At 32.9% G+C, this 57,671-nt stretch carries 47 protein-coding genes, 1 pseudogene and 1 riboswitch (2 of these 49 only partly in view); of the genes and pseudogenes, 43 read left to right on the forward strand and 5 right to left on the reverse strand.

Going from position 1 to position 57,671, the window contains the following annotated elements; translation table 11 throughout:
- The 7 genes from CLMAG_RS23335 to CLMAG_RS23365 form a co-directional block, all read left to right on the forward strand.
- Positions 1–526: the 3' portion of a zinc-binding dehydrogenase gene (locus CLMAG_RS23335; RefSeq protein WP_066628266.1), read on the forward strand. The gene continues 506 nt to the left of window position 1, outside the view; the window shows 526 of its 1,032 coding nt (coding positions 507–1,032); its start codon lies beyond the left edge, outside the window; the stop codon is at positions 524–526.
- 24 nt (positions 527–550) lie between these two features.
- Positions 551–1,372 (forward strand): transketolase, encoded by an 822-nt coding sequence (locus tag CLMAG_RS23340; RefSeq protein ID WP_066628268.1) that lies wholly within the window; start codon positions 551–553, stop codon positions 1,370–1,372.
- The gene (locus CLMAG_RS23345; RefSeq protein ID WP_066628270.1) at positions 1,372–2,289 is read left to right on the forward strand and encodes a transketolase family protein; all 918 of its coding nucleotides are present in this window, start codon (positions 1,372–1,374) and stop codon (positions 2,287–2,289) included. Before CLMAG_RS23340 ends, CLMAG_RS23345 begins: the two co-directional genes overlap by 1 nt.
- Positions 2,290–2,320: 31 nt before the next feature.
- On the forward strand, positions 2,321–2,980 hold the full coding sequence (rpe, locus tag CLMAG_RS23350; protein ID WP_066628273.1) for a ribulose-phosphate 3-epimerase: 660 nt from the start codon (positions 2,321–2,323) through the stop codon (positions 2,978–2,980).
- A 14-nt stretch (positions 2,981–2,994) separates the two neighbouring features.
- Positions 2,995–3,447, forward strand: coding sequence for a ribose 5-phosphate isomerase B (gene rpiB, locus CLMAG_RS23355; protein WP_201787670.1), 453 nt, complete (start codon positions 2,995–2,997; stop codon positions 3,445–3,447).
- 24 nt (positions 3,448–3,471) lie between these two features.
- Positions 3,472–4,134 carry a ribulose-phosphate 3-epimerase gene (locus CLMAG_RS23360; protein ID WP_066628282.1) on the forward strand — a complete coding sequence of 221 codons (663 nt, stop codon included), beginning with the start codon at positions 3,472–3,474 and terminating at the stop codon, positions 4,132–4,134.
- 68 nt (positions 4,135–4,202) lie between these two features.
- Positions 4,203–4,469 carry an HPr family phosphocarrier protein gene (locus tag CLMAG_RS23365; protein ID WP_066628284.1) on the forward strand — a complete coding sequence of 89 codons (267 nt, stop codon included), beginning with the start codon at positions 4,203–4,205 and terminating at the stop codon, positions 4,467–4,469.
- Positions 4,470–4,514: 45 nt separating this feature from the next.
- Here the strand turns inward: CLMAG_RS23365 and CLMAG_RS23370 are convergent, their stop codons facing one another.
- Positions 4,515–5,231: a DUF2680 domain-containing protein gene (locus CLMAG_RS23370; RefSeq protein WP_066628293.1), complete on the reverse strand. Its 717-nt coding sequence runs from the start codon at positions 5,229–5,231 to the stop codon at positions 4,515–4,517.
- Between the two features lie 462 nt (positions 5,232–5,693).
- Between CLMAG_RS23370 and uxaC the strand changes: the two genes are divergently transcribed.
- The 15 genes and pseudogenes from uxaC to CLMAG_RS23445 all read left to right on the forward strand — a co-directional run bounded on the left by uxaC (position 5,694) and on the right by CLMAG_RS23445 (position 23,432).
- The gene (uxaC, locus tag CLMAG_RS23375) at positions 5,694–7,094 is read left to right on the forward strand and encodes a glucuronate isomerase (RefSeq protein ID WP_066628296.1); all 1,401 of its coding nucleotides are present in this window, start codon (positions 5,694–5,696) and stop codon (positions 7,092–7,094) included.
- 239 nt (positions 7,095–7,333) lie between these two features.
- The gene (locus CLMAG_RS23380) at positions 7,334–8,698 is read left to right on the forward strand and encodes a glycoside-pentoside-hexuronide (GPH):cation symporter (protein WP_066628299.1); all 1,365 of its coding nucleotides are present in this window, start codon (positions 7,334–7,336) and stop codon (positions 8,696–8,698) included.
- Positions 8,699–8,978: 280 nt separating this feature from the next.
- Complete coding sequence (locus CLMAG_RS23385) at positions 8,979–9,980, forward strand: LacI family DNA-binding transcriptional regulator (protein WP_066628300.1); 1,002 nt, start codon at positions 8,979–8,981, stop codon at positions 9,978–9,980.
- A gap of 266 nt (positions 9,981–10,246) precedes the next feature.
- A complete protein-coding gene (locus tag CLMAG_RS23390) occupies positions 10,247–11,695 on the forward strand; it encodes a tagaturonate reductase (RefSeq protein ID WP_066628303.1) in 1,449 nt (482 codons plus the stop codon).
- A gap of 37 nt (positions 11,696–11,732) precedes the next feature.
- Positions 11,733–13,220 (forward strand): UxaA family hydrolase, encoded by a 1,488-nt coding sequence (locus tag CLMAG_RS23395; RefSeq protein ID WP_066628305.1) that lies wholly within the window; start codon positions 11,733–11,735, stop codon positions 13,218–13,220.
- 406 nt (positions 13,221–13,626) lie between these two features.
- Complete coding sequence (locus tag CLMAG_RS23400) at positions 13,627–14,271, forward strand: bifunctional 4-hydroxy-2-oxoglutarate aldolase/2-dehydro-3-deoxy-phosphogluconate aldolase (protein ID WP_066628309.1); 645 nt, start codon at positions 13,627–13,629, stop codon at positions 14,269–14,271.
- A 55-nt stretch (positions 14,272–14,326) separates the two neighbouring features.
- Positions 14,327–15,271: a sugar kinase gene (locus CLMAG_RS23405; RefSeq protein WP_066628313.1), complete on the forward strand. Its 945-nt coding sequence runs from the start codon at positions 14,327–14,329 to the stop codon at positions 15,269–15,271.
- 408 nt (positions 15,272–15,679) lie between these two features.
- A riboswitch (glycine riboswitch) is annotated at positions 15,680–15,767 on the forward strand.
- A gap of 139 nt (positions 15,768–15,906) precedes the next feature.
- A complete protein-coding gene (locus tag CLMAG_RS23410; protein ID WP_066628323.1) occupies positions 15,907–17,280 on the forward strand; it encodes an alanine/glycine:cation symporter family protein in 1,374 nt (457 codons plus the stop codon).
- 218 nt (positions 17,281–17,498) lie between these two features.
- Positions 17,499–18,260, forward strand: a complete 762-nt coding sequence (locus CLMAG_RS23415) for an IclR family transcriptional regulator (RefSeq protein ID WP_066628325.1) — start codon at positions 17,499–17,501, stop codon at positions 18,258–18,260.
- A 272-nt stretch (positions 18,261–18,532) separates the two neighbouring features.
- Positions 18,533–19,363: a 5-dehydro-4-deoxy-D-glucuronate isomerase gene (gene kduI / locus CLMAG_RS23420; protein WP_066628327.1), complete on the forward strand. Its 831-nt coding sequence runs from the start codon at positions 18,533–18,535 to the stop codon at positions 19,361–19,363.
- A 21-nt stretch (positions 19,364–19,384) separates the two neighbouring features.
- A complete protein-coding gene (gene kduD, locus CLMAG_RS23425) occupies positions 19,385–20,161 on the forward strand; it encodes a 2-dehydro-3-deoxy-D-gluconate 5-dehydrogenase KduD (RefSeq protein WP_175562207.1) in 777 nt (258 codons plus the stop codon).
- A gap of 63 nt (positions 20,162–20,224) precedes the next feature.
- Positions 20,225–20,878 carry a bifunctional 2-keto-4-hydroxyglutarate aldolase/2-keto-3-deoxy-6-phosphogluconate aldolase gene (locus CLMAG_RS23430; RefSeq protein ID WP_066628333.1) on the forward strand — a complete coding sequence of 218 codons (654 nt, stop codon included), beginning with the start codon at positions 20,225–20,227 and terminating at the stop codon, positions 20,876–20,878.
- A gap of 77 nt (positions 20,879–20,955) precedes the next feature.
- On the forward strand, positions 20,956–21,906 hold the full coding sequence (locus tag CLMAG_RS23435) for a sugar kinase (protein ID WP_066628336.1): 951 nt from the start codon (positions 20,956–20,958) through the stop codon (positions 21,904–21,906).
- A 142-nt stretch (positions 21,907–22,048) separates the two neighbouring features.
- Positions 22,049–22,974, forward strand: a pseudogene (locus tag CLMAG_RS23440) (2-keto-3-deoxygluconate permease).
- A gap of 2 nt (positions 22,975–22,976) precedes the next feature.
- Complete coding sequence (locus CLMAG_RS23445; protein WP_066628338.1) at positions 22,977–23,432, forward strand: NanQ anomerase/TabA/YiaL family protein; 456 nt, start codon at positions 22,977–22,979, stop codon at positions 23,430–23,432.
- A 282-nt stretch (positions 23,433–23,714) separates the two neighbouring features.
- Here CLMAG_RS23445 and CLMAG_RS23450 read toward each other — a convergent pair whose 3' ends face one another.
- Both CLMAG_RS23450 and CLMAG_RS23455 read right to left on the reverse strand, forming a co-directional pair.
- On the reverse strand, positions 23,715–25,448 hold the full coding sequence (locus tag CLMAG_RS23450; protein WP_066628339.1) for a methyl-accepting chemotaxis protein: 1,734 nt from the start codon (positions 25,446–25,448) through the stop codon (positions 23,715–23,717).
- Between the two features lie 275 nt (positions 25,449–25,723).
- Entirely contained in the window at positions 25,724–26,611 is an 888-nt protein-coding gene (locus tag CLMAG_RS23455; protein WP_066628340.1) for a MurR/RpiR family transcriptional regulator, read from the reverse strand.
- A 487-nt stretch (positions 26,612–27,098) separates the two neighbouring features.
- Here CLMAG_RS23455 and garR point away from each other — a divergent pair, with 487 nt between their 5' ends.
- The 9 genes from garR (at position 27,099) to aroE (CLMAG_RS23500) (ending at position 38,352) form a co-directional block, all read left to right on the forward strand.
- A complete protein-coding gene (gene garR, locus CLMAG_RS23460; RefSeq protein ID WP_066628343.1) occupies positions 27,099–27,995 on the forward strand; it encodes a 2-hydroxy-3-oxopropionate reductase in 897 nt (298 codons plus the stop codon).
- A 2-nt stretch (positions 27,996–27,997) separates the two neighbouring features.
- On the forward strand, positions 27,998–29,434 hold the full coding sequence (locus tag CLMAG_RS23465; protein ID WP_066628346.1) for a four-carbon acid sugar kinase family protein: 1,437 nt from the start codon (positions 27,998–28,000) through the stop codon (positions 29,432–29,434).
- A gap of 58 nt (positions 29,435–29,492) precedes the next feature.
- Positions 29,493–30,338: a class II fructose-bisphosphate aldolase gene (locus tag CLMAG_RS23470; protein ID WP_066628348.1), complete on the forward strand. Its 846-nt coding sequence runs from the start codon at positions 29,493–29,495 to the stop codon at positions 30,336–30,338.
- Positions 30,339–30,544: 206 nt separating this feature from the next.
- Positions 30,545–31,882, forward strand: a complete 1,338-nt coding sequence (locus tag CLMAG_RS23475; protein WP_082832057.1) for a GntP family permease — start codon at positions 30,545–30,547, stop codon at positions 31,880–31,882.
- A gap of 113 nt (positions 31,883–31,995) precedes the next feature.
- A complete protein-coding gene (locus CLMAG_RS23480; protein WP_066628351.1) occupies positions 31,996–32,550 on the forward strand; it encodes a carbonic anhydrase in 555 nt (184 codons plus the stop codon).
- Positions 32,551–32,701: 151 nt separating this feature from the next.
- On the forward strand, positions 32,702–33,529 hold the full coding sequence (locus CLMAG_RS23485; RefSeq protein ID WP_066628352.1) for a Cof-type HAD-IIB family hydrolase: 828 nt from the start codon (positions 32,702–32,704) through the stop codon (positions 33,527–33,529).
- Between the two features lie 515 nt (positions 33,530–34,044).
- Positions 34,045–36,051: an oxidoreductase gene (locus CLMAG_RS23490; protein WP_066628353.1), complete on the forward strand. Its 2,007-nt coding sequence runs from the start codon at positions 34,045–34,047 to the stop codon at positions 36,049–36,051.
- 162 nt (positions 36,052–36,213) lie between these two features.
- Complete coding sequence (locus tag CLMAG_RS23495; protein WP_066628355.1) at positions 36,214–37,428, forward strand: MFS transporter; 1,215 nt, start codon at positions 36,214–36,216, stop codon at positions 37,426–37,428.
- A gap of 54 nt (positions 37,429–37,482) precedes the next feature.
- The gene (gene aroE, locus CLMAG_RS23500; protein ID WP_066628357.1) at positions 37,483–38,352 is read left to right on the forward strand and encodes a shikimate dehydrogenase; all 870 of its coding nucleotides are present in this window, start codon (positions 37,483–37,485) and stop codon (positions 38,350–38,352) included.
- A 169-nt stretch (positions 38,353–38,521) separates the two neighbouring features.
- Here aroE (CLMAG_RS23500) and CLMAG_RS23505 read toward each other — a convergent pair whose 3' ends face one another.
- Positions 38,522–39,409, reverse strand: coding sequence for a LysR family transcriptional regulator (locus CLMAG_RS23505; protein WP_066628359.1), 888 nt, complete (start codon positions 39,407–39,409; stop codon positions 38,522–38,524).
- 564 nt (positions 39,410–39,973) lie between these two features.
- On the opposite strand from CLMAG_RS23505, the gene CLMAG_RS23510 reads away from it, so the two are divergent.
- From CLMAG_RS23510 to CLMAG_RS23520, 3 genes are all read left to right on the forward strand, one after another.
- Positions 39,974–41,971: an NAD(P)/FAD-dependent oxidoreductase gene (locus tag CLMAG_RS23510; protein WP_066628361.1), complete on the forward strand. Its 1,998-nt coding sequence runs from the start codon at positions 39,974–39,976 to the stop codon at positions 41,969–41,971.
- 248 nt (positions 41,972–42,219) lie between these two features.
- A complete protein-coding gene (locus CLMAG_RS23515; RefSeq protein ID WP_066628363.1) occupies positions 42,220–43,431 on the forward strand; it encodes an MFS transporter in 1,212 nt (403 codons plus the stop codon).
- A 333-nt stretch (positions 43,432–43,764) separates the two neighbouring features.
- Positions 43,765–44,988: an MFS transporter gene (locus CLMAG_RS23520; RefSeq protein ID WP_066628366.1), complete on the forward strand. Its 1,224-nt coding sequence runs from the start codon at positions 43,765–43,767 to the stop codon at positions 44,986–44,988.
- A 246-nt stretch (positions 44,989–45,234) separates the two neighbouring features.
- On the opposite strand, the gene CLMAG_RS23525 is transcribed toward CLMAG_RS23520, so the two are convergent.
- The gene (locus tag CLMAG_RS23525; RefSeq protein WP_066628368.1) at positions 45,235–46,119 is read right to left on the reverse strand and encodes a LysR family transcriptional regulator; all 885 of its coding nucleotides are present in this window, start codon (positions 46,117–46,119) and stop codon (positions 45,235–45,237) included.
- A gap of 374 nt (positions 46,120–46,493) precedes the next feature.
- Between CLMAG_RS23525 and CLMAG_RS23530 the strand changes: the two genes are divergently transcribed.
- The 9 genes from CLMAG_RS23530 to CLMAG_RS23570 form a co-directional block, all read left to right on the forward strand.
- Positions 46,494–47,360 (forward strand): sugar phosphate isomerase/epimerase family protein, encoded by an 867-nt coding sequence (locus CLMAG_RS23530; RefSeq protein WP_066628370.1) that lies wholly within the window; start codon positions 46,494–46,496, stop codon positions 47,358–47,360.
- 52 nt (positions 47,361–47,412) lie between these two features.
- Entirely contained in the window at positions 47,413–49,335 is a 1,923-nt protein-coding gene (locus tag CLMAG_RS23535; protein WP_066628373.1) for an oxidoreductase, read from the forward strand.
- 33 nt (positions 49,336–49,368) lie between these two features.
- Positions 49,369–50,238 (forward strand): shikimate dehydrogenase, encoded by an 870-nt coding sequence (gene aroE, locus CLMAG_RS23540; RefSeq protein WP_066628376.1) that lies wholly within the window; start codon positions 49,369–49,371, stop codon positions 50,236–50,238.
- 518 nt (positions 50,239–50,756) lie between these two features.
- On the forward strand, positions 50,757–51,983 hold the full coding sequence (locus CLMAG_RS23545; RefSeq protein WP_066628379.1) for an MFS transporter: 1,227 nt from the start codon (positions 50,757–50,759) through the stop codon (positions 51,981–51,983).
- Between the two features lie 300 nt (positions 51,984–52,283).
- The gene (locus tag CLMAG_RS23550; RefSeq protein WP_066628381.1) at positions 52,284–53,588 is read left to right on the forward strand and encodes an MFS transporter; all 1,305 of its coding nucleotides are present in this window, start codon (positions 52,284–52,286) and stop codon (positions 53,586–53,588) included.
- Between the two features lie 453 nt (positions 53,589–54,041).
- The gene (aroD, locus tag CLMAG_RS23555; RefSeq protein WP_066628383.1) at positions 54,042–54,809 is read left to right on the forward strand and encodes a type I 3-dehydroquinate dehydratase; all 768 of its coding nucleotides are present in this window, start codon (positions 54,042–54,044) and stop codon (positions 54,807–54,809) included.
- Positions 54,810–54,864: 55 nt separating this feature from the next.
- Positions 54,865–55,737 (forward strand): shikimate dehydrogenase, encoded by an 873-nt coding sequence (locus CLMAG_RS23560; RefSeq protein ID WP_066628385.1) that lies wholly within the window; start codon positions 54,865–54,867, stop codon positions 55,735–55,737.
- Positions 55,738–56,014: 277 nt separating this feature from the next.
- Positions 56,015–56,968, forward strand: coding sequence for a helix-turn-helix transcriptional regulator (locus CLMAG_RS23565; protein ID WP_066628388.1), 954 nt, complete (start codon positions 56,015–56,017; stop codon positions 56,966–56,968).
- Between the two features lie 59 nt (positions 56,969–57,027).
- Positions 57,028–57,671: the 5' portion of an effector binding domain-containing protein gene (locus CLMAG_RS23570; protein WP_066628391.1), read on the forward strand. 79 nt of this gene lie beyond the right edge of the window; the window shows 644 of its 723 coding nt (coding positions 1–644); its start codon is at positions 57,028–57,030; the stop codon falls past the right edge of the window.

Genomic DNA, 57,671 nt, shown 5'->3' on the forward strand with positions numbered 1-57,671 from the left:
AATTTTTGGACCAGGACCAATAGGTCTTTTATTAGCTCAAGTTGCTAGAGCTAAGGGAGCATATATTATTTTAGCAGGAACAGCTAAAGATGTAGAGAGAATGAAACTTGGTAAAGAACTTGGAATAGAGCGTACTATAAACATTCAAGAAGAAAATATTGAAGAGGTTATCAAAGAGTTAACAAATGGATATGGTGTAGATAAGGTATTTGATTGTTCAGGATCAATTCATGCAGTAAACTCAGGACTTAATTTATTAAAGAAAAAGGGTACTTTAGTTCAAGTTGGAATATTTGCCAAATCAGTTAATGAGCTAGATCAAGAAAAGATAATTCAAAAAGAACTTATTTATGTTGGAAGCAGAAGTCAAAAACCAACTTCTTGGGATTTAGCTTTATATCTTTTAGACACAGGTAAAGTTAATGCTAAAGCTCTTGTAAGTAAAGTTTATAATCTAGAAGATTGGCAAGAAGCATTTGATAAAGTTATGAGTGGTGAAGAAATAAAAGTTGTGATAAAGCCTTAACTAAAAATGGGGAGGGAATAAATTATGAATATAACAGAATTAAAAGAAATAGCTAAAAAGGTCAGAGTAAATATAATAGAAGCGGTAGCGGCAGCAAAGTCAGGGCACCCAGGCGGATCATTATCAGTGGCAGATATACTAACAACGTTATACTTTGAAAAGATGAACATTGATCCTAAAAATCCAAAGTTGGAAGATAGAGATAGATTAGTATTATCAAAAGGACACGTAGCACCTGCTCTTTATGCAGTACTTGCAGAAAGAGGATATTTTCCAAAAGAAAATTTAAAATTACTTAGAAAATTTGATGCAATGCTACAAGGACATCCAGATATGAAATCTACACCAGGTGTTGATATGTCGACAGGTTCTTTAGGACAAGGTTTGTCAGCAGCAAATGGTATGGCGTTATCTGCAAAGCTTGATAAAAAAGATCACAAAATATATGTAATACTTGGTGATGGAGAAGTACAAGAAGGTCAGATTTGGGAAGCAGCAATGAGTGCTTCACATTATAAATTAGATAATATAATAGCAGTTTTAGACTATAATGGACTACAAATTGATGGATCAAATGAAGAAGTTATGAATATAGCTCCTATTGATGCTAAATTTGAAGCTTTTGGATGGCAGGTAATAAAAATAGATGGTCATGATATAGAAGCAATAAGTAATGCTGTAGATGAAGCAAAATTAGTAAAAGAAAAACCAACAGTGATAATAGCCAAAACTGTAAAAGGTAAAGGCGTATCCTTCATGGAAAATCAGGCTGGATGGCATGGTACAGCTCCTAATGAAGAACAAAGAAAAGCAGCTATAGAAGAAATAGAAAGGGGAGAAGCATAATGAATACAGCAACTAGAGAAGCTTATGGACAAGCTTTAGTAGAATTAAGTAAAAATGAAAAAATAGTGGTGCTTGACGCGGATTTAGCAAAAGCTACCAAAACAGCAGATTTTAAAAAGGTGTGTCCAGAAAGATTTTTTGATATGGGAATAGCTGAACAAGATATGATAGGAACAGCAGCAGGACTTGCAGTTAGTGGCAAAGTGCCGTTTGCTAGTACCTTTGCAGTATTTGCAGCTGGAAGAGCTTTTGAGCAAATAAGAAACTCAGTATGTTATCCAAAATTAAATGTAAAAATAGCAGCAACTCATGCAGGTGTAACTGTTGGAGAAGATGGAGGAACCCATCAATCCGTAGAAGATATCTCATTAATGAGAAGTATACCAAACATGGTAGTATTAAATCCGTCAGATGATGTAGAAGCTAAAGCAGCTATATTTGCAGCAGCAGAATATTATGGTCCTGTATATATAAGACTTGGTAGAGCAGCTACACCAACAATTCACGATGAAAATTACAAGTTTGAGATTGGAAAAGGTGAAGTTTTAAAAGAAGGAAAAGATGTTGCGATAATAGCAACCGGTATAATGGTAGCTAAAGCACTTGAAGCGGCAGAAAAGTTAAAATCAGAAGGAATAAATGCATCAGTTGTTAACATTCATACTATAAAGCCAATTGATAAGGAGCTTATAGTTAATGTAGCAAAAGAAACAGGAAAAGTAGTGACGGTAGAAGAGCACAGTGTAATTGGAGGATTAGGATCTGCAATTTGTGAGGTTTTATCACAACAGTTACCTACGAAAGTTAAATTAATAGGACTAAATGATACTTTCGGTCAATCTGGAACACCTAAGGATTTATTAGAGTATTATGGCTTAACAGTAGAAAATATAGTGGAAACAGTGAAGTCCTTTTAAATATAGAGTACCATCTAAGGGAGGAATTAAAATGAGTTTGATTATAGCTCCTTCAATATTGTCAGCGGATGCATGTAATTTAGAAAAAGATATATGTATATTAGAAAAAAGCTCCATAACATCAATTCATATTGATGTTATGGATGGTAATTTTGTTCCCAATATAGCTTTTGGTATTGATCAGATAAAAGCATTAAGAAAAATTACAAATATGGAGCTGGATGTGCACCTTATGGTAAATGATCCAGATAGATATATAGAAAGAATAATTGAGGCAGGGGCTAGCTGTATTACAGTGCATGAAGAAGCTTGTGACCATTTATATAAAACTATAACCTTTATAAAGAGCTTTGGAATAAAGGCAGGAGTTGCATTAAATCCAGCAACTAACATTGATAACTTAAAATATGTATATAAACTATTAAATAAAGTTCTTATTATGACCGTGGAACCAGGATTTGGTGGACAAAAGTTTATACCTCTTATGAAAGAGAAAATTAATGATACCAGACAAATAAAGCAGTTAGGTAAATATGATTTTCAAATACAAGTAGATGGAGGAATAGATTTTGACAATATTATGGAAGTAGTAGCACTAGGTGCTACAGATATTGTTATTGGTTCCTCAGTTTTTAAAGATAGAACTATTGAAAACAACATTAAAAAATTCTATGATTTATTAGACCTGTAAAAAGGATGGTGAATATCATGATATCATTAGGCTGTGACCATGGTGGCTATGAGTTAAAAGAAGCAATCAAAAAGAGTCTTGAAGAAAAAGAAATTGAATATAAAGATCACGGAACTTATTCTAAAGAATCTGTAGATTATCCGCAGTTTGCATTGGCAGTAGCTGAAAGCGTGGCTAAAGGGAAAAGTGAGAGTGGGATTATTTGTTGTGGCACAGGCATAGGAGTTTCAATTGTTGCAAATAAAGTGCCAGGTGTAAGAGCGGCTGTAGTAGGGGATGTTTTTAGTGCGAGAGCTACGAAAGAACATAATAATGCAAATGTGGTTTGTCTAGGGGCGAGAGTAATTGGTGAAGGCTTGGCGCTGTTAATAGTAGAGGAATGGCTAAATGCTGAGTTTCAAGGTGGAAGGCATCAAGATAGAATAGATCTCATAAAGAAAATTGAGGAACAGTACTCTAAAAGATAGTCAAATGTGAGAGAAGGTTAAAGTGTGGTTAAATTTGCTGCTTCTATAATGTGTGCAAATCAGTTAAATTTAAAAAATGAGTTGGAAAACTTACAACATGCTCAAATTGATATGCTTCATTGCGATATTATGGATGGTATTTTTGTTAATAATTTAGCTATGGGGCCGTATATATTGGAGCAAATAAAAGAGAATACAGATATATTATTAGATTTACATTTGACAACAATTACTCCAGAAAAATATATTACAATGTTTAAACATATTAAACCAGAGTATATATCATTTCATATTGAAACGGTAGAAGAACCTAGAAGAACTATTGAGTTAATTAAGAGTGAAGGAATAAAAGCTTCAGTTGCAATTTCACCTTTAACACCTATAGAAAAAATAGGTAATATAATTGGTGAGGTAGATATGATTAATTTTATGACAGTAAATCCGGGGTTTTCTGGGCAAAAAATTAATTATAGCGCAGTTAATAAATTATTGAACCTAAAAGAAATATGTCTTAAAAATAATATTTATCCTTTAATTGAGGTTGATGGATGTATTAACAAAGACACAATTCCAATGTTATTAGAAAGAGGAGCAAATGTTTTTGTTTTAGGGACATCTTCTATTTTTAATAATGATAATATGAGTTACTATGAGAAAGTAATGGAATTGCGTGATTTAGTTAAATAAGTCAATGATATAAAATATCTGTAAAAGGTTTTAGTGATATAGATTGTTCATTTTGGAGGTAAAGGATTATGTATTCAAAAGAAGTAATAGTTAGAAATAAAACAGGAATTCATGCAAGGCCAGCAACTATGTTTGTAAAGATGGCATCTAGTTTTACGTCAGATATAAGTATAGAAAAGGATGGAAAGCAAGCAAACTGCAAATCATTAATAAATATTTTAAGTATGGGTATAACTAAAGATTGCAAAATTAAAATATCAGCAGATGGTTTTGATGAGGAAAAAGCTGTTAGTGAATTGGTCAAAATGGTTGAAGCTAAGTTTGGAGAAGCGTAAAGAATAGCTAAGAAAGGGGGCCCCATAAGAACCCCTTTTTTCAATTTAATTTGATTTATCCTTGTCAGCTTTATGAACTAAGCTTCCATCCCATTTTTGTATTTTGTCCTTTATACTAGCTTTTATAGTATCAGCCTTTTCTTTAGTAATGTTACCTTCAGTAACCATTTTGTCTATCTTTTGTGACTTTGCCTCAACAATTGCAGTTTTAAGTTGGTCAGCAGTCATACCTTTTTCCTTAGCTAAATCAAAGGCAGTTTTACCAGCTTTAGCAGCATCATCTATTTGTGTTTTAGTAAAACCTAATTTGTCTTCTAATACTGAATATATAGCCTTAAAATGACCATTTTTATGTTCTTTTAGGCTCCCATCCCAATTTTTCATCTTAGTAGCTAAATTAGTTTTTTTCGCAGTGGCTTCATCTTTAGTAATTTTGCCATCAGTGACCATTTGATCTATTTTTTGCGACTTCGCTTCAATTATTGCTGATTTAAGTTGGTCAGCAGTCATACCTTTTTCCTTAGCTAAATCAAAAGCAGTCTTTCCAGCTTTAGCGGCATCATCAATTTGTGTCTTAGTATATCCTAACTTGCTTTCTAATATTGAATATACTGAATTGCAAAAGCCTACTTTACGCTCCACTTTTATAGTAGCATCAGATGTTGTACTAGATGATGTAGCTGCATGAACCGTAACAAATCCTAAGCCTAAGGACAAAGTAATAGCTAAAGCTGTCATAATTTTTAAGTTTCTTTTTACCATTTGAAAAACCTCCAAGATAAGTTTTAATTTTTAATTACCAATATAATTTGATAATCAATATATATATATATATATATAGTTTCCATACTTTATGGCAGTTTAATTACAACTTAGTTACGATTCTATGACTAGAGTGTTAATATTGTGTGAATAGATATAAAATTCATTGGCTTAGCTGTTACTCTGCTTGACCGATTGACGCAAAATCGTAAATTTTGATTATTACTTATCTTTGATATTATTTAAACAAAGTAATACGTTTTCTTTAACCAGGGGATAAGTATAAGAATATAGTGTCCATCCAATTTACTACAAAAAAGGAAACTTAAAAAAACTTAAAAAATTTGTTCACGTTAACAATTTAACTATTGAACTTTTGAAAAAAAACGTTTATAATAAGAACATAGGTTAATGTTCACGTGAACATAATCTAAATCTTATAAGTGAAAGCAGGGTATATTTATGAAAAAGTTTATGGATGAGAACTTTTTACTATCTAATAATACAGCGATAAATTTATATCATGATTACGCTAAAGAAATGCCAATTATTGACTATCATTGTCATTTAAATCCAAAAGAGATTTATGAGAATAAAAGATTTAAAAATATAACTGAAGTTTGGTTATATGGAGATCATTACAAGTGGAGAGCAATGAGAAGTAATGGTATAGATGAAAAATACATTACTGGAGATTCAAGCGATTACGAAAAGTTCATGGCATGGGCTAGAACAATGCCAATGACTATAGGAAATCCTCTTTATCACTGGACTCATTTAGAACTTCAAAGATTTTTCGGAATATATGATGTTTTAAATGAAAAAAATGCTCCTGCAATTTGGGAAAAGGCAAATGAGTTACTTAATTCAGAAGGTTTTGGAGCAAGAGAATTAATTAAAAAGTCAAATGTTAAAGTTATATGCACAACAGACGATGCAATAGATTCACTAGAATACCACATAAAGCTCAAAGAGGATAAAGAGTTTGATGTAAAGGTTCTACCAGCTTTAAGACCTGATAAAGGATTTTTAATAAACAAAGAGACTTTCCTTCCATGGGTTGAAAAACTTGGACAAGTAGCTGAAAAAGATATTACAACTTATGATGAATTCTTGGAAGTTTTAGAGTCAAGAATAAGATTCTTCCACTCTGTTGGATGTAGAGTATCAGATCATGCTTTAGATAGTGTAACATACGTGGAAGCTACAAAAGAAGAAATAACAGCTATATTTGCTAAAGCTTTAAAAAGAGAAACTATAAGTACAGAAGAAGCTAACAAATACCAAACTGCTGTGTTACAATTCCTAGGTAGAATGTACTCAGAATTAGGTTGGACAATGCAGTATCATATTGCAGCTTTAAGAAATAATAATACAAAGATGTTTAAACAATTAGGACCAGACACAGGTTTTGACTCTATTAATGATGGTGAAATAGCTTATCCGCTATCAAGGTTATTAGATTCATTACAAGTGAATAATAATCTTCCAAAAACTATCCTATATACATTGAATCCAAAGGATAACTATGTTATCGGTACTATGCTAGGAAACTTCCAAGGAAGCGAAGTACCAGGAAAGATACAATTTGGATCAGCTTGGTGGTTTGTTGATAATAAAGAAGGTATGATAGAACAGATGAAGACATTAGCTAATCTTGGACTATTAAGCCGTTTTGTAGGAATGCTAACTGATTCTAGAAGTTTCTTATCTTACACAAGACATGAATACTTCAGAAGAATACTTTGTAACCTAATAGGTGAGTGGGTTGAGAATGGAGAGTATCCAGATGATATGGAAACTCTAGGTAGTATTGTTCAAGGAATATGTTACAATAATGCAAATGAATACTTTGGAATGTAATATCAAATAGACTGATTTAATTTTACAAAAAGATAAGGTGTTTTTTAAAAGTGATTGTTAACGTGTGCGAAGCGAAGAGTTGTTATAAAAATTTATATTAAACTAAATACTATTTTATAACAATTTGATATTATTAAAAAGCACCTTACTCTTTTAATAGTAATGGATACGTTAACAGAAACTTATTTAATCGTTACTACGGAATTTTAAAATAATTTTTAATTAAAAAGGAGTACATTATGAAGAACAAGTTAACTTTGAAAGAAAAGATTTCATATGGTTTCGGTGACTTTGGAAATGGCTTTATGTTCGACTTAGGGCAGGCTTTCCTTATGAAATTCTACACAGACGTTTGTGGAATAGGAGCAGCACTAGCAGCAGGAGTATTCACATTCACAAAAATATTTGATGCATTTATGGATACTGTAGCAGGATCAGCAATAGATGCTAAGAAACCAGGTAAAAATGGTAAATTTAGATCTATAATGATGATTTCAAGTATTATTCTAGCCGTTCTAACTGTATTTACCTTCTGGATGCCTAATTTCTCTAAAGACGGTATGTTAATATATGCATATGCATCCTACATGATGTGGGGAGTTTTATATTCATTCACAAATGTTCCTTATGGGTCACTAGGTTCTGTTATGACTCAAGATGTTCAGGAAAGAAGTCAACTTGCATCTTTTAGACAAGCTGGATCTTTAGGAGCACTATTAATAACAAATATAGCATTTATTCCTATAGTTAGAAGTTTTTCAAACCCTAGAGTTGGATATGTAGTAGCTGCTGCAGTTATGTCAGTAGTTGGTGTAGTTTCATTCTATATTTGCTTTAAAAACACAAGAGAGGTTATACAACCAGCTGCAAGAAAAGTAGAAAAAGCAAGTGCAAAAGATTATGCTAAAGTTGTATTAGGAAATAAACCATTATTATGTTTAATTCTTATGACAGTATTTACTATATCAGCATCTAATATAAAAAATGGAATGATGGTATACTTCTGTCAATACTACCTTGGAAATGTTACTTTTACATCTTATATAAACTTTGTAATGATAGGTTCTTCTATAATAGGTATTACTTTTATGCCAAAGCTAGTAAAAAAATATGGAAAAAAGAAAACAGCTATAATAGGTTTTACTATTAGTATTATTGCAGACGCATTAAATTTTATATTACCAGTAAACATATTTACATTTGCAATACTTGTAAGTATTGGTTTCTTAGGAATGAGTATTCCAAATGGTATTACTTGGGCATTCGTTTCTGATGCTATTGACTATGGTGAGTGGCATACAGGACAAAGAAAAGAAGGTATAACTTATGCTGCATTTAACTTCTCAAGAAAAATAGCTCAATCTGTAGCAGCAGGAGTTTCTGGTAGTGTATTAGCGCTAACAGGATATGTAGCAAATGCACAACAAAGTGCAAAGACACTAGCTGGAATAAAAGGATTAATGACACTATATCCAGCTGTTGCAATAGGTATAGCTGCATTAGTTATTGGAGTATTATATAAGTTATCAGATAAAAAATATAACGAAATAATAGCAGATTTACAAGCAGGAAAATTTGAATCAAGTGCAAACAGTGTAAGCTAATTCATCTAATTACTTTAATTAAATTGAAGATTAGTTATGATAGATTTAGAAATTAAAAACCTTAGTAGTAATTTGTAATGACATTTATAGAATGCAAGTATTTATATTTATTAAATATAGATGCTTGCATTTTATTTTTATATAATTAAAAAATTATTTATCAATAAAAGTTGAAAATTATATAGTTAACGTGAACAAAATGTGATATTATTTTAAAATAGATTAGGACATGAGAGCGGGTAGTCGATAAAATTAATGAAGAAGGGTTGAATAATAAAATATGAGCGTAACAATAAAAGATATAGCAAAATTAGCAAATGTGTCACATACTACTGTTTCTAGGGCACTTAATAACAGTCCACTAATAAATGAGGAAACAAAAAGTAAAATAAAGGCTATAGCTGAGCAGCTTAACTATGTTCCAAACTATAGTGCTAAAAGTCTAGTCTTGCATAAATCCTATACTATAGGGTTGTTTTTTTCAAGTATAAGTAAAGGAACATCTCCAAGTTTTTTCTATGAAATCGTAAGAGGAGTTAACAGTGTTATAGGAGAAAATTATAACTTAGTGATAAGAGGAATTGATGATTATAAGGATTTTGCACATATAAATAGCAAAAGATTTGATGGTATTGTATTAATGAGTCAAAGTGATAAGGATAATGAATTTATTTACGATGTATGGCAAAAAAAAATACCTCTAGTTGTTTTAAATAGAGAAATTGAAGGAAGTTCATTGGTAAACATACTATCTAATGATGAGGAAGGATGTTTTGATGCAGTAAAATATATTATAGAAAATGGACATACCGATATAGCTATAATAGAGGGAAAAGAAGGGTTTAAGTCAACTAAGAGGAGAAAAGATGGTTTTTTAAAGGCGCTGATCGATAACAAAATACCAGTACATAGTGAATACATGATTAAAGGAAGCTATGATATGAAAAGTGGATATGAAGCTATGAAGGAACTTTTAAGTCTAGATAAAGTCCCTACTGCAGTATTTTGTTCTAATGATGATATGGCAATAGGTGCCATTAAGGCTGTATTTGAAAAAGGACTGTCAGTTCCAAAGGATATTTCAATTGTAGGTTTTGATAATATAGGGTTTTCAGAATATGCTACTCCTGCATTGACCACTGTAAAAAGACCTATGGCAGAAATAAGTATAATGGGCGGTAAGAAGATTATAGATTTAATAGATAATCAGGATTACAAAGGTGAAAAAATATATATTAAAACAGAGCTTGTGGTAAGAGACTCTGTTTGTAAACTAAGATAATTAAAAGCTCTAAAATTCAGATGGGGTAAAAGAATCCCATCTGAATTTTAGAGCTTGCTTCAATAAAGAAAAGCTTAAGTTAGATGGGGTTCGTCTACGGTACTGAACAAATAAAATTACCACAAAAAATTTTAGAAAAGATATTGTTAACGTGTGCACAAAGTGATATAATGTTTTTGAAGAGATAAATATTAAGTTTTTAAATTGAAAAAAATTTTTAGATACAAATGCACACGTGAACAAAAAGTAAATGGAGGAATAATAAAATGAGATTAAACAAAGAAACTTTTAAACAATATAAGCAGTATCCAGAAAAGGTTTTACAATTTGGAGAAGGAAACTTTTTAAGAGCTTTCGTTGATTGGCAAATAGACAAAATGAACAAAGAAGCAGACTTTAATGGAAGTGTAGTAGTTGTACAACCTATAGAATTTGGTTTAGTAGACAAATTAAATGAACAAGATGGATTATATACACTTTACCTAGAAGGAATAAAAGATGGTGAAGCTGTTAAAGAGCATTCAGTTATAAATAGCATAAGCAGAGGAATAAACCCATATAAACAACATGATGAATATCTTAAGGTTGCTGAAAATCCAGAATTAAGATTTGTGATATCAAACACTACAGAAGCAGGAATAGCTTTTGATGAAACTGATAAATTAGAGGACAAGCCACAAAAAAGCTTCCCAGGAAAGTTAACTGCATTTTTATACAATAGATTTAAGGCCTTTGGCGGAAGTAAGGAAAGTGGATTAATAATAATTCCATGTGAACTTATAGACAGAAATGGTGAAAAGCTTAAAAATATAATTCTTAAGTATGCTGAGCTTTGGAACTTAGGAGAAGAGTTCGTAGCTTGGTTAAATAGTGCAAATACATTCTGCTGCAGTCTAGTAGATAGAATAGTACCAGGATATCCAAGAGATAGAATAGCAGAAATAACTAAAGAATTAGGCTATGAAGATAACCTTGTAAATGTTGCAGAGCAATTCCATTTATGGGTAATTGAAGGACCACAATGGATAAAAGATGAATTCCCAGTAGAGAAAGCTGGACTTAATGTTAACTTTGTTGATGATATGACTCCGTATAGAACTAGAAAAGTTAGAATTTTAAATGGAGCACACACTGCTCTAGTACCAGTATCTTACCTTTATGGATTAGAAACTGTAGGACAATCTGTAGATCATGAAGTTATTGGAAAGTTTATAAAGGGAGTTATTTATGATGAGATAATCCCTACACTAGATCTTCCAGAAGGTGAATTAAAGTATTTTGCAGGTGCTGTACTTGAAAGATTCCAAAATCCATTTGTAAAGCACTACCTAATGAGTATAGCATTAAACTCAATGTCAAAGTTTGAAACTAGAGATTTACCTTCATTACTAGAGTATATAAATAGAAAAGGTGAACTTCCTAAGAAGTTAGTATTCTCACTTGCTTCATTAATAGAATTCTATAAAGGCAAAAGAGGAGAAGAAGATATTAAACTAGCTGATGATGCTGACATTTTAGATTTATACAAGACTGCATGGGGCAGCTATGATGGTACAGAGGAAGGCTTAAAAACTGTAGTTACTACTGGATTAGGCTATGAAAAGAATTGGAAGATGGATTTAAATAAAGTTGAAGGGTTAACAAGTGCAGTTACTGGTTACCTTGCAAAGATCGAGAAACTTGGAATCAAAGAAGCATTAAAAGAAGTTATGTAGTAGTGCATTAATTAATTTAAAAATGAGAGGTAGCTCCGTGAAAAAAATTATAAAAGTAAATGAAAATGATAACTTAGTTGTAGCACTTACAGATTTAAATAAAGATGAAGTTATTAATATAGATGGAAAAGAAATTAAATTAAAAGAGAATATTAAAAGAGGACATAAAATTGCTATAGAGGAAATTAAAGTTGATGAAAATGTAGTTAAATACGGATTTCCTATAGGTCATGCAACTCAAGATATCCTTGAAGGACAATGGATCCACACGCAGAATACAAAGACTAACTTAGATGGTATAAAAGAGTATGCTTTTAATCAGCAATTAATTGAAAATACATTTACAAACAGCAACTTAACTTTTAAAGGATATAGAAGAGAAGATGGAACTGTAGGTATAAGAAATGAACTTTGGATAGTTCCAACAGTAGGTTGTGTAAATGGTATGGCTGACAAAATGATGGAAAGACTAAAAGAGGAAATAGGAGAGTTATCAATAGATAATACTCTAGTTCTTAAGCATAATTATGGTTGCTCACAGCTTGGAGATGACCATTCAGCTACAAGAACAATATTAGGTGATGCTGTAAAACATCCTAATGCTGGTGGAGTATTAGTATTAGGACTTGGCTGTGAAAATAATAATATGCCTGAATTCAGGGAATTACTAGGTGAATTTAATGAAAAAAGAATAAAGTTTTTAGTAAGTCAAGAGGTTTCAGATGAACTAGAAGAAGGGGTCAAATTACTAAAAGAACTTTATGAAACAATGAAGGATGACAAAAGAGAAGATGTACCGCTATCTGAATTAAAAGTAGGTTTAAAATGTGGAGGTTCTGACGGACTATCTGGAATAACTGCTAACCCACTTGTAGGTAAGTTCTCAGATTTCTTAGTAGCACAAGGTGGAACAACAATACTAACAGAAGTACCAGAAATGTTTGGAGCAGAAACACTATTAATGGATAGAGCTGAGAGTAAAGAAGTGTTTGATAAAACTGTTAATCTAATTAATGATTTTAAAGAATACTTTATGAAGTATGATCAGCCTGTATATGAAAATCCATCACCTGGAAACAAAGCAGGCGGCATAACAACACTTGAAGACAAATCTTTAGGATGTACACAAAAATCAGGAACAGCCACTGTAGTAGATGTACTTAAGTATGGGGAGACTCTTAAAGTAAAAGGATTAAATCTTTTAAATGCTCCAGGAAATGACTTAGTAGCAGCATCTGCATTAGCAGCATCTGGCTGTCAAATAGTTCTATTCACTACAGGTAGAGGAACACCTTTTGGAAGCTTTGTTCCTACGTTAAAAGTATCAACAAACACTCAGTTATATAAATTAAAACCTCATTGGATTGACTTCAATGCAGGTAGCTTAGTTGAAGATGTATCCTTTGAAACCTTATTAGAAGAATTTGTTAGCTTTATAATTAGGGTAGCTAGTGGTGAATTGGCTAATAACGAAAAGAATAACTTTAGAGAATTAGCTATATTTAAAACTGGAGTTACATTATAGATTTTATAGCAGAAATTTAAATTATACTTCGGAATATGTTACCAAACTTCAACACTGTTAAAAACTTTTAATCAGTCTAAAGTTCGTGTTTTAAGCAGAGAGCCAAAATCTATGATTTTGTGCGAATCGCTTACTCCTCTGACATAAGGAAGAGGAGTTTCATATGAAAATCTAAGAATCTTCGATAAACTCGCTTTGCTCAGACAATCGAAGATTCTTAGATTTTGTAAAACACTTCACTAAGACTGATAAAAAATTTTTAAATGTGCTTCAGTTTTAGTAACATACTCCTGCGTATAATTTAAATTCCAAGTAAGAAACTCTATAGGTTCATTGATTTTACAAGTATAGTTTTAGATGCAACAAATCTGAAAGTAATAAAGTAGGTAGCTGAGGAGGATAAACAATGAAAAGAATTGAAACAATACAAAAAATAATGGAATGCGGTGTTGTAGCAGTAATAAGAGCGGAATCAAAAGAAGAGGGAATAAAAGTTATCGAAGCAGTAAAAAAAGGTGGAGTTAAAGCTCTAGAGATAACAATGACTGTACCCGGTGCACTAGATATTATAAAAGAGATATCAGAGATATACAAAGATGAAGATTTAATTATTGGGGCAGGAACAGTACTTGATCCAGAAACAGCAAGAGCATGTATACTTGCAGGGGCAAAATATATAGTAAGTCCTTACCTTGATATAGAAACTGTTAAAATGTGTAACAGATATAGAGTAGCTATAATGCCAGGAATAATGACTGTAAAAGAAGCAGTTGAGGCTCTTGAGTATGGTGCTGAAATACTTAAGGTATTCCCAGGAAACGCTTATGGCCCATCAATTATTAGCTCTTTTAAGGGACCTATACCCCAAGGAAACTTTATGCCAACAGGTGGAGTTAACCTAGAAAACATAAAAGACTGGATAAAAGCAGGAGCTGTAGCAGTAGGTACTGGTGGAGATTTAACTAAAGGTGCAAAGACTGGAGACTATGAATTAGTTACAGAAACAGCAGCAAAATTTGTTGAAGAAGTAAGAAAAGCGAGACAAAAGTAACAAAAGATAACTTTTAAAATATAGGATAAAAAGTTTTAGAAGAGGAGTAATATAGATGGAAGTATTAACTTTTGGCGAATCAATGGTACTTTTTAATCCAGAGTTAAATGGACCTTTAAGATATGTTCATAATTTTAATAAGGCTTTAGCTGGAGCAGAGTCCAACGTTGCTATAGCACTTGCAAGACTTGGACATGAGGTTGGCTGGTTTTCAAAATTAGGTAATGATGAGTTTGGAAGGTATATTCAAAATACCATTAGAGGAGAAGGAGTAGATGTTTCAAGAGCAAGATTCACTAGTGAAGCAAATACAGGACTTCTTTTTAAAGAGAGATTCAGTGGTGAAAATCCTAATGTATATTATTATAGAAAAGATTCAGCAGCAAGTAAGCTAACTATAGAGGATTTAGATTTAGAATATATAAAGAGTGCTAAGATAATTCATATTACAGGTATAACTCCAGCTTTGTCGGAAAGCATGAGAAATGTAGTATTTGAAGTGTTAAAAGTAGCTAAGGAAAATGGAGTTACTATTTCTTTTGATCCAAATATTAGATTAAAATTATGGACTTTAGAAAAAGCAAAAACTGTGCTTTTAGAAATCGCAAAAATGGCAGATATAATTTTCCCGGGACAAGAAGAAGGCGAGATGCTTCTAGGAACTAGTGATGAGAAAGAAATAGCAGATAAGTTCATGGAAATGGGTTGTAAAACTGTGGTTGTAAAGCTTGGTGCAGAGGGTTGTTATGTGGTAGATAAAGAGAGCGGAGTATATGTAGAAGGGTTTAAAGTTAAAACTGTAGATACTGTTGGAGCGGGAGATGGTTTTGCAGCAGGTTTTTTATCAGGAATACTAAAAAACTTGAGTTTAAAAGAATGTGGGCAACTTGGTAATGGAGTAGGAGCTATGGCTACTCTAGTACAAGGGGACATGGAAGGTTATCCTTATTTAGATCAACTCATGGCTTTTATGGGTAAAAAGAAAGTTGTAGATAGATGAAGTGAAACTTGAATCAGATGGGGTTTCAAACCCATCTGATTCTTAGTTGAACGAATCCAGGAGCGTAGCCGCCTGGAACGTACAGTTAAGCAGAGAACCCAAATCTATGATTTGGTGCGAATCGCTTAATCCTCTGACGTAGAAAGAGGAGTTTCATATAAAGATTGGTAGTATTAGAGCGGGTAGCCATCGGACAAAAATTAATATAGAAACAGAAAAGTCTGAAGTTAATTTATGTCAGGCTTTTTCTGTTTAGAAAAAAAACTTGCAATTTTATTAAATGTATATTAATATATGAGTTATAAAAATTCATAGTTCAGATGAAGATAGTGGGAGAGTTATGGCTATTGCCATTCACCGAAGAAGTAAATCTTTCAGGTACCTATTTAGTTAGAGATGACCGCTATTGGATGAACCCTTGGAGAGACTCGAAATAGAGCACCGAAGGAGCAAACCGCAAGGCGAAACTCTCAGGTAAAAGGACAGGGGATAGGTAACATATCTTGCAAAAGTAATTTATCATAAATTACTTCACTTAGATTTTATCTTTTCCCATTTTTGTCCCAGATTACAAAATGTTTAAAAAGAAAGACACTTTTGAATACATGTCTTTCGATTAAAATGGAGGGATTAAAATGGATCAATTAACAAAAGTACTTAACCAAATCGATTCTTTAGTATGGGGGGCTCCACTTTTAATATTATTAGTGGGAACTGGAATCTATCTTACCGTACGTCTAGGATTACTTCAATTATTCAAATTACCGCTTGCATTAAAATATCTTTTTGAGAAAAATGAAAGCGAAGACAATTCAGAAGGTGACGTTACTAGTTTTGCAGCATTATGTACTGCACTAGCAGCTACTATAGGAACAGGAAATATTGTAGGTGTTGCTACTGCAATTAAAACTGGAGGTCCTGGTGCACTTTTTTGGATGTGGATGGCAGCCTTCTTTGGTATGGCAACTAAATATGCGGAAGGTTTACTTGCAGTTAAATATAGAGTGGTAGATAAAAATGGACAAATGTCCGGAGGACCTATGTACTATATTGAAAGAGGTTTAGGAATAAAGTGGCTTGCTAAAGCATTTGCTTTCTTTGGTATAGGTGTAGCCTGTCTTGGAATCGGAACTTTTGCACAGATTAATTCTATAACTCAAGCTACACAGGTGGCTTACAATATACCTGTGGTAGTTAGTTCAACTATAATAACAATTCTTGTTGCACTTGTAACTTTGGGAGGAATAAAAAGTGTATCCAAGGTAGCAGAACTTATAGTTCCTTTTATGGCAGTTTTCTACATAGTAGGATCAGTTATAATTTTAGTACTTAATGCTTCAGCAATTCCTGCTGCAATAGCACTAGTTGTAAAAAGCGCCTTTACACCTGTTGCAGCAGCTGGTGGATTTTTAGGAGCTACTGTAAAACAAGCTATACAAAATGGTGTAGCAAGGGGAGTTTTCTCAAATGAATCAGGACTTGGAAGTGCGCCTATTGCGGCAGCAGCAGCAAAAACAAAATCCTGCGTACGTCAAGGTTTAATATCAATGACTGGTACTTTTATTGATACTATTATAGTGTGTACTATGACTGGTTTGGTATTAATAGTAACAGGTACATGGAATTTAGAGTATCAAGGGGCTGCTATGACTAATTATGCCTTTTCAGTAGGACTACCAATAGCATCATTAGGTAAATTTATAGTAACAATTGGTCTTATTTTCTTTGCTTTTACAACTATAATAGGCTGGAATTATTATGGTGAACGATGTACTGAATATTTATTTGGAGTTAAAGGAATAAAAGTATATAGATATGTATTTATAGCATTAGTAGCTATAGGTTCTTATTTAAAGCTTGATTTAGTTTGGATATTAGCAGATATTGTAAATGCCCTTATGGCAATTCCAAACCTTATTGCTCTAATAGGATTAAGAGAAGTAATAGTTTCAGAGACTAAGAGTTATTTTAAAAATTACGATTATAGTAAACAAGCTAAAGCTTCTTAAGCAAATATTATGTTTGGATAAAATTATTAATAAAAGGCCCAGTGATTTGATTTAAATCAATCATCAGGCCTTTTTTAATATAACATTTTACTACCTAAAAATATGTGATAAGATATAATTAAAGGTATGCTAGATAAAATTTTAGAACTATATTATTCAGATTTTAAAATTGAATTATTTCTAGTTTGAATATAAACACAAAAGGAGAAATTACAAAAATGCAAGAAACAGTTCAATCAGTTGATAGAACACTAACTATTCTAGAAGTACTATCAGATTATGAAGACGGATTAGGAATAACTGAAATTAGTCAAAAAGTAGAATTACACAAAAGTACCGTTCATAGATTATTGAATACACTAATATATAAAGGTTATATAAAACAGGATAAAAATACAAATAGATATGGATTAACTTTAAAGTTATTTGAGCTTGGAAATAAAAAAGTAGAAAAGATGGATATTGTTTCTGTTGCTCAACCTTACCTAAAGGAACTAGTGGAGAAAACTAATGAAGTAGTTCATCTTGTAGTAAGGGAAGGCATGGAGGTAATGTATGTTTCTAAGGTAGAACCTCAAAAATCTATGAAGATGTATACGAGGATAGGTATGAGAAAGCCTATGTATTGTACTGCAATGGGCAAGGCTATGCTGTCACAAATGTCAGAGGAAGAAGTAGAAGAAATTTGGAATGCAAGTGACATAAAAAAGCTTACAGAGAACACTATAGTAGAGATTGATAAGCTAAAGGATAGCCTTGAGGAAATCAGAAAAAAAGGTTATGCTATGGACGAACAAGAGGTCGAAATGGGGATAAGATGCCTAGGAACTGTGATAAGAGATTATAAAGGAGAAGTATGTGGAGCAATTAGTTTATCAAGCTCGATTATAACTTTTACGGAAGAAAAAATTGAATGTTTTTCAAAGTTGATGTTAGAATATGCAAATAAAATATCAAGAGAGCTTGGTTATAGGGTTTAATCATAATTTGTTTTTTTTAATATAAGGTATCCATATAGTTAAAACTACAAGAAATTTATGTAGTTTTAACTATATGGATACTTTTTTATTTCTATATAAAATTGTAATGATTTTATATTATTAACAACTATTGGGGATGGATTTCGGCCCTAAAAAATATATAAAATTTTATGAAAGTTTTTCATTGACAAAATGTTAACGAGAACATATAATTAAGACATAAAGAAAATGAAACATGGTTTCGCAATACGAAACAAGGAAGAGGTAAGGAAATGGATATAAGATATGCAAATCATCCAATTGATTCAAAAAAATATGATACTACAGAATTAAGAGAGCATTATTTACAAGAAAAAATATTTGTACAGGATGAAGTTTCTTTAACTTATAGTCATGTAGATAGAATTATATTTGGTGGAGCAATGCCAGTAGATAAAGATCTTACTTTGGCAGCTGCAGAAGAGTTAAGAGCAGAATATTTCTTACAGAGAAGAGAAATGGGAGCTATTAATGTAGGCGGAAAAGGAGCAGTTATCCTAGATGGAACAAAATATGAACTAGATAAGTATGAAGGTTTATATATTGGAATGGGAACAAAAGAAATAATTTTTGTTTCAGATGATAAAAATAATCCTGCAAAGTTCTATATAAACTCTGCACCAGCACATGCATCTTACCCTACGGTTAAAATAGATAGAAGTAATGCTGAAATTGTTGAGTTAGGCGACCAAAAAAATATGAATAAACGTACTATATACAAGTTCTTACATCCAAATGTTTGCAAAACTTGTCAGCTATCAATGGGAGTAACTATGTTAAAGGAGGGAAATAGCTGGAATAGTATGCCTTGCCATACTCATGAACGTAGAATGGAAGTATATTTCTACTTTGATTTACCAGAGGATCAAAGAGTATTCCACTTAATGGGAGAACAAGATGAAACAAGACATATTGTTATGGCAAATGAGCAAGCAGTAATTTCTCCAAGCTGGTCAATACATGCCGGTGTTGGAACAAGTAATTATACATTTATATGGGCAATGTGTGGAGAAAATCAAGACTTTGATGATATGGATCATATTGCAATCAAAGATTTAAAATAAATATTTTTCGGAGGTATAAACATGTCATTAGCAGATTTTTCAATGGATTTTTTCAAACTAGATGGTAAAGTAGCGATTGTTACAGGGGGAAACACAGGACTTGGACAAGGTTATGTAGTAGCACTTGCTAAAGCAGGAGCAGATTTATTCGTTCCAACTTATGATACAAATTGGGAAGAAACAAGAGCATTAGTAGAAGCAGAAGGAAGAAAAATTGAGTTTGCTCAAGCTGATTTAACAAAAAAGGAAGACAGAGCAAAAGTAGTAGAAAAGTGCATGGAGGTTTACGGAAGAATAGATATACTTGTAAACAATGCAGGAACAATAAGAAGAGCTCCTCTTCTTGAATACAAAGAAGAAGATTGGCAAGCAGTTATGGATATAAACTTAAATTCTGTTTATCACTTGAGCCAGCAAGTTGCAAAGATAATGGTTGGGCAAGGGTCAGGAAAAATAATTAACATAGCATCAATGCTTGCATTCCAAGGAGGAAAGTTTGTACCTCCATACACAGCTAGTAAGCACGGTGTAGCAGGAATTACTAAAGCATTTGCAAATGAGCTAGCATGTCACAACATTCAAATAAATGCATTAGCACCAGGATATATTGAAACAGCTAATACAGCACCTATAAGAGCAGATGAAAAGAGAAATGCAGAAATATTATCAAGAATTCCAGCAGATAGATGGGCAAAGCCATTTGATCTAATGGGAGCAGTAGTATTCCTTGCTAGCAGAGCATCAGACTATGTAAATGGACATATTTTAGCTGTTGATGGTGGATGGTTAGTTAGATAATATACTATAATATTTCATTTGGGTAGGGTTTTTACCCTAACCAAATGGTAAAGGAGAGTGCTTATGAAAAAATATGAAACTTTGAGTAAGGTTTTTCAATATGGGTTAGTAGCAGTAATTAGAGGAAACTCGAAAGAAGAGGCTATAAATATATCAAAAGCATGCATAGATGGTGGTATAAAGTGTATTGAAATAACCTTTACTGTTCCAGAGGCAGAGGTGGTAATCAAAGAATTGGCTTCTAACTATAAAGACATTGTTGTTGGAGCTGGAACTGTTTTAGAGGAATGCACAGCACGATTAGCTATTATGGCAGGGGCTCAGTTTGTTGTAAGTCCAACTTTTAGTAGAAGTACGGCTGAAATGTGTAATTTATATCAAATCCCTTATATGCCAGGCTGCATGACTATTGGTGAAATGCAGGAAGCTTTAAAAATGGGTGTTGACATAATTAAGTTGTTTCCAGGAAATATGTATAAGCCAGAATTTATCAAGGCTGTAAAAGCACCATTACCTCAAGTGAATATTATGCCTACTGGTGGGGTTAACCTAGAGAATTTAGATAGTTGGTTTGAAAACGGTGTGATTGCAGTAGGAGTAGGAAGCAATTTAACATCTACTTTCAATAGCAACGATTACTCAAGTGTAAGTGTAGTTGCCAAGCAGTATGTAGAGAGAATAAATGCAATAAAGAGTAAGTATGTATTTAGCAATTAAAATATAGAGAAAGCAAGAGAATATTAGATTAGAGTGTGCACGTTAACATTAACAAATTAAAGAAAATGGGTGAATTTATGATTAAAGATGTTATTACCTTCGGAGAAGCTATGGGCATGCTAATTGCCGAAGAAACTGGAGATTTAAGTGAAGTGAAAACCTTTTCTAAGAATATGGCCGGAGCAGAAACTAATGTTGCCATAGGTTTAGCAAGATTAGGCTTAAAAGTTGGATGGGTAGGCAGGCTCGGAAATGATACATTCGGCAGATATATAATAGAGACTTTGAAAAAAGAACAGGTCGATGTATCTAATGTGCCATTAATTCAGACACATTCAACAGGATTCTTATTAAAATCTAAGACTTTAAAAGGAGATCCTGATGTAGAATATTTTAGAAAGTTCTCAGCTGGAAGCACTCTATCTGTGGAGGATTATAATACAGATTATTTTGCTAGTTCAAAGCATATGCATGTAACTGGAATACCTGCGGCCTTATCTGCATCAGCAAGAGAGTTTTCTGTATACGTTATGGATGAGATGAAAAAGCAAGGAAAAACTATATCATTTGATCCTAATCTTAGACCAAGTTTATGGAAAAGTGAAAATGAAATGGTTGAAGTTATTAATAGTTTAGCATTTAAAGCTGACTTCGTATTCCCTGGAATCTCCGAAGGGAAGATATTGACAGGATATGATAAGGCTTCTGATATAGCGGATTATTATCTTAATAAAGGTGTAAAGTTAGTAGTTATAAAGGTTGGCAAAGAAGGAGCTTATTATAAGACTAAAGAAGAAGAGGGTTTTGTACCTGGCTTTAAGGTGGAAAAGGTAGTTGATACAGTTGGAGCAGGTGATGGTTTTGCAGTAGGAGTGACAAGTGCTCTATTAGAAGGTCTAACTATCAAAGAGGCAGTACGTAGAGGTAATGCTATAGGAGCTTTAGCTGTTATGAGCCCTGGAGATAAGGATGGATTACCTAGCAGAGATGGCCTAAATAAGTTTTTAGAGGAAGCATCAATGAACTAGGAGTATGCTATTAAAAAACTTAACAAAGATATTAAGGGAAAATTGCATGAAAATTTGTAATTAATTAATACATTGAATATTAACTTTAGGAGGAGAAATTATGCAAATTAAAAAGACTATTGAAAAAATACCTGGTGGTATGATGCTTATACCTTTGTTATTAGGTGCATGTATTAAAACTTTTGCACCGGATACAGGTAGCTACCTTGGATCTTTTACAGGAGGACTAATTAGTGGTACTTTACCAATTTTGGGAGTTTGGTTTTTCTGTATGGTGCAAGTGTAAGCTTTAGTGCGACGCCTACTATTCTAAGAAAGTCTGGTACACTTGTTTTAACAAAAATTTTAGTTGCTTGGCTTGTTACACTAGCCTTTAGTAAAATAGTGCCTGGCGGCAGTATAGAAACAGGAGTTTTTGCAGGTCTATCTGTTTTAGCAATTGTTTCTTGTATGGATATGACAAATGGCGGATTGTATGCTGCGGTAATGCAACAGTATGGGTCCAAAGAAGAATCTGGTGCATTTGTGTTGATGTCATTAGAATCAGGTCCATTGGTAAGTATGTTAATATTAGGTTCTGTTGGGGCAGCAAGTTTCCCACTTAATCATTTCATTGGCGCAGTATTACCTTTCTTAATTGGTCTTATTCTTGGTAATTTAGACCCTGATTTTAAAGAGTTCTTTACTAAGGCAACAGGGGTTATGATACCTTTCTTTGGATTTGCACTAGGAAATGCAATTGATTTAAGTAATATATTCAAAACTGGATTACTTGGAATTTTACTTGGACTAGCTGTTATTGTTATTACAGGCATTCCTCTTATTTTTGCAGATAAGTTCATAGGCGGAGGTAATGGAGGAGCAGGTTTAGCTGCTGCAAGTTCGGCAGGTGCAGCTGTTGCAAATCCTGTTATAATAGCAAAAATGGCGCCTCAATTTGCACCTGTTGCAGCTCAAGCAACTGCATTGGTTGCTACAACCGTTATCGTAACTTCAATTTTAGTTCCAATACTTACTTCTCTTTGGTATAAGCGTTTTGGTAAAGTCAAGGCAATACAGGAGGCATAACTATGATTTTAGATAAAATAGAAAATAGTAAACAGTATTTTTGCTTAAATAGTAATCTTGAAAAAGCTTTTAAATTTTTAGTGGACAATAATTTCAAAGAACTTGCTGATGGTAGATATGAAATTGATTCTGATAATGTTTATGCATTAGTACAATCTTATACTACCAAAGACTGCAAGGACAATAAATGGGAATCACATGAAAAATATATAGATATCCAGTATATTGCAAGTGGTGAAGAGACTATTGTATGGACACCAGTAAAAGAACTGACTATAAGTGAAAACTTGTTAGAAGAAAGGGATGTAATCTTCTATAATGAAACTAATTATTTTTCAGATTTGAATTTAAAAGAGGGCTATTTTGGAATATTTTTTCCTGAGGATGGTCATAAACCTTGCTTTATTTCTAATAAACCTGCAGAAATAAAGAAGGTTGTATTAAAGGTAAAAGCATAAAATTTACTTAATAAAGGTTTATTACATAGAGTATCTAACTTTAACTTATACGCAGGAATAGGCTACCAAAACTGAAGGGAGATTTAAAAACTTTTTTCTCAGTCTTAGCGAAGTGTTTTATAAAATCTTAGAATATCCGATTGTCTGAGCAAAGCGAGTTTATCGAATATTCTTAGGTTTTATAAAACACGAGCTTTACACTGATTAAAAGTTTTTAACTGTACTGAAGTTTGGTAGCCGATTCCGTAGGATAAGTTAAAGTTCTGCCTAGAACTCTTGTAATTACACCTTAAATCCAGAAGTTATTGCACTTAGCACCTTTGCCATTTCTGATAGATTTTCTGTAGTCTTCTCTATCTCAGTCATAGTGCCTAGTTGTTCCTCGATACTTGAACTTATATTTTCAGTGCCTGCTGCTATTTCACTTGAGGTTGCAGCCATACTATTTATAGCTTTTTCCATTTCTTTTGCACTCTCTGCATGGGTTTCTGTAGCTTTATCAATTTCTTCTATTTGATTTACAATATCCTGTGTATTCTTAATTATGTCTTTTATAATTTGACCAACTTCAGAGGCTTTAGTAACTCCGTGAGATACCTTTTCCTCAACTTGGTTAACTGAATCAACAGCAGATGCAGATTTTAACTGATTTTCTTTAATTAAGTCAGATATTTGTTGAGCAGCTGAATTACTTTCATCAGCAAGCTTTCTTATTTCATCTGCTACTACGCTAAAACCTCTACCAGCTTCACCAGCACGTGCTGCTTCTATTGCTGCATTTAAAGCTAGAAGGTTAGTTTGTTCCGATATTCCTGTTATGATTTGAATAATATCGCCAATCTTTTTTGAAGAGAGGTCAAGTTCATTTATCATAAGAGATACTTTTTGTGAGGAAGAGGCTATATCTGTTATAGAAGAAACAATTTCAGATATTTTAGTTGCGCCCTCTTCGGCAGACTCTTTTGCTTTTTTACTATTATTTGTAGTATTTTTAGTTGCTATAGAAGTTGCTTCAGTAAATCTTGCTGCTTCTGCAAGATGTGCAGAGGTTTCCTCAGCAATGGCAGCCTCATCGGAGGTACTGGAAGCTATTTCTTCAACAGTACTCGATATTGTATCAAGAGATTGTGTGGTGGCTTTTGTTGCTATGGTTAACTCTTCGCTTGAAGAAGAGATAGTATCAGCAGAAAGAGATACTTCCTTAATAATGTTGTGAAGCTTGTCAACAAATAGATCAAAACTTGAGCTCAGTTCGCCTATTTCATCTTTGCTTCTATAACCTATTCTCTTAGTCAAATCACCGCTGTTTTCAGAGATTTCCTTTAATTGTTGAGTTACTTTTTTAACAGGAACAACAACTGCTCTTATTATTACTATAGATAAGATTAGAGTTATAATTGCACATACTGCAATAAGTGATACTAATCCAATTAATGTAGTATAATAAACGGATTTACTTTCATCATAAGTTTGTTTTGCTGCAGTAACCTGCTTATTAATAATCTCATCAAAAGAGCTAACTACAGCAGTTTTTGTGTTGTCTAAGTTTAGCATTTCAGTAGGAGGTCCAGCTTGAGCTCCAAGATCGTTTCCGCCAGCATCCAGAGTTTTTACAGCACCAACTCCGTTAGATTTTATAAAAGCATCATTAGCAGCTATAAACTTATCATAGTTCTCAAATAGAGTTTTAAAGTCATCATTGCTCTTATATTTTGATAATCGTTCATTTATAGAAGATATCTTGGATGCAATATCATCTTGTATTGTTTTTTTTGAGGCATCATCCGCTGCATCCATTAAGGTGATATCTTTAGATTTAATATATTCAATGTCAGATTTTATACCGCTAATATAAACAATTGGAACCAGTCTAGAATCGTTTAATTCTATGACCATTGAGTTAACTTTAGAGATTTGTCTTACACCAGCAATACCTATTACTATAAGAAAAATAAGAAAGCTGATAGAAAGTAAACCAATTTTTTTGCCCAGTTTAATGTTTTTAAAAAAGTCCATAAAAGGCCATCCCCCCAAATATTAATTAGTAAGTATGATTTATTATCGTTGATGATTTAAAAAAAGTAAACCATTTTTGTCGAAAAATTTATAACTTAATCATATTATATAATGTTAATGTTACAATTAAGTTACAATATTAAAGATAAATCATAAATATGACAGAGAAAATTTATGAAATATAGTTGTATGGAAATTTATTTTAGTATAACTCATACCAACTCATTCATTTAACTTAGGGATATATTTATAAAGTACTTTTAGTTGATTCCACTTCATTTAAGAATTCCTTTTTTTACGACAGAAATTGCATCTCTTGATTTTCCAATCATCTCTTTACTTTCATCACCCATTTTGAGACTTACTGAGATAAAGATCATATCTAAAATAACAAGTTGAATAAGTCTTGAAACCATAGCGTCTGTATAGTATTTTAAATCATATGTTGAACTAAACAAGACCACATCTGAAGTCTTTGCAAGAGCAGAATTTAAATAGCTTGTTATTCCAATAATCTTGCATCCCTTTTTTTTAGCATTTTCGGCACACTCCAAGACCTCACGGCTCTCTCCAGTATGAGAAATGAGAACTACCACATCATTTGATTCAAGATGATAAGTCTTTATTAATGAAAAATGTGAGTTTACATCAAAGGACACTTTTTTACCAATTCTCATAAACTTGTGATATGCATCCATAGCAATTACACTAGAACCACCTGATCCATAAAACAGTATGCTGCTCGCTTCGAAGATAAGGTTTACAGCCTTGTTCAAATCTTCAGTATTTATAATGTTATTAATATCATTTATTGCACAGGCTGCAGAAGCTATTACTTTTTGTTTAACTATCTCAATGTCATCAGTAGCCTCAATATTTTGATATCCATCATCTATTTTAATTCCATTTGAGGATAATCTAGTAGTTTCTTTTGATAATTCTCCAGCCATATCTATACGGAATGTCTGATAAGAACTGTAGTCTAGTTTATTAATAAAACGAATTACTGTAGGTTCGCTGACATTACACTTTTGAGCCAATTCACTAATTGTAATTCGAACTACTTCCGATTTATTGTTCAAAATATAGTCAGCTATATTTTTCTGAACTTTAGATAGTGTATTATATCTTGATCTTATGGTAGCAAAAAGATTATCTTGCATAGTTGTTGTCTCCTCCTAAATGTTAGCAAATAAGCATTCATTACAGATTAATTGTAGCAAACCAGTGTAGAAAAAACAATTAAAGTAAAAAATAAAAAAGTATATAAATCATAGATTGAAAATGTTTTAAGTTCTTATTATTTTAAACTTAGTAAATATGTTACTTATTACAAAAAAATAGACGTAATAAATTTACTAAAACTCATTGACAACGTTTAGAACTTTTGTTATTCTGAATATAGTAATAAAATTACTTTGATTAAAAAATAACAGTAATAAGTTTACGAAGACGAACTATAGCAAATAAGCATAATAGAAAATTAAAGTACAAAATTATACAAAATACGCATTGACAACGTTTTGAAAATTTGATATTCTGATTACGGTAAAAAAACTACTAAATTAAAAATTAAATAGTAAAAAAATTACTAACATAATAATACGTAAAATTTTTAAAAATATTAATCATAAAATGGAGGGTTAAATTATGAAAAAAAATGTTGGTTTTATAGGCTTAGGTATAATGGGTAGACCGATGACATTAAATCTTTTAAAGGCTGGTTACAATGTGACTGTATACGATATAAATAAGGAAGCAATAGAAAAATTAGTAACTGCTGGTGCTAAGGGTGCTGCATCACCAAAAGAAGTTGGAGAAAATAGTGATGTAATTATTACAATGGTACCAAATTCCCAGCATGTAAGAGAAGCCGTTTTAGGTGAAAATGGAGTTGCTAAAGGTGCAAAAGCTGGTTCAGTTGTAATCGATATGAGTTCTATTACTCCAGTTGCTTCTAAACAAATAGCAGAAGAACTTTCTAAAGACGGTATTGAAATGTTAGATGCACCTGTAAGTGGAGGAGAGCCAGGAGCTGTAGCTGGTACATTATCTATAATGGTAGGTGGTAAGGAAGAGGTTTTTGAAAGTGTTAAAGATGTACTTCAAGCTATGGGAAGAGATGTTATTTTAGTTGGAGAAAATGGTTGTGGTGTTACTGCAAAATTAGCAAATCAAGTTATAGTTAATTTAAATATCGCAGCAATGTCAGAAGCACTAGTACTGGCAGCAAAAGCTGGAATTAATATTGAAAAGATGTATCAAGCAATTAGAGGAGGACTCGCAGGAAGTTCTGTACTTGATGCAAAAGTTCCTTTAATACTTGAAAGAAACTTTGTAGCAGGTGGAAGAATAGATATAAACCTTAAAGATATAACAAACGTTATGGAAACAGCACACGGAATAGGTGTTCCATTACCACTATGCAGCCAACTATTAGAAATAATGCACGCATTAAAAGTAGATGGAAAAGCAGGAGACGATCACGGTGGAATAGTTCAACATTACGAAAAGCTTGCAAAGGTTGAAGTTAGAAAGGAGCAATAATTATGAGTTCAAATAAAGTACTAGCTAAAGAAGTTTTTGATAAAATACCGGCAGTAGATGTAAAAGTTGTAGATGAATTACTTACTAAAGAATTACTTGAACTTGATAAAAAAATAATAGTTCTTGATGATGATCCAACTGGAGTACAGACTGTTCATGATGTTTCAGTATATACTGATTGGTCAAAAGAAAGTATTGAAAAAGGCTTCATGGAAGAAAACGCTATGTTCTTCATCCTAACAAATTCAAGAGGTTTTACTGCAGAAGAAACAGAAAAAGCACATAAAGAAATAGCTTTAAATATTACAGAAGTAGCTAAAAATCTTAATAAAGATTTTATAGTAATTAGCAGATCGGACTCAACTCTTAGAGGACATTACCCTCTTGAAACAAAGGTATTAAAAGAAACTATAGAAGCAAATTCAGAAGTTAAATATAATGGGGAAGTATTAATGCCATTTTTCAAAGAAGGCGGCAGATTTACTGTTGATAATGTTCACTATGTTCAATATGATGAATACTTAGTGCCAGCTGGGGAAACTGAGTTTGCAAAAGATAGAACTTTTGGATATACAAAATCTCAGTTGGGTGAATATATTGAAGAAAAAACAAATGGCGAATTTAAGGCTAGTAACACTACTTATATATCACTTCAAGATATTAGAAATTTAGCAATAGACAGCATAACAGAACAATTACTTAAAGTTGATAACTTTAATAAAGTAGCAGTTAATGCTGTAGACTATGTTGATGTAAAGATAGTTACCATTGCTTTAATAAGAGCAATAAAAGCAGGTAAAAACTTTATGTATAGAAGTGCAGCTGCTCTAACTAAAGTAATTGGTGGAGTAAGTGATAAAGGTTTACTTACTAGAGATGAACTTATTAAAGAAGAAACTAACAACGGAGGATTAATAGTAGTTGGTTCTCACGTTCAAAAGACTACTGAGCAGCTAGAAGAACTAAAGAAAGTTGATTTTATTGAATTTATTGAATTTAATTGTCATCTTGTTTTAGAACCAGAAAAGTTTACAGCTGAAGTTGATAGGATTATTGAAAAATGTGAAGATCTTATCAGTTCCGGTAAAACTGTAGCTGTTTATACAAGAAGAGAAAGATTAGATCTTGGCGAAGGTAAAAAAGAAGAAGAATTGAAGCTTTCTGTTAAAATATCAGATGCAGTAACAAGTATTGTTACTAGATTAAAGGTAAGACCTAATTATGTTGTAGCTAAAGGTGGAATTACATCAAGTGATGTAGGAACAAAAGGTCTTCAAGTAAAAAGAGCAACTGTAGCTGGTCAAATTAAGCCAGGAATACCTGTTTGGAGAACAGGAGCAGAAAGTAAGTACCCAGGAATATCTTATGTAATATTCCCAGGAAATGTTGGAACTAAAACTACTCTAAGAGAAGCAGTTGAGGTTTTAAATAATAAATAAAATTAATGCAATTAAGCGATGATTAAAAGTGTTATGGATAAAAGGAAAGGTGAAAAAAATGCTAGTTAACATGAAAGAAATTCTTCATAATGCAAGCTTAGAGAAAAAAGCTGTTGGCTCATTTAATGTTTATACTTACGAAACTATAAAAGGCGTATTAGAATCTGCCCAGCAGCAAAACTTTCCTGCAATAATTGCATTTGGTGAAAAATATCTTAAAAATATGGACTTTGAGTCAGTATATAGTGTAGTAAAGACTTTGTCAAAGAATATTGAAGTTCCTTTTGTTTTGCACTTAGACCATTGCAGTAACTTGGAAAATGTGTACAAGGCTATAAAGGCAGGATTTACTTCCGTAATGTATGATGGTTCTGCATTACCCTATGAAGAAAATGTTGCGAATACTTCAAAAGTGGTTGAAATTGCAAAGGCATGTAATGTGTCTGTTGAGGCTGAATTAGGTTCTTTAGCAGCAGGATTAGATTCTCATGAGGGAAAATTAGATGATAGAGAAATTTATACAAGTCCGCTGCTGGCAAAGGATTTTGTACAAAAGACTGGTATAGATGCTCTAGCGGTATCTATAGGTACAGTACATGGAATGTACAAAGGAACTCCAAACATAAGAGTAGATATCTTAAAGGAAATTAAAGAAAAAGTGGACATCCCCTTTGTGCTACATGGTGGTTCTGGTACTCCTGAAGATGTACTATTAGACTGCATAGAAAATGGAATTTGCAAAATAAATGTTAACACAGAAATATCAGTCTATACTATAGAGAAAATGAAAGAATTACTAAGTAATGGACAAAAATATCACTTATCAGAGATATCTTTAATGCAAGTAGGATTTATTAAAGAAGTAGTTAGTAAATATATGAAGCTTTTTAATAGAATGGTTTAAGTATTAAAGAATTATGAAAATTTCAGTTATGTTGTGATTTGAATAAAGCTAAGCAGAAGTATGGAATGACAGGTTTATATTATTTTAGAAATAGAAAGCTTGTCATTTCATATTTTGAAGGTATTATATTTTTAATTTACAATTGTTGAAAACGGTAACGTAATAAATTTTATAAAATAAAAAAGTAACAAATGGAGGGTCTAATTATGAGTAATGTATCATATATGCTTCTTATTCTATTTGCTTCTATTGCTTTGATCGTTTTTCTTATTATGAAAACAAAGCTCAGTGCATTTTTGGCATTGACTGTTTCTGGATTGTTTCTTGGTATTGTGGCAGGTATGCCACTTGAAAAAGTTGCTGTTTCCTTTCAGGCAGGTATGGGAAATACTCTAGGATTCTTGGCAACTGTTTTAGGTCTTGGGACAATACTTGGAAAGATGCTTGAGATATCTGGTGGAGCACAGCGACTTGCAAGAACATTGATTGATACCTTTGGTGAAAAGAAAGCCCATTGGGCAATGATACTTGTAGGATTTATATGTGGTATACCTGTATTCTTTCAAGTTGGATTTGTTTTATTACTTCCAGTAATATTTAGTGTTGCGCTGCAAACAAGAATGTCCTTAATCAAAATAGGAATTCCTGTTGTGGCAGGATTAATAACAGTACATGGAATGGTACCACCACATCCTGCTGCTTTAGCGATTGTTGGTACACTTAAGGCTGATGTCGGAACTGCTATTTTATTAAGTTTGATTATAGGATTGCCTGCCGCAATTTGTGCAGGTCCGATTTATGGTAATTTTATTTCAAAACGAGTTAAGGTTAACCCTAATGAAAGTCTTTTCAGCAGTGAACTTATACCAGAAGAAAAACTTCCAGGATTTGCAACAACATTGTTTACAATACTTTTACCAATGATAATCATGGTAGTAAAAACTATTGTTGAGTTAGCAGCACCTAAAGGAGCCTCATATGTTCATTTTGTAGCATTTATTGGTAATCCAATCACAGCACTTTTAATTTCTGTATTTGTTTCATACTTCACTCTTGGCTTATCAAGGGGGATGAAAATGCAAGACTTATTAAAGGTTACTGACGGATGCTTTGGACCAGTAGCAGGCATATTGCTAGTTATAGGTGCAGGTGGAGCATTTAATCAGGTTCTTCAAGACAGTGGAATAGGAAAGGTATTAGGAAGCGTTCTTACAAACTTACACATGAGTCCTGTACTTTTAGCATGGTTAGTTTCTAGTATAATGAGATTTGCTGTTGGTTCTACTACTGTTGCAATGATGACTGCTGCCGGAATAATATTACCAATTTTACCTAATTTTCCAGACCTTAACCCTGTGTTATTATGCGTAGCTATTGGTGCAGGAGGAGTTGGTTTATCACATGTAAATGACTCAGGATTCTGGATAGTTAAAGAATACTTTGGAATGTCAGTAATAGATACGCTTAAATCCTGGACAGCTGCTACTACTATTGCCTCTGTTGTTGCTATTTTGATAACATTGGCGGTTTCAACAGTTTTCTAAGATTGGAAAGTGTGTTAAGTTTTTCCTAATAAGTAGATTATATAATTTAGTATTGAATTAGGTCATTGATGTTTTTACAATGGCCTCTTTATAATATAATAGGAGGGTTGTATGTGAATGATTTAATAAAAATATCTAATGAAAACGAATTGTTTTCAAAATATAGAAATACTCCCATAGAACAGTTATTTAAATATCATAATTTTGGATGTACCTTTGAAAAGTCCTCTAAAGCTGAACTGCTAGTAGGCATGTGTATGGATAATAGAAATCAGCTTAGAATTCCCAATAATTTTGCATACATCTTACGTACCGGTGGAGGAAATCTACGGTCTATTGAGTTCAAAATATCCTATGCAATTGGTATTGGTGGGGTACAGTGTATTGCTTTAATAGGTCATAATCACTGTGGAATGTCTAATTTAATCTCAAAAAAGCAGCGTTTTATAGAAGGAATGGTTAAAAATGCAGGATGGATGGAAAAACAGGCAGAAGATCATTTTATGAGATTTGCACCAATATTTGAAATTGAGAATGAAATAGAATTTTTGTTATGTGAGACTAAAAGGTTAAGAGAAAAGTATCCTAAAGTTATGATTGCACCCCTCTTTTATAAGATAGAAGATAATTTCCTATACCTATTAGAAGCAGACCGGGATACAGCTTAAAAGTGCAGCAGTGATGTAGCTAATCAGTTGATTTGAAAGGAATACAAGGGACAGAAAGGTTAATAATCTTTCTGGGCTTATAAGGAATACAAGGGACAGAAAGGTTAATAATCTTTCTGGGCTTATAAGGAATACAAGGGGGAAGGGACTGATGATTCAATATAAGTGGTGCGTATGTGATATGGACGGAACGTTATTAAATTCAAAAGATATTATATCAGAGGAAAATGAGGCAGCATTAAAAAAGCTTCAACAAATGGGATTAGAAGTAATTATTGCTTCTGGAAGAGTTGATCTTTTAATGAAGCCTTTTATAAAACAGTTGAATTTAAAGGGTAATATTATATGCTGTAATGGTGGCTTAATTAAAAATATTGAAACAGGAGAAATACTATATTCTAAGGTAATGGACAAGGGTGCGGTAAGAGAGATTATAGACTACGCCTTGGGAAATAATATAAATTTCCTTATATATACTAACAAAGTAGTATATTCAAACAAAAATAACCCAAAGGCTGAGAAATATGAAAAGCTTAATATGTCTCTTTCGAAGGATTTACAAATACCAATAACGTATATAGATGATTCAATAATTAAAAATATACATAATATAGATATTTTTAAAATTTTATTAGTCTGTGATAATCATGAAATAGTTAAAGTAGCACAAAAGCATCTTTCAAAATCTGATAAGCTTACAGCGGTGAGTTCAGTGAAGGGACTTTTAGATATTATGGCATCAAATACCTCTAAGGGGCATGGTTTAAAGATTTTATCCGATAAGTTAGATGTAGATTTAGATAAAGTTATTGCTTTTGGGGATAACTATAATGATGTAGAAATGTTTCAATGTGTAGGTATGCCTATAGCAATGGGAAATGCTGAGGAGGATGTTAAACTGCAGGCAAAGTATGTAACCAAGTCAAATGATGAAGCTGGTATAGCTTACGCAATTAATAATTATATATTGCAGAAATGAAGTGAAAATTGAATCCTATGGGGGTACAACCCCCATCGGATAAAACAGAATACAAAGTGGTCATCTTAAAAGTTATTTAGGATGACCATTTTTTCGATTTTTTGAAGTTCATTTAACACATTACCTACATATGAAAGAAAAAAACTGTCAGTATTTTATCAAATGAATGTTATGAAATTATTTTTCTGATAAACAGAGTGGTAATTTTACTCCTTTTAGTTCAATCTCGGCACAATAGGAGCTGATTTTTGTTTATAGGTCTAAAAATTATTGAAATTAAATGTATAGAAAAAATCTATAAATAAAGCTTGAAAGATCAATTAGATTAATAGATTTGTTTATATTATAATAAAGTTGTAAATGATTTTATGTTAAGGTTAGTAACATAATTAGTGAACCTTATAACATTCTTGGTTAACAATATAACATACTATAAGCTTATTTTAACAATGCTAAGAAACTCTTAAGTAAATTTATTATTAATATTAGGATAGAGTGAATATGGAGGTAAAAAAATGAAAAACAAATATCCAAATCTTTTGTCACCAATCACTATCAACGGAATGACATTAAGGAACAGAACGGTTATGCCACCTATTGGCAGCAACTTTGCTACTGTTAGTGCAGAAGTGTCTGAAGAAATGATCAAATATTATGAATTAAGGGCAAAAGGTGGTACAGGCCTTATCATCGTGGAGAACGCTTGTGTAGACTTTCCAATGGGAACCAATGGAACAAAACAGTGCAGAATTGACGATAACCAATATGTACCTGGATTTTACACTTTAGTAGAAAGACTTCATGCTTATGGAGCAAAGGTTTCAATACAATTAAATCATGCAGGAGCATCTGCTTATGCAGCAAGACTAGGCGGAGTACAAGCTGTTTCAGCATCAAATATTCCTTCAAAAACAGGTGGAGCAATTCCAAGACCTTTAACTGTAGAAGAGATGAAAGACATCGCTAAAAAATATGGAGAAGCTGCAGGAAGAGCACAGCTAGCAGGATTCGACGCAGTTGAAATCCATGCAGGACACTCCTATTTGCTGAACCAATTCCTATCACCTTTGTTCAACGACAGAACTGACGAATTTGGTGGAAGCGCTGAAAATAGAGCAAGATTTGCTGTAATGGTTATAGACAGCGTAAGAGCTGCAGTAGGTCCTAGATTTCCAATCTCCATAAGAATCAGTGCTGATGATATGATCCAGGGAGGAAATACCCTTGAGGACTCACTAGAATTGATGGGATATATGCAGGAAAAGGTAGACTTCCTAAACATCTCTGTAGCTCAAAATGACAACCTATATCTTCAACATGATAAGATGAGCTTAGCAGAAGGTTGGAGAAGCTATATGGCTAAGGCTTTCAAAGAAAAGTTCAATAAGCCAGTAATAACTTCAGGAAATATCCGTTCTCCAAAAGTTGCAGAAGAAATCATTGAAAAGGGAGATGCTGACCTTTTAGCTATGGGACGTGGCTTAATCGCAGAACCATATTGGGCTAATAAGGTTGCTGATGGACAAGAACACCTTCTTAGAAGATGTATCTCTTGTAACATAGGATGTGCTGATCACCGTTTGGCAAAATCCCAACCAATCCGTTGTACCATCAACCCAGATCTTTTATTTGAAGATACTTATAAGGATAAACAAGTAAAAAAAGCTATTAATGTTGTAGTTATCGGTGGAGGTACAGCAGGACTCGAAGCTGCATGTACTGCTGCAGAAATAGGCTGCAATGTAACATTATTAGAACAAAAAGATAGATTAGGCGGTCTAGCTTGGATGATCGGAACAATTCCAGCAAAAGCAAGAATCCACTACTTTGTAGAATATTTAGAGAATAGAGTAAAAGAGCTGCCTAACCTAAATGTAAGACTTAACACAAAAGCTTCAGAGGAAATATTAGGAGAATTAAATCCAGATCTTATAATAAATGCAACTGGATCAAAGCCACTGCTTCCTCCAATAGCAGGATTGTTGGATCGTGTAGACAAAGAGGGATCAAAAGTTAAATCAACCTTTGGATTCATTAACAACATCAATTCTTTTGATGAGGACTGCAAAGGCAAGAAAGTTGCAGTTGTAGGCGGAGGAGCAGTAGGACTTGACGTTGTAGAATTCTTCGCTGAAAGAGGAGCAGAAGTTTCGGTTATAGAAATGATGCCTGTAATAGGAAGAGATTTGGACACTAATACAAAGCTTGATGTATATCATATGATGAAAGAAAATAATGTTAAGCAGCTTGCAAATACTGCACTACAGACTGTTAATGACAGTTCATTTACAGTAAGGAATCCAGAAGGCGATATCGTAGATATAGACTTTGACTACGGATTTGTATGTCTAGGAATGAGATCAGAAAATGCTGGATTCCCTAAAGTTGAAGCATACGCTGCAGAAACAGGCGTAAAACTTCTTAACATCGGAGATAGTGCAAGAGTAAGAAGAATAATATCCGGCGTTGAAGAAGGCAGAAATGTAGTAAAAACTTTAGAAGTTATGGGTGTATTCAAATAATTAATAGGGTTGGATTTTTTAGTCCAACCCGATTATTGGAATATAAAGGTTAATAAATTAACAATGAAATTATTAGTGGGACAATCTATATCCAGTATATTGAAGGAATTATTATATTAAATACAATTAGATATCTAAAGGGAAAAATGAAGGGAGAAAAAAATGAGTAATAAGAAAAATTATTTTCCAACTGCCTTAGCGTTATATTTCATATATTTTATACATGGTATCGGCGTATCAATTTTAGGTCAATACAAACAAAACTTCGCAGGTGCCTGGGGAGCAAAAACGTTAGCTAATGGTACTTTTGATGTAAGTGTGGTACTGGCTGTTATTGCAGCCTTAGGTTTAGGACGTTTGATTACACTTCCTATATCGGGGCCTTTTTCAGATAAATTCGGAAGAAGAGCTTCTGGACTAATAGGTATAGCCCTTTATGTAGCTTATTTCGTAGGTATTGCATTAGCGCCAAATATGTATGTTGCTTATGCATTTGCATTAGCCGGTGGTGCAGCTAACTCTTTCCTAGATGTTTGTATTATTCCATCCTGCTTAGAGATATTTACAAAATCCGGTGACGCTGCTAGTATGTTCACTAAGTTTTCAATATCTATAGGACAGCTTCTACTTCCATTTATGATTGGTTTTGTTGCAGCAAATCACATGTCATATAAAACTATTTTCTTCGTAACAGCCGTACTACTTATTATAGATGCAATTTTAATCGCAATACTTCCATTCCCAGCAATGAACAGCAGTGCTAAGACAGAAAAAGGTGGAGCTGAAGTTAAGAAAGAAAAAATGAAATTTACAGCAACTAGTATTGCAGTTATTCTTATCGGATTTACATGTACATCAACATTCCAGTTATGGTTGAACTGTAATCAAGAATTAGGTAAATTATATGGCTTAGCTAAACCAAGTCAAATTCAGTCATACTATGCAATGGGGTCAATAGTTGCTATATTAGTAACAGCACCACTTGTGAAAAGTTTTATTAAACCAGTTAGAATTCTTGTTCTTTACCCTGCAATTTCTACAATTATGCTTATAGCTTTATACTTTATACAATCACCAACAATTGTTTTAGTAGGTGGATTTGTACTTGGATATGCAGCTGCAGGTGGAGTACTTCAGTTAGCAGTATCAACAGCAAATTCTATGTTCCCAGCAAACAAAGGTAAGATTACATCTATAGTTATGATTGCATCCAGTGTAGCAAATTATGTTATCTTAAATATAGCTAGTATGCTTACAAAAGCTGGTGGTGTACAGGGACCAAAATATGTGCTTTTACTGAATATAGGAATTACTGTTCTTGGTATTTTACTTGCATTGTTTGTAAATAAAAAGTTTGCAGAAGAAGCAAAAGCATAGATAATATCTTAAATCTTAAAAAATAAAATATTTAAGTTAAGTGAGGTTATAATTATGGAAAAACGTATTTCAGGAAAGACAGGCTTATTGGGCTTAATAGGTACACCAGTAGATCATTCCAAATCACCAGTTATGTATAACTATAGTTTTGAAAAATTGGACTTAGACTATGCATATTTAGCATTTGATATAACAGTTGAAAAGGTACCAGATGCCATTGCAGCTATGAAAACTTTTAAAATGAGAGGCGCAAATGTAACAATGCCGTGTAAAAGTGAAGTTGTTAAGTATATGGATGAGTTATCTCCTGCTGCACGTATAATTGGGGCGGTAAATACAATTGTTAATGATAACGGAAAATTAACTGGCCATATTACAGATGGTGTTGGATTTATACGTAATTTAAAAGAACATGGAGTAGAAGTAAAAGACAAAAAAGTAACTATTATGGGTGCTGGTGGCGCTGCAACAGCTATTCAGGTCCAATTTGCTTTAGATGGAGCTAGAGAAATTTCTATATTCAACATAAAAGATGCTTTTTATGAAAAAGCTGAGAAAACTGTTGAAAACATCAAAAAAGAAGTACCAGAATGCGTTGTGAGCTTATATGATTTAAATGATACGGAAAGACTTAATGCAGAAATTGCATCCAGTGATATTTTAGTTAATGGAACACTTGTAGGAATGCACCCTAATGAGGAACAGACGATTATAAAAGATACAAGTGTTTTCAAAAAAGACTTAGTTGTAGCAGACGTAGTGTATAATCCAAAGAAAACAAAACTTATGGAGGATGCTGAGGCTGTTGGCTGTAAAACAGTAGGGGGTTTAGGAATGCTGTTATGGCAGGGAGCAGAGGCTTTTAAGTTATATACTGAATTAGAAATGCCTGTGGAAGAGGTTCAGGAATTGTACTTTAAGTAAATCCTAAAAATCTTTAACATCTATGAGAAGTACAATAGCACTCTATCAAAAGCATAGAGTGTTATTTGTAGTTCCTAAAGTTTTATTCAATGAATACGTGCTATAATACTGCCATTTTCCTTAAAGTGGCAGTATTATAGCATATAGTCATCAGATTTAAGTTTCCACTTCATTCTATACAACTTTTGTCTTTTAAATATGAAATAAAGTTGTGTACAGCAGGTGGAAAATATTTATTTTTTCGATAAGCAAAATAAATACGACGACAATATTCCGGACTATTAATGTGTAACTTTTTTACTTTAGCATCTTTAAGAGCCGGTGCTTCTGCTATGATAGCTACTCCAAAACCTGCAGCAACTAAAGCAGAAAGAGCATACTCATCAGAGGCTTCACAAATAACCTTTGGATTTAAATTAATACTTTTTAATAAATTAAAAGTGAATTTTCCAAGTCCAGAATTTCTATCATATGCTACTAATGGATAAGGCTCAATGTCAATTAAGTCAATACTATCAAATTTTCCAAGTGGATGTTCTAAAGGAACAATAACAAATAGTTCTTGTTCAATAATGGGAACGAAAGTAACATCTGGCTCATTTTCAACATAAGAGCCAAAAATCAAATCATATTTATCATTTTTTAGGCCTTCCAACATTTCTGCAGTAAACCCCTGTTTAAAGGTAAAGGTAACATTCTTATTCTGTTCTAAATTTAAAAAACTACGTACTGTTTCAGGAATATAATGTTGCGCTAGTGGAGAAATATAGGCAATGTCAACGTGACCTTCTGAACTGCTGGCTAATTGTTTCATATTTTTTTTAGCATTTTCCAAATCATCTAATATTCTATCGACATGTTCTAAAAATATTCGACCATATTTAGTTAATATGACATTTCTACCTTGCTTATCAAATAAGCAGAGACCAAGTTCAGATTCTAAGTTTGCCATAGAATTACTTAAACTTGGTTGAGATATATTTAGCTCTAAAGCTGCCTGTCTAAAATGCTGCAGACGAGCAATGGTTCTAAAATAATATAATTGGTTTAAATTCATATGGCAGTTTCCTCCCCAAATAGATTATAAATATTATATCATATTCAATAGTTAAAAACTATCAATAAAGTAGAAAACATGTATTAGAATTATCAAAATTATTGAATTATAATATAAATTAGGATGTGTTAAAAAAATAACTATTCTAAATTAATGACAAAATATGAACAAATAGAGAAGTTTTAGTCGAAAGGTTATTTTGTAATATTTGATGATATTCACAAAACGTTAGTAATAAATTATTGATATTGTGCTTTAAGATAACGATTACTATAAAAAATAATAATTATACGAACCATTTCAGTAGGATGAATTATTTTAACCTGACTAACTTGGCGTAAGTCTTCCACTTCATATGAAACTCCTCTTCCTAGCGTCAGAGGAGTAAGCGATTCACACAAAATCGTAGATTTTGGTTCTCTGCTTAACTGGGAGTTCAAGGCCAAGTAAGCCATGCATTCGCAGCTCTAAAATTCAGATGGGGTAAAAGAATCCCCATCTGAATCAAGATCTTGCTTCAATTAAATTATAGGCACATAAAAATACGAAAATGGGGGTAGAAAAATGATAAAGTATCAGAATGTTTTAAATCCATTAAAAGTAAAAAACATGATATTAAAGAACAGAATAGTTATGCCACCAATGGGGACAAACTATGCAGGACAGAACGGCGAAATTAATGAAGAGCATATTAAGTACTATGAACAAAGGGCTAAAGGTGGAACAGGATTAATAATATTAGAAAATGTATGTATTGACTTTCCTCTAGGATCAAATGGAACAACACAGCTTAGAATGGATCATGACAGCTTTATTCCTGCTTTATATAAGCTTAATGAAAGATTACACAAACACGGTGCAAATGTGGCAGTGCAAATTAACCATTCAGGTGCATCAGCAGTATCAGAAAGAATAGGATGTCAGCCTGTTTCAGCATCAAATATTCCTTCAAAGACAGGTGGAGCGGTACCTAGACCATTAGAGAAAAGCGCAATACTAGATATAGTAGAGAAATACGGTAAAGCAGCAAAAAGAGTACAAACAGCAGGCTTTGATGCAGTTGAAATACATGCAGGGCATTCATATTTAATCTGTCAATTCCTATCACCACTTTACAACAACCGTACAGATGAATTTGGTGGTAGCGTTGAAAACAGAGCAAGATTTGCAAGAATGGTAATTGATAGTGTAAGAGAAGCTGTGGGACCTATGTTTCCAATAATATTAAGATTTAGCGCAGACGAACTTTTAGAAGGCGGTAACACTTTAGAAGATACACTAAAAATATTAGAATACTTAAATGATGAAGTTGACATATTCGATGTATCCGCAGCCGTAAATGATTCATTATATTACCAAATAGACAACATGAACCTTAAGGATGGATGGCGTTCATATATGTCTAAAGCTGTAAGAGATAAATTTAATAAGCCAACAATAACAACAGGAAACATCAGAAATCCAGAAGTAGCTGAAAAGATTCTAGCAGAAGGAGAAGCAGACTTAATAGGAATGGGTCGTGGACTAATAGCTGAACCAAACTGGGTGAAGAAAGTTCAAAGTGGACAAGAAGATATGCTTAGAAAATGCATATCCTGTAATATAGGTTGTGCAGGACACAGAATAGGATTAAATAGACCAATTAGATGTACAGTTAACCCAGATACAATAACTGAAGATGTTTATAAGAAGCAAAAGGTAAAAAAGAAAACCAATGTAGTGGTTATTGGAGGAGGAACAGCTGGACTTGAAGCAGCATGTACAGCAGCGGAGTTAGGATGTACAACCTTTCTATTTGAACAAAAATCATACTTAGGTGGACTTGCAAAGGAAATTTCAAAACTACCAGATAAACAAAGAATTTCTGATTTTCCTAAGTATCTAGTTAATAGAACTGAAAGATTAGACAATTTAACTATCTTTACTAATACAAAAGCTGATGCTAAATTAGTACAAAATCTTAGTCCAGATATTATAGTAAACGCTACAGGATCGAAGCCATTACTTCCTCCAATCAAAGGTTTATTAGAGCGTATCGACAAAGAAGGAGAAAAGTTATATTCAATATTTGGACTGCTTAATAACATTGATGAATTTGAAAATCTTAATGTTGAAGGCAAAAAAGTAGCAGTTATTGGTGGTGGAGCAGTAGGTCTAGATGTTGTAGAATACTTTGCACAAAAAGGAGCAACTGTTTCAATAGTTGAAATGTTGCCTATGCTTGGAAGAGACTTAGATGTAATCACTAAGATTTCTATGATGGACATTATTAAGAAATATAATGTAGATGTTAATACAAGCACAGCTCTTGTGGAAGTAGCATCAGATCATTTTAAAGTTAAAAAAGGTGAAGAAGAAGTAACTATAGAATTTGATTATGGATTTGTATGTCTTGGAATGAGACCGGAAAATCCAGGTTTAAAGGAGTTACAAGAACATTTTGGAGAAAAGAATGTTGAAGTAATTAATATTGGAGATAGCGCTAGAACAAGAAAGATAATGGATGGCGTTAGAGAAGGCAGAGAGATTACTCTTGCATTAGAAAAAATAGATGCAATTTAAGCAGTACTTAAAACTGATTTATAATTCTACTGTTTTCAGTTTACTATGACATTATTTATGTTTGTAAAGTGAGTAATAGGTTGGATATAAAAGTCCAACCTCATTATTGGAACATAAAGGGTTAAGAATTTAACGAAAAAGAGTGAAAAATTGTTAATAAAATAATCTGCGGTTATTGTATAGAGCCAAAAAAGTTCTATATTAAATACAATTACATTTCCTAAGGGACAAATGAAAGGAGAAAAGAAATGAGTAATAAGAAAAACTATTTTCCAACTGCCTTGGCCTTATATTTCATATATTTTATACATGGTATCGGGGTATCAATTTTAGGACAATATAAACAAAACTTCGCAGGTGCATGGGGAGCAAAAACATTAGCTAACGGTACCTTTGATGTAAGTGTGGTACTAGCTGTTATTGCAGCCTTAGGTTTAGGACGTTTGATTACGCTTCCTATATCGGGACCTTTTTCAGATAAATTCGGAAGAAGGGCTTCTGGATTAATCGGTATAGCTCTTTACGTAGCTTATTTTGTAGGAATTGCAGTAGCACCAAATATGTATGTTGCTTATGCATTTGCATTAGCAGGTGGTGCAGCTAACTCTTTCCTAGATGTATGTATTATTCCATCATGCTTAGAAATATTTACAAAATCCGGCGATGCTGCCAGTATGTTCACAAAGTTTTCAATATCCATAGGACAGCTTCTACTTCCATTTATGATTGGTTTCGTTGCAGCAAACCATATGTCATATAAAACTATTTTCTTTGTAACAGCTGTATTACTTATTGTAGATGCTATTTTAATAGCAATCCTGCCATTCCCACAAATGAACAGTGATGCTAAGAAAGAAAAGGTTGGAGCTGAAGTTAAGAAAGAGAAGATGAAATTTACAGCAACAAGTATTGCTGTTATCCTTATCGGATTTACATGTACATCAACATTCCAGTTATGGTTAAACTGTAATCAGGAATTAGGTAAATTATATGGCTTAGCTAAACCAGCTCAAATTCAATCATATTATGCAATGGGATCAATAGTTGCTATATTAGTAACAGCACCACTTGTGAAAAGTATTATTAAGCCAGTTAGAATCCTTGTTATTTACCCAGCAATTTCTACAATCATGCTTGCAATATTATACTTTGTACAATCACCAACAATGGTATTAGTAGGTGGATTTGTGCTTGGATACGCAGCAGCTGGTGGTGTACTTCAGTTAGCAGTATCAACAGCAAACGCTATGTTCCCAACAAATAAAGGTAAGATTACATCTATAGTTATGATTGCATCTAGTGTAGCCAACTATGTTATCTTAAATATCGCAAGTATGCTTACAAAAGCTGGCGGTGTACAAGGACCAAAATATGTACTTTTATTAAACATAGGAATTACTGTTATTGGTATTTTACTTGCATTGTTTGTAAATAAACAGTATGCAAAAGAAGCAAAATAATACTTTGGATCACAATAAACTTAGTTTATTGTGGTCTTTTTATACCAATACTTATAGACAAATCTTATAAATATGATAGAATTTGTATAGTTGATGTTTAAAACTTGTCAATGTATAATAAAAATGTAGTTTGTTAATAAATAAACGACTAAATTGTAGAATATTAATCTAGGTCATAAGTTTTCATATTTAAAAAAGTTTGAAAATTCACATATCACTAAACCTTTTCATTATGCATAGTAATGTTTTTTATAGATAATTCTAAAAGTTAGTAAGTGTTCTAATTAGTATTTAATATATAGATAAATAGGATAAATAGGAGGTAATGTAATTATGTTTAAAAATCCTTACTTTAAATCATCACTAGGTATATACTTTAGTTATACTATGTTAGGTATGATACTTCTTTTACACTCAGCTCATATGCCTTTTTTAACTAAACAGTTTGGTACAGATCTAGCTGGTATAAGTTTTTTGATTTCCATGGAAGGAATAACTCGTTCAGCAACATTGTACATAGCTGGAAGATTATCAGATAAAATTGGAAGAAAGAAATTTTTGTGGTTAGCTCCACTTTTTGCTATAGTTTTTCTAGTGGGACTACCACTTGCACCAAATTATCAAGTAGCCATGCTGCTTTCAGTATTTGCAGGTATATCACATGCTTTTATGGATGCTGCAAGTTATCCTTCTTTAATAGAGTGTTTTCCAAAAACTCCTGGTACAGCAACGGTAGTAATAAAGGCATTTATAGCAATAGGAGGTACAGCTTTACCAATTATTATAGCCTTCTTTGCTAGTAACAAAATGTTCTATGGATATACATTTTATGTAGTAGCAATAATAGGATTTATAATTTTTCTTATGTTATATAATAGCAAGTTTCCAGATACAAAGTATGTTAAAGATGAAAGTGATAATAAAGAAGTAAGCGGGAAAAAATTCGCATCAGAACCAATGCTTTGGAGAGAGGGATTAGCACTTGTTATAATAGGTTTTACTTCTAATGCTACATTTATAATATATCAAACATGGATTCCTGTTTATGCTCAAAAGATTTTAGGAATAGCTCAAATAACTTCTCTAAAGTTTATTAGTTATTACAGTATGGGTACCCTTGTTTCAGTTGGAATATTAGCATTGCTTTTAAGAAAAACAGTAAAACCAGTACACATTACATTGGCTTATCCATTACTTGGGCTAATATTTTTAATAACTCTATTAGTACTTAAAACACCATTGGTTGCAACAATAGTTTTTTGTTTAGTAGGAGGATCTTCTGCAGGAGTGCTTCAAATGTCCCAAACTACAATGGGTGAGTTATTTTGGAAGAATAAAGGTGCAACAATAGCTTTAGTTTCTACTGCTAGTGGTATAGCAGCAGCAGTAGTTCCAGGTTTAACAGGTCTTATTTTAAGATACTATGATATTTTACATGTATTTTATTTCTTGATATTTATATATGTAGTTGGTATTTTCTGCGCTATTTTGGCAAATTTAAGATATAAAAAAGTTACTAAAAATGAACAGTATGATATTAAAGAACAAATCAGTTAATATTGACTTTAGCAACAGTTTTCCTTGCTAGAGGGACAAGTTTACATTTAATAATAAAAGTCACAGATACTTTATATGATGAAAGTATCTGTGACTTTTATTTGAGTACAAAACTAATATGTAAAAGTAAACCTTTTCTAAAGTTGGTTTTATTGCTTTTGTAAATATATGTAGCTAGATGTTTCATTTTTCAACTTGACAATATACTGTCATATATAAAATATAGATATATTTTAAAATAAATGATTATATTTGTGTATGTTCGATAACAAATTTTTTAAACTTGTGAGCAACCGGTGACAGATATCTATCCTTCATTACTGCTAGATAAAAGATTCTTTCAAAACTAGGACTTGCAATCTGAATAACTTTAACGTTTATAAAATTCAGAATAGGCATATTAGGACAAACTGCAATACCAAAATTCTTAGAAACTAATCCGGCAATTACCTGATCTTCTTCAATTTCATAGGCAACCTTTGGCTGTTCGCCGATTTGTCTAAATAAATCATCAATTATAGGTCTAAGTCCACTTTTTTGTGTGAAAATAATTTGAGGATATGGAATTGTCTCAATTAAATCTATTGTATCCCTATTCGATAGCGGATGGTCAGTAGGAACGATTAATACCAATTCTTGACTGGCAACTGGTATAAACTCAATACTATGTTCTTTCTCTAGCCTGGAACAAAAAGCCATATCATATTTTCTATCTTTAAGCCCTTGAATAATATCCACAGAAGTTGCTCCGGTGTGAAATTGAAATTCAATTGACTTTTCCTGATGTGCCTGCAAGAAATTTCGGGTAATATCTGGGACAAAATCCGTTCCTAAGGTTCGAAGAAAGGCTAAGTCGATTCTACCTTCCCCAGAACTAATCATTTTTAAAGTTTTTGTACTTGAATCAAGAATTTCTAAAGATTTTTCCGTATCAGATAAAAATAATTTCCCGTATTTTGTAAGAACTACATTTCTGCCTTCTTTCTCAAATAGGGAAACCCCTAATTCTTTTTCTAATAAGGAGATGGCATGACTTAAACTAGGCTGTGTAATCATTAACTCCTCAGCAGCTTTTGTATAATGCTCTAAATGTGCTAGAGTTACAAAATAACGTAAATGATATAAATTCAATTTGGTACCCCACTTTCATATATACATCTATGTTTTTTGATTTTAATTATAGCATGAACTATATACAAAATCTATGGATTGTTAGGATATTATCAATTTGTTTTCATAAGATTCATGTAATATAATAAATTCATAAATCCCAGTGAAATCGATTAGGTGATGGGATTTAACTTATTCTGTAATAACAAATCTACCGGTAGACAATCAGTTTAAATATTAACAATCAGTTCAAACATTAACAATCAACAAAAATTATTTCAAATGTTAACAATCAGCAAAAGATAGATAATAGTAAAATTTAAGTTTTAGAACAGGTAATTTTTCAATTAGGATTGAAGTATATGACCAGTTCTTTCGGGGAAAGGGGTATTATTATGAATAATGAAACTAAAAAACAATGTCCACCAATTACAGTTAGCTCATGGACATTGGGAGATCAATGTAAATTTGAGGAAAGAGTTAAGGCAGCAAAAGAGGCAGGCTATGAAGCAATAGGTCTTCGTGCTGAAACATATGTAGATGCACTAAACGAAGGTTTGTTCGATTCAGATATTCTTGATATTCTTAAAAAATATGATATGAAGGTTACCGAAGTTGAATACATAACAATGTGGGCTGAAAACAACCGTTCTTATGAACAAAAATACAAAGAACAATTATGTTTCCATATGTGTGGATTATTCGGTGTTAACCATATTAATATTGGGTTAATGGAAAATTACAGTGTAGAACATACTGCACAGAAGCTAAAAGAATTATGTCAAAGAGCAGGCAAGTACGTAATTGGTGTAGAACCTATGCCATATAGCGGAATTCCAGATGTTAAAAAGGGTTGGGCTGTAGTTCAAGCATCTGGTTGTGATAATGCTAAACTTATCTTGGATTCATGGCATTGGGTAAGAGCAAATCAGGAAACTGATGTTAAATTACTAGAAGATATTCCAGCTGATAAGATAGTATCTATCCAGATTAACGATGTTTACGAAAGACCTTATGCAAAATCTATTTTAAGAGATGAATCAATGCATGACAGACTTGCACCAGGTACTGGAATCAATGTAACAGAAGGCTTTGTTCGTATGATTAAAGAAAAAGGTATCAAGCCTGCATGTATCGGTGTTGAAGTAATAAGCGATGCTATTTTAGCAACAGGTGTTGCTGAAGCAGCTAAACACACATATGACAACACTATAAAAGTATTGGACAAAGCATGGCCAGAAGTTTCTCCAAAGACAAAGTAGTAAAGGCTTATATGTTTTAAATTAAACAAATTCGAAAGGATGATATATTTCTATGAACTTTAAATCTATGTTTACATCTATAAAAATTGGTCCGATGACAGTTCCAAATCGTTTTGTAGTTCCACCTATGGGTAACAATTTTGCAAATACAGACGGAACTATGAGTGATAACTCCTTAGCTTATTACCGTGAACGTGCTATTGGTGGTTTTGGCTTAATCACTTTTGAAGCTACAGTTGTGGACAAGAAAGCTAAAGGAGGTCCACGTAAGCCTTGTTTATTTGAAGATAGTACTATAGAAAGCTTTAAGCGTGTTATAGATGCTTGTCATGAGGCTGGTGCGAAAATATCTATACAGCTTCAACATGCTGGTCCAGAAGGAAATGCAGCAGTTGCAGGACATCCTATAAAAGCTGCATCTGCAATACCTTCATCCTTTGGAAGAAATACACCAGTTGCTATTTCTAGGGAAGAAATCTACGAACTTATTGAATTATACGGTGATGCAGCAGTACGTGCACAGAAAGCAGGAGCTGATGCAGTAGAAGTTCACTGTGCACATGGATATTTAGTAAACAGCTTCCTTTCACCAAGAACAAATAAGCGTGTAGATGAATTTGGTGGATGCTTTGAAAACAGAATGCGTTTACCTCGTTTAATAATAGAAAATATACGTAAAAAAGTTGGAGATTCTATGGCAATTCTTTGCCGTATAAACAGCTCTGACGAAGTTGCAGGAGGACTGGACGTTCATGACAGTGCAACAATTGCAGCTTACTTAGAAGAATGCGGAGTTGACGGTTTACACGTTTCCCGTGCAGTGCACATCCGTGATCAATATATGTGGGCACCTACAGTACTACATGCAGGATTCAGTGCTGATCTAGTTACAGAGATTAAGAAGGCAGTTACTATACCTGTAATTACTGTTGGACGTTTCACAGAACCACATTTTGCAGAATTACTAGTTCGTCAAGGACGCTGTGATTTAGTAGCCTTTGGACGTCAAAGCTTAGCTGATCCACACACACCTAATAAAGCTAAGGAAAGTCGTCTACAGGAATTGAATCCATGTATTGCTTGCTTACAGGGATGTGTTCACAATATGTATCAAGGAAAGCCAGTTAAGTGCCTTGTTAATCCATTCCTTGGTCATGAGGGAGAAGTTAAACCTGCAGAGGTTAGCAAAAAGGTAATAGTTGTTGGTGGTGGAGTAGGCGGTATGCTTGCAGGATACACAGCAGCTATGAGAGGTCACGATGTAACATTATTTGAGGCAACAGATACACTTGGTGGACAAATGCGTTTAGCAGCTTATCCTCCTGGAAAAGGAGATATAACAAACATGGTTCGTAGCTATGTTGCTAAATGTGAACAGTATGGAGTAAAAATCCGCATGAACACAAGAGTAACTCCTGAAATGATCTCAGCAGAAGCTCCAGATGTAGTAATTATTGCTACTGGTGCAACACCATTAGTTCTTCCTATTCCAGGAATTAATGAGTCAGGTGTAATCAATGCAGTTGATCTTCTAGATGGAAAAGAATCCTGTGGTCAAAAGGTTCTTGTTGTAGGAGGAGGAATGGTAGGATGTGAAACTGCCGCTTTCTTAGGAGAACAGGAACATGATGTTACAGTAATTGAACTTAGAGATAAGGTAGGAGCAGATGTAATTTCAGAACATCGTAAATTCTTAATGGGTGATTTTGAAGAATATAAAATTAAAAGCGTTACAAGTGCTAAGGTTGCAAAATTCTTTGGAGATGGGGTATCCTATACGCTAGAAGATGGCTCAGAGCACCGTCTTGAAGGTTTTGACTCAGTAGTACTTGCTATGGGAGCACGTGCATACGACCCATTAAGCGAAGAAGTTAAAAAAGCTGTTAAAGAAACTTATGTTATCGGTGATGCAGTGAGAGCTCGTAGAGCACTTGATGCGACAAATGAAGCATTAGAAATAGCAATGAAAATATAAGGGGATCAAAATTAATTTCATGGGGGTATAATTATGAAAAGACGTATTTCAGGAAGGACAGGCTTATTAGGTTTAATAGGTACACCAGTAGGTCACTCAGGATCACCAGCTATGTATAACTACAGTTTCCAAAGATTACAATTAGACTATGCATACTTAGCATTTGATATAACAGTGGAAAAGGTACCTGATGCTATTGCGGCTATAAAAACTTTTAAGATGAGAGGTTCAAATGTAACAATGCCATGTAAAAGTGAAGTTGTTAAGTATATGGATGAACTATCTCCAGCAGCTCGTATTATTGGAGCAGTTAATACAATCGTTAACGATGACGGCAAATTAACTGGACATATTACAGATGGTATCGGATTTGTACGTAACTTGAAAGAAGAAGGCGTAGAAGTAAAAGGCAAAAAAATAACTATTATGGGTGCTGGTGGCGCTGCAACAGCTATTCAGGTGCAATGTGCTTTAGATGGAGCTAGAGAAATTTCTATATTCAACATGAAGGACGCTTTTTATGAAAAGGGACTAAAAACTGTTGAAAATATTAAAAAAGAAGTACCGGGATGTGTTGTAAATTTATATGATTTGGATGATACTGAAAAACTTAACGCAGAAATTGCATCCAGTGATATTTTAGTGAATGCAACACTTGTAGGAATGCGTCCTAATGAAGACAAATCAAATATAAAAGAGACAAGTGTTTTCAGAAAAGATTTGGTTGTAGCAGACGCTGTGTATAATCCAAAGAAAACAAAGATGCTGGAGGATGCTGAGGCTGCTGGCTGTAAAATAGTAAGTGGTACAGGAATGCTGTTATGGCAGGGAGCAGAAGCCTTTAAGCTATATACTGGATTAGAAATGCCAGTGGAAGAAGTTAAGGAACAATTCTTTAAGTAATGAAATAGCATTATCTCTACTAGGTGGATATAACTATAATTTTATAATGAAATTAAAATCAGTAATGGGTTGGAGTTCTATATCCACCCCCATTATTGGAACATGAAGTGGAAACTTGAATCAGATGGGGTTTTAAGCCCCACCTGATTCTTAGTTGAATGAATCTAGGGATGTAGCCGCTCTTTACTTATCTGACGATAGGAAGAGAAGTATTAGAGCGGGTAGTCATCGAATAAAAACAGAACTAATATTACGTCATAAAAGGTTAAGAAATTAACAAAATATATTGGAAAACTATAAATAATATAGTTACAGCCAGTAGATAGAAAAAGTGTTGAATGTTAAACCTGACTAACTTGGCGTAAGTCTCCCACTTCTTCAAGTGGGAGTTCAACGCCAAGTAAGCCATGCATTCGCAGCTCTAAAATTCAGATGGGGTAAAAGAATCCCCATCTGAATTAAGATCTTGCTTCAATGAAAAGAATATTTTCTAAGGGAGAAATGAAAGGAGAAAAGAAATGAGTAATAAGAAAAACTATTTTCCAACTGCCTTGGCCTTATATTTCATATACTTTATACATGGTATCGGGGTATCAATTTTAGGACAATATAAACAAAACTTTGCAGGTGCATGGGGAGCAAAAACATTAGCAAATGGTACCTTTGATGTAAGTGTGGTAATAGCTGTTATTGCAGCTTTAGGTTTAGGACGTTTAATTACACTTCCTATATCGGGTCCTTTTTCAGATAAATTTGGAAGAAGAGCTTCTGGACTAATTGGTATAGCCCTTTATGTAGCTTATTTTGTAGGTATTGCATTAGCGCCAAATATGTATGTTGCTTATGCATTTGCATTAGCCGGTGGTGCAGCTAACTCTTTCCTAGATGTTTGTATTATCCCATCATGCTTGGAAATATTTACAAAATCCGGTGACGCTGCTAGTATGTTCACTAAGTTTTCAATATCTATAGGACAGCTTCTTCTTCCATTTATGATTGGTTTCGTTGCAGCAAACCACATGTCATATAAAACTATTTTCTTCGTAACAGCCGTACTACTTATTATAGATGCAATTTTAATCGCAATACTGCCATTCCCAGCAATGAATAGCAATGCTAGCACGGGAAAAGATGGAGCTGAAGTTAAGAAAGAAAAAATGAAATTTACAGCAACTAGTATTGCAGTTATTCTTATCGGATTTACATGTACATCTACATTCCAGTTATGGCTGAACTGTAATCAAGAATTAGGTAAATTATATGGATTGGCTAAACCAAGCCAAATTCAATCATATTATGCAATGGGATCAATAGTTGCTATATTGGTAACAGCACCTCTTGTGAAAAGCTTTATTAAACCAGTAAGAATTCTTGTTCTTTATCCTGCAATTTCTACAATTATGCTTATAGCTTTATACTTTATACAATCACCAACAATGGTTTTAGTAGGAGGATTTGTACTTGGATACGCAGCAGCAGGTGGAGTACTTCAGTTAGCAGTATCAACAGCAAATTCTATGTTCCCAACCAATAAAGGTAAGATTACATCCATAGTTATGATTGCATCCAGTGTAGCAAATTACGTTATCTTAAATATAGCTAGTATGCTTACAAAAGCTGGTGGTGTGCAGGGACCAAAATATGTACTTTTACTTAATATGGGAATTACTATTATTGGTATTTTACTTGCATTATTCGTAAATAAACAGTATGCAAAGCAGGAATCAGTAGCAGCATCAGTATAGTGATTAATGCTTATATATAACAGCTCTATAATTCAGATGGGGTAAAAGAATCTTCATCTGAATTAAGATCTTACTTCAATCAAATATAGTTATGTTGGACCAGTAGTGATTGACAAATTTCACATCATGGGTAAGGCAGAAAAAAGAAAATTAAGGGGAAGGAAAGTAATTATTACTAAGCCTTCCTCAAATTTCAGTTTTAGGCTTGTGAAAGTTGTTTGTTTTACATAAGAATCATTATTAGATATTTCAGTTGAATCTAATATGAAGTAGATTAAATTATAATTGGGGGGAAGAATAATGAAAGAAATAGTTCCAAGAAATTTAGAGGCGAAACCAACTAAGAAAAGATGGTTTATACTTTTTCTAGTTTGTTTAATAACCTTTATAAATTATCTTGATCGTGCCAATCTTGCGGTGGCTGCTCCTTACTTGTCAAAGGACCTTGGGCTAAATGCTACTAAGATGGGACTTATATTTTCTGCTATGGGGTGGTCATATACTCTTATGCAAATTCCTTGTGGGTGGTTTCTTGATAGATTCGGTCCTAGGCTGGTATATGGGGTTGCGCTTGTAGGTTGGTCCGTTATGACTATGGCAATTTCAATTGGTTCTGGTTTACGAAGTATGATTGGTTTTAGACTTGGACTTGGATTTTTTGAAGCTCCAGCTTTTCCAGCAAATAATCGTATTGTTACTGCATGGTTTCCTTCTAGGGAACGTGGCTTTGCAATTGGAGCTTATACTGGTGCAGAATATATAGGTCTTGCACTTTGTACTCCTATTCTTACTTGGCTTCTAGTTACCTTTGGATGGAGATCCATTTTCATAGCTACAGGTTTAATAGGAGTTTTATGTGCTTTTGTTTGGTTTGGTTTTTACCATGATCCAGCGAAATTTAAAGGTGTTAATAAAGCAGAGCTTGATTTAATTAAAGAAGGAGGTGGACTTTCAGATACTGTTGTTGAGCAAAAAAAGGTTACTTGGAAAGAAATGAAATATCTGTTTACAAGTCGTCAACTATGGGGGATGTATATAGGTGGATTTGCCAATGCCGCAATACTATTCTTTTTTATGACGTGGTTTCCATCCTACCTTGTAAGTGAAAAACATATGACTATGCTAAAGGTTGGGATTTATGGTGCGTTACCTTATTTATCTGCAATAGCAGGGGTTCTTGTAGCTGGAAAGTGGTCAGATTGGATGATTTCCAAAGAGTATGGTTTAGCAGTGTCTCGTAAGCTTCCTGTTATTGTTGGTTTGTTGTTGTGCTCTGTGGTTGTAGGGGCTAACTATAGTAATGACGTTAATGTTGTAATTGCATTTATGTGTGTAGCGTTTTTTGGTCAAGGCATGGCATCAGCTATTACCTGGGCTTTATTATCTGAGATAGTGCCAAAGGAACTAGTAGGGTCATGTGGTGGAACTTATAATTTTGTAACTAATGTAGGAGGAACATTATCACCAGCTATAGTTGGTTACCTTATTGCTACAACTGGGTCCTATTCTTCTGCTTTGGTTTTTGTTTCTTCTATGGGTCTTCTAGGAGCTTTCTCTTATATATTTATCATCGGAAAACCTTCACGTATTGTAATTTCGGATTAATTTGAGTTAGGATTTACTGCTCATTATATAATATAGAAAGAGATATGAAAGTGCTTATATTCTTCATATCTCTTTTAAATTAATACATAACTTTCTGTGGAGTTATATTGTGAAAAATTTAATAGCTAAAAACTATCAATAAAGCGAAAAACATGTATTAGAATTATCAAAAATATTGATTTATAATATAAATATGATATGTTAAAAAAATAACTATCTTGATTTAAATGATGAAATTTGAATTAAGTACAAAATTCTAATCAGAAAAAAGTAGATTTACTGCAATATTTCATTATATACGGAAAGACTTGATAGTGAATCGTCTAATTAATAGAAACATAAATATTATACTTTAAGATAACGATTACCATAAAGATGAGAGCAATTGCGCTAAGGATATTAATATAATGAATTATTTTAATTAAATATTAAGTAGATGAAAGGAAGAATGAAATGAAAAATATAGTGGAAGTAAGAAATGTAAAATTGGGAGAAGGAATTCCAAAGATTCTAGTATCTTTAATGGGTGCTAATAATGAAGAGGTTATGGAAAACCTAGCTTACTTAAAAACAATCAAGCTTGACATAGTAGAATGGAGAATTGATCACTATAAAGATGTAGAAAATGTTGAAAAGGTAAAAGAACTATTAGCTCAGATCAGAGAAGGTTTAGGGGATATTCCACTACTAGTTACTTTTAGAACTGCTAAAGAAGGTGGAGAAAAAGCAGTCACTGTAGAATACTATGCAGAACTTAAAAAAGCAATTGCAGCAACTGGAAATGCTGACATGATAGATGTTGAAGTATTTATTGGAGATGATGAAGTAGTAAAAGGGATAGCAGATGTGGCACACGAGTTTGGTGTAAAAGTAATCATGTCTAATCATGATTTTCATAAAACACCTGAAAAAGATGAATTAGTAGCAAGAATGTGTAAAATGCAGCAATTAGGTGCAGATATACCGAAAATTGCGGTAATGCCTCTTAATGCTAAAGATGTTCTAGCTTTGTTAACTGCTACTAATGAAATGGTATGTGAACATGGTGAAACTCCAGTTATTACTATGGCTATGGGTACATTAGGCGTTGTAAGCCGTTTAGCAGGCGAAACCTTTGGTTCAGCAGCTACATTTGGTTCAGCAAAAGTTGCATCAGCACCAGGACAAATATCAGCAGATGAGTTAGATAAAATACTTAAGCTTATTACTGCAAGCAAATAATTATTAAATAAAATAACTATAAAAATAAATTATAAATGATAAAGGAGATAATATCATGGGAGAAAGAATTACAGGACATACAGAGCTTATAGGATTAATTGCATATCCAATCAGACATTCAAGTTCACCAGCAATGCATAATGAAGCTTTTGCAAAATTAGGGTTAGACTATGCTTATCTTGCATTTGAGGTTGATAATGATACGCTAGAAGATACTATAAAAGGTTTTAGAGCAATGAAAGTACGTGGATCAAACGTATCAATGCCTAACAAAACAGTAGTACACAAATATCTTGACAAAGTATCAGAAGCAGCAGAACTTTGTGGAGCAGTTAATACAATAGTAAATGATAATGGTGTTCTAACTGGCCATATTACAGACGGTGTTGGTTACATGGAAGCATTAAAGGATGCAGGTATTGATGTAATTGGTAAGAAGATGACAATAGTAGGTGCTGGTGGTGCGGCAACTGCAATTGAAATTCAGGCAGCTTTAGATGGTGTAGCTGAAATATCAATCTTCAATAAGAAGGATCAGTTCTATGCTCGTGCAGAACAAACAGTAAAGGATATTAATGAAAGAACTAAATGTAAAGCAACTTTATATGATTTAGCAGATCTTGATAAATTAAAAGAGGAAATTGCAGATAGTTATATATTCACAAATGCAACTGGAATGGGAATGAAACCTTTAGAAGGACAAACTTATATCCCAGACCCAAGCTTCTTAAGACCAGATTTAATAGTAACAGATGTTGTTTACTCACCAAGAGAAACAGCGTTATTAAAAATGGCAAAAGAAGTAGGATGTAAAACAATGAATGGTTTAGGAATGATGTTATTCCAAGGAGCAGCTGCATTTAAATTATTCACAGGAAAAGATATGCCAATTGAGCATATGAAAGAAGTATTAGACATTAAATACTAATTACTAAAATAAAAATAGGTTTCTCCTAAAATACAAAGTTGCTGCAGAGTTTTTAATATAATCTTCATGACTTGTATTTAATATAATAAAGGCACTATGAATTTGGTCAAGATTCATAGTGCTTTTTGTTGTGAAATTTAAAGTTGAACTCTTTCACAAAATTCATTTACAAAAAACATTTTTATATTTTATACATAGTAAATTATAGTTGAAAGGAATATAATTGAGTTAAAACTTAAAGGATTATAGAGAAACAATTTTGTTAGGTGATTAAAATATGAAAATCAATAGATTATTAGCAATTATTACAATACTTCTTAATAGAGAAAGGATATCTGCTGTAGAATTATCAAAAAAATTTGAGGTGTCAATTAGAACAATTTATAGAGATATTGAAGCAATTAATATGGCAGGCATCCCTGTTGTTTCACAGTCAGGAAATAATGGGGGATTTTATATTGTAGATAACTATAAGATTAACCATCAATTCCTAACTCTAGAAGATAAAATTTCCATAGTGGAAGCTTTAAAGAATATAAATGGATTCTTGGATAATAAACAAGTTGAATTAGCCATTGAAAAGATAAAGAGTATTGTGCCAAAGGAGAAGAGAGCAGAATTTGATTCGCATTTTCAGCAGATGGTTATAGATAATTTACCTTGGGGATTTAGAAAATCTGATAAAGAAAATTTAAACTATAAGGTTGTATACACTGCTGTTGATAATAAAAAGTGTATAGCTTTTGACTATAGAAGTTCAAAGGGTGGATACGATTGGAGAGAAGTAGAGCCGCTAACTCTTGTTTTTAAGGGGGTTTCCTGGTACTTATTTTCATTCTGTAAGCTAAGAAGTGATTATAGATTATTTAAGTTATCAAGAATGGATAGCTTAGAGGTTTTAGAAAAAGAAATTGAAAAAGGTAGGATATCATATGAGCAATATGAGAATTTAGATAAAAATAAATATGAGGAAAACAAGTTAACAAGGATGAAACTGAAATTTTCAAATAGGGTGAGATATAGAATAGAAGATTATTTTGATATTTCTGAAATAAAGGTTCAAGAAGATGGCAGTTTAGTTGTGGAAAGTGACTTTTTTGAGGATGAATGGGTTTATTCAATGATCTTAAGTTATGGAGAATATGTTGAAGTTATTGAACCTTATAGAATAAGAAAAATTATAAAAGATAAATCGGAAAAAATTTATAACATTTATTCAAACATGACGTAATGGTGTCAAACCCCTAATATATAATACAAGTATAATATACGAAAAAGGGGAAATGAGTAATGGAAGAAAATTATTGTCAAAGCTGTGGAATGCCAATGAATGAGGAGTTTTATGGCACTGAAGCTAATAATGAAAAGAATCAAGAATATTGTATATACTGTTATGAAAATGGAGCTTTTAAACAGCCTGAATTAACAATGGAACAGATGATAGATGTATGTGTACCTTTTATGAAGAATAAAGGCATGAAGGAACAGGAAGCAAGAGCTTTAATGAGTAGCTGCCTTCCACAGTTGAAAAGGTGGAAAAAAGAAGATATGCCAGTAAGGATATTAGAAAAAAGCGAGATGTTGATAGTAGGAAAAGAAATACGAACAACTAATGAAGACGGGAAATGTATGAAGGAAATTCTTGAACTATGGCAACAATTTAAATCCCAAAAGCTTGGTGATAAAATACCTAATAAAGTTGAAGCTAATTCAATATTAGGAATATATACTGATTATGAAAATAATGAAAAAGGATCATATTCCTTTATAGTTGGTTTTCAAGTTAGTAGTATTGAGTTTATACCAGAGGGAATGGTTAGTAAAGTAATTCCAGCTTCAAAATATTATGTTGTAACAGCAAAAGGGAAAATGCCACAGAAAATTGGGGAAGCCTGGGCGCATATATGGAATTCAGGAATTAGTAGAACATATAA

Source organism: Clostridium magnum DSM 2767, from assembly GCF_001623875.1.
Classification (GTDB): Bacteria; Bacillota; Clostridia; order Clostridiales; family Clostridiaceae; genus Clostridium_AM; species Clostridium_AM magnum.

Bases quoted from the DNA above. Each gene is read 5' to 3' on its own strand.
- CLMAG_RS23340 (WP_066628268.1), top strand. From the start codon at position 551: ATGAATATAACAGAATTAAAAGAAATAGCTAAAAAGGTCAGAGTAAAT.
- CLMAG_RS23345 (WP_066628270.1), top strand. From the start codon at position 1,372: ATGAATACAGCAACTAGAGAAGCTTATGGACAAGCTTTAGTAGAATTA.
- rpe (WP_066628273.1), top strand. From the start codon at position 2,321: ATGAGTTTGATTATAGCTCCTTCAATATTGTCAGCGGATGCATGTAAT.
- CLMAG_RS23365 (WP_066628284.1), top strand. From the start codon at position 4,203: ATGTATTCAAAAGAAGTAATAGTTAGAAATAAAACAGGAATTCATGCA.
- CLMAG_RS23370 (WP_066628293.1), bottom strand. From the start codon at position 5,231: ATGGTAAAAAGAAACTTAAAAATTATGACAGCTTTAGCTATTACTTTG.
- uxaC (WP_066628296.1), top strand. From the start codon at position 5,694: ATGAAAAAGTTTATGGATGAGAACTTTTTACTATCTAATAATACAGCG.
- CLMAG_RS23380 (WP_066628299.1), top strand. From the start codon at position 7,334: ATGAAGAACAAGTTAACTTTGAAAGAAAAGATTTCATATGGTTTCGGT.
- CLMAG_RS23385 (WP_066628300.1), top strand. From the start codon at position 8,979: ATGAGCGTAACAATAAAAGATATAGCAAAATTAGCAAATGTGTCACAT.
- CLMAG_RS23390 (WP_066628303.1), top strand. From the start codon at position 10,247: ATGAGATTAAACAAAGAAACTTTTAAACAATATAAGCAGTATCCAGAA.
- CLMAG_RS23400 (WP_066628309.1), top strand. From the start codon at position 13,627: ATGAAAAGAATTGAAACAATACAAAAAATAATGGAATGCGGTGTTGTA.
- CLMAG_RS23405 (WP_066628313.1), top strand. From the start codon at position 14,327: ATGGAAGTATTAACTTTTGGCGAATCAATGGTACTTTTTAATCCAGAG.
- CLMAG_RS23410 (WP_066628323.1), top strand. From the start codon at position 15,907: ATGGATCAATTAACAAAAGTACTTAACCAAATCGATTCTTTAGTATGG.
- CLMAG_RS23415 (WP_066628325.1), top strand. From the start codon at position 17,499: ATGCAAGAAACAGTTCAATCAGTTGATAGAACACTAACTATTCTAGAA.
- kduI (WP_066628327.1), top strand. From the start codon at position 18,533: ATGGATATAAGATATGCAAATCATCCAATTGATTCAAAAAAATATGAT.
- kduD (WP_175562207.1), top strand. From the start codon at position 19,385: ATGTCATTAGCAGATTTTTCAATGGATTTTTTCAAACTAGATGGTAAA.
- CLMAG_RS23430 (WP_066628333.1), top strand. From the start codon at position 20,225: ATGAAAAAATATGAAACTTTGAGTAAGGTTTTTCAATATGGGTTAGTA.
- CLMAG_RS23435 (WP_066628336.1), top strand. From the start codon at position 20,956: ATGATTAAAGATGTTATTACCTTCGGAGAAGCTATGGGCATGCTAATT.
- CLMAG_RS23445 (WP_066628338.1), top strand. From the start codon at position 22,977: ATGATTTTAGATAAAATAGAAAATAGTAAACAGTATTTTTGCTTAAAT.
- CLMAG_RS23450 (WP_066628339.1), bottom strand. From the start codon at position 25,448: ATGGACTTTTTTAAAAACATTAAACTGGGCAAAAAAATTGGTTTACTT.
- CLMAG_RS23455 (WP_066628340.1), bottom strand. From the start codon at position 26,611: ATGCAAGATAATCTTTTTGCTACCATAAGATCAAGATATAATACACTA.
- garR (WP_066628343.1), top strand. From the start codon at position 27,099: ATGAAAAAAAATGTTGGTTTTATAGGCTTAGGTATAATGGGTAGACCG.
- CLMAG_RS23465 (WP_066628346.1), top strand. From the start codon at position 27,998: ATGAGTTCAAATAAAGTACTAGCTAAAGAAGTTTTTGATAAAATACCG.
- CLMAG_RS23470 (WP_066628348.1), top strand. From the start codon at position 29,493: ATGCTAGTTAACATGAAAGAAATTCTTCATAATGCAAGCTTAGAGAAA.
- CLMAG_RS23475 (WP_082832057.1), top strand. From the start codon at position 30,545: ATGAGTAATGTATCATATATGCTTCTTATTCTATTTGCTTCTATTGCT.
- CLMAG_RS23485 (WP_066628352.1), top strand. From the start codon at position 32,702: ATGATTCAATATAAGTGGTGCGTATGTGATATGGACGGAACGTTATTA.
- CLMAG_RS23490 (WP_066628353.1), top strand. From the start codon at position 34,045: ATGAAAAACAAATATCCAAATCTTTTGTCACCAATCACTATCAACGGA.
- CLMAG_RS23495 (WP_066628355.1), top strand. From the start codon at position 36,214: ATGAGTAATAAGAAAAATTATTTTCCAACTGCCTTAGCGTTATATTTC.
- aroE (WP_066628357.1), top strand. From the start codon at position 37,483: ATGGAAAAACGTATTTCAGGAAAGACAGGCTTATTGGGCTTAATAGGT.
- CLMAG_RS23505 (WP_066628359.1), bottom strand. From the start codon at position 39,409: ATGAATTTAAACCAATTATATTATTTTAGAACCATTGCTCGTCTGCAG.
- CLMAG_RS23510 (WP_066628361.1), top strand. From the start codon at position 39,974: ATGATAAAGTATCAGAATGTTTTAAATCCATTAAAAGTAAAAAACATG.
- CLMAG_RS23515 (WP_066628363.1), top strand. From the start codon at position 42,220: ATGAGTAATAAGAAAAACTATTTTCCAACTGCCTTGGCCTTATATTTC.
- CLMAG_RS23520 (WP_066628366.1), top strand. From the start codon at position 43,765: ATGTTTAAAAATCCTTACTTTAAATCATCACTAGGTATATACTTTAGT.
- CLMAG_RS23530 (WP_066628370.1), top strand. From the start codon at position 46,494: ATGAATAATGAAACTAAAAAACAATGTCCACCAATTACAGTTAGCTCA.
- CLMAG_RS23535 (WP_066628373.1), top strand. From the start codon at position 47,413: ATGAACTTTAAATCTATGTTTACATCTATAAAAATTGGTCCGATGACA.
- aroE (WP_066628376.1), top strand. From the start codon at position 49,369: ATGAAAAGACGTATTTCAGGAAGGACAGGCTTATTAGGTTTAATAGGT.
- CLMAG_RS23545 (WP_066628379.1), top strand. From the start codon at position 50,757: ATGAGTAATAAGAAAAACTATTTTCCAACTGCCTTGGCCTTATATTTC.
- CLMAG_RS23550 (WP_066628381.1), top strand. From the start codon at position 52,284: ATGAAAGAAATAGTTCCAAGAAATTTAGAGGCGAAACCAACTAAGAAA.
- aroD (WP_066628383.1), top strand. From the start codon at position 54,042: ATGAAAAATATAGTGGAAGTAAGAAATGTAAAATTGGGAGAAGGAATT.
- CLMAG_RS23560 (WP_066628385.1), top strand. From the start codon at position 54,865: ATGGGAGAAAGAATTACAGGACATACAGAGCTTATAGGATTAATTGCA.
- CLMAG_RS23565 (WP_066628388.1), top strand. From the start codon at position 56,015: ATGAAAATCAATAGATTATTAGCAATTATTACAATACTTCTTAATAGA.